Source organism: Leisingera sp. XS_AS12, assembly GCF_041224635.1.
Classification (GTDB): Bacteria; Pseudomonadota; Alphaproteobacteria; order Rhodobacterales; family Rhodobacteraceae; genus Leisingera.
On sequence record NZ_JBGFGM010000121.1, the window covers coordinates 56,828 to 111,788 of the forward strand.

Consider the following 54,961-nt stretch of genomic DNA (forward strand, 5'->3'; position numbering starts at 1 on the left):
GGTTCAGGTTGCCGGTCGCCAGCCCCCAGAGCAGCACATAGGCCACCGTCAGCGCACCGGATTCCGTGGGCGTCACCACGCCGAATACGATCCCGGCGACGATGATGACCGGGGCGATCAGCGCCGGCAGCGCCGCATAGGCGGCGCAGGCGATCTCCATCAGGCGCGCGCGGGCGGCGTTCTTGGTCACGCCATAAGCGCGCGCATAGACGACATTCATCCCCATGAAGGCCACCCCCAGCGCCAGCCCCGGCAGAATGCCACCAAGGAACAGGCTGCCGACAGAGGTGCCGGTCTGGCTGGCATAGAGGATCATGAAAATCGACGGTGGGATGATCGGCCCGATCAGCGAACTGGCGGCGGTCAGCCCGGCGGCATAGGGCCCCGGAAAGCCCGCCTTGCGCATGCCCGGCACCAGGAGCGTCCCCAGTGCCGAGGTATCCGCCACAGCAGAGCCATTGATGCCTGCGAAGAAGACGCTGGCCACCACGTTCACATGGCCCAGCCCGCCGCGCAGGTGGCCCACCAGCCGGTCAGCCAGCCGCAGCAACCGCGGTGTCATCTGGCCATTGTTCATCAGGTTGCCCGCCAGAATGAACAGCGGGATCGCCATCAGCGAAAAGGCGTCGATGCCGCCGAACGCCTGCTGCGGCATGATCCGGCTCATCTGATCAAAGCCGACGAAGGCAAAGCCCACAACGGCGGTGGCCATGAGGCTGAGGAACAGCGGCAGGCCGATCACCACGTTGATCAGCATCACCGCCAGCATAACAGAGATCATTCGTCGTCCTCGACCGTCTGTGCGCGCAGCGCCCTGGGGCCGTGCAGCAGCACCATCAGGAACAAGAGGCCGAAGCCCACCGGCAGAATGGCCACCGGCACCGAGCGCGAGATTTGCAGGCCTTGGGTTTTGAAGAACCCGACCTTGCCCACATATTCATAGGAGAACCAGGCCATCGCCCCGGTCAGGCCCAGCGTCAACAGCCACTGGTACAGGATAATGGCCCGGCGCAGCGCCGCGGGCGCACGGTCCTCGACCACGGACACCCGCATATGGGCGCCTTCGACCCAGACCGCGCCAACCCCGATCATCGCCGCCGCAATGATGCTGTAGCGGGCCAGCTCATCAAACCAGATCGGCGACGAACCCAAGATGTACCGCGCGCCCACCCCGTAGAGGATGAACAGCGCCACCCAGGCGATCAGCAAAGCCGACACGCCCATGGTGAGGCGTGCCAGCCATTTTTGCGCAAGCGCAAGCATTACTTGAGCAGATCGGACTTGCCCAGATCGGCAAAGGCCGCGTCTATGAAGCTCTGGTCGATGCTCTGGGTGCCCAGCCATTCGATGAAGCTCGGCTGGCCGATCTTCTGGAATTCGGCCATCTGCTCGGCGGTCGGGGTGATGACCTCCATGCCATTCTCCGCCAGCCAGGTCACGCGCTCCTCAACCGAGGACTGAACCTTTTCGCGGGTCTTGGCGTTGGCTTCGGCCACGGCCTCCTCCAGCACCTTGCGGTCCTCGTCGGACAGGGAGGCCAGCCATTCGCCGTTGGCCACCAGGAACTGCATGGAATACTGCACGTTTGCCCGCGTCATGTATTTCTGCACCTCGTTCAGCGAGCCGAGGATGATGTACAGCGGCGGGTTCATCTGGCCTTCGACGACGCCGGTCTGCAGCGCGGAATAGACCTCGGTCCACGGGATCGGCGTGCCGGACGCGCCCATCGCCTCGTACAGGGCCACCTGCGAGGGATCCATCGCGCGGAACTTCATGCCCTCGAAATCCGCAGGCGAATGGATCGGCTTGTCGGTGCTGGTGAAGGCCAGGAAACCGCCCTCTTCGACCACGGCGAGAATTTCCGAGCCGCCGGTGCGCTCGCGGAAGGCATCCTCGACCATGGACCAGTATTTGCCTTCGTCAAAGAAACGGCGCGCTTCCTCGGGCGAGGTAAACATGAAGGGCGTGTTGGAGACAAAGCTCTCCGGCACCACCGGCGACAGACCGGCAAAGCTCGCCACGTTCAGCGATGGTGTCGCCAGGGTATTTTCCATCCGCTCCTGTTCGCTGCCCAGCTGCGAATTTGGATAAAGCTCGATCTCGATGTCGGTCTTTTCCTCGACGATCGCTTCCAGCGTTTCCGCGAAGTAATGCACCGCGTTCTTCTTTGCGTCCGGAGCACCGTTGTAGCCCAGCTTGATGGGCTCTGCCTGCACGGCCAGGGCAGTGGACATCAGCAGCGCGGCGGCGGCCAAAATCTTGTTTTTCATGAAGCGATCCTTCCCGTTGAATAAGCGTTTTCTTGGTGCAGGCCACGGCGGAAAAATCGCGCAGACCAGGTCCCCCGCGAGAGACCCTTGGGTCAGACGAGACGCCGCAGCACACTGGCGAATCTGATAGCGAAAGCCGATTTTGTTATCAAGTAAACATTTGCTATGTTATAGATTTTGGACTAACATTTTGCATAACTATTTTGATTGTGTTCAATAATTAGGAACTGCGCCGCGTATGACAGCAGAGATGGGAGCGTAAAATGCCGCAAGACCGAGACCTCTTGGCCGCCGCTATCGCTGCCGCGGAATCAAAGCTGACCCAAAAGGAACGGCGCATCGCGGCCTACTTTCTGGCCCGGCCCGATGCGGTGATCGTGGAAAAGAACGCCGATATCGCGAAAAAGCTGGACCTCAGTCCCATGACGCTGACCCGCTTCTTCCGAAAGCTCGGTTTCGACGACACCGCGGATGCACGCAGCAAGGCGATCCGCAGCAGCTATGGCCCCGGGAATGACCGCGTCGACCAACGCTTCCAGGACAGTTTCTCGCAGCGTCAGACCTCGGATGATGCCCGCTACATCGAACTGGGCCGCGCCTCGATCGAGGCGGCTTTCAAGTTCAGAAGCACGCCCCTATGGCAGGAGATCGTGGCACTCGTCGGCACCTGCGACGCGGTGCATGTGACGGGTTTTCAGACCATGTACTATCTGGCCGACGGGTTCTGTCGCCGCCTGTCGTACCTGCGTGACCGGGTTCACATCGTGGATGGAATCGACGGCGTCTATGCCGGGCTTCTGCCAGAGCCGGGCGAACGGGTTGTTCTCATCATCATGGACATCTACCGCTATGGTGCCCATGGTCCGCAGCTTGCACAGCTGGCCAAGGAGCGCGGCATCGAGGTCGTGATCCTCGCAGATGAATTCTGCGATTGGGCCAGCGGCATCACCCCCTATGTGCTGCGCTATCCCGCCGAGACTCACTTCTTTCTGGCCATGCCCCAAGGCATCACCACTGGGCTGAACTTGCTGCTACAGGATGTCAGCACGGAACTGGGCGAAGCGGCCGGCCAACGCGTGCGCAAACTGTCCGAGGCGCAGGACTATTTCGGGCTGTTTCTCGACTGAGCCGTTCGGAACACGCGCCCCGGAACCAGGCCCGGCCCTCAAACCATCCGGCATGTCGGGCGACGTCAGACGCTCCAATCCCTGGACCGCTGTGTCAGGTGAGGCTGAGCGTCGGCTTGCCGCTGGCCCAGATCTCCCGCAGGGACCGGATGGCCGCCTCTGCCGCCGCCACATCCTGCTCCTGCGCGGCCTGTTCCAGGCCCACCAGCGCTTCGCGCACTTCCGCAAGCCCGAAGGTCGCGGCGCTTCCGGCGATCCGATGGGCCTCCACCGCGGTTTCCGCGGCAACCGGATCCTGCCCGGCGTCCAGGTTCTCCAGAAAGGCATCCAGCTCCGTCGTGAATCGGTTCAGTAAGGTTTGCAGCGCCTCACTCCCGACGGCTTCGGCAAGATCATCAAGGTACTGGGAGCGCGGGCTTTCCGGCGCAGATTCTTGCGGAGATGCCGGTACATGATCGGCCACCAGCTGCAACAGACCGTCCCGCGTCAGGGGCTTGGTCAGAACCCCGTTCATCCCGTCGGCCATGAAGGCCTCCTGTTCCGAGGCCATGGCGTTTGCAGTCACCGCGATGATCGGCACCTGCGCCGAAGCCCCGGTCCCTGCGCGGATCGCCCTTGCGGCGCTGCGCCCATCCATCACCGGCATGCTGATATCCATGAGGATGATGTCGAACGCGGTGTCTTCCGCAAGGTCCACCGCCTCCCGCCCGTTGTGGGCCTCGGTCACCGAGTGGCCCTGCGCCATCAGCATTTCACGCGCCACCACACGGTTGATCTCGTTGTCCTCCACCAACAGGACATGGGCCTTCCGCGCGCCGTGGCCAGAAGACTGCGCATGCCGGTCCGCGATGGGTTCCGCGATGGGTTGGACCGGCAGATCGATGTGGAAGACACTGCCAGCGCCCGGATTGCTGTCGACGGAGATACTGCCCCCCAGCGCCTTGATGAACCGCTGCGCAATGCCCAGCCCAAGGCCGGTGCCGCCCACGTCCCGATCATAGGAGGTGTCACCGGTGGTGAAGTCGTCAAAGATCCTTGGCAGCAGCTCCGGGTCGATGCCAATGCCGGTATCGCGCACCGAAATCCGCAGCTTCATGGTGTCATCCGGGCCAGGGTCCGCCTTGGCCGTGATCCGGATACTGCCGTTCTTCGTGAATTTGACGGCATTGCCCACGATATTCATCAGGATGTGCTGCAAACGGTCCCGGTCTGCATGGATCCAATGCACCGGCGCCCCCTCCCATGCCCAGTCCAGACTGGTTCCGTGCCCCTCGGCGGCGCCGCCTTGGCTGTCGATAATGTCCTGCAAAAGCGTGCTGACGTTCATGTCCGCCGGGTGCAGCAGGAGTTTTCCGGCATCGAATTTGGTAATATCCAACACGTCGGACACATGGTTTTTCAGCAGCTTGCCCGAGATATGCATGTTTCGAACGTAGCGCGCCTGCTTGTCGCTCAGCGGCGTGTCCTCGAGCAGCGAAAGGTTGCCCAGAAGCCCGTTCAGCGGCGTGCGGATCTCATGGCTCATGGTCGCGAGGAAATCGGTCTTCGCCTTTTCGCCCGCCATCGCCCTGTCGCGCGCCAGCACCAGCTCTGCCTCGGCCTGCACCTGGCTGGAAATGTCCCGCAGGAAGGCAATGAAAATCTCCCCGTCCTTGGTGTCGGCGGACTGGATCGCCAGTTCGACCGGAAACACGTCCCCGTTTGCGCGCAGGGCTTCCAGTTTGAACCGGCCACTGCCGACGACGCGTTTCTCCCCGCGCTCCCGAAGCCGGGCCATCCCTGCCTCATGCGCGGCCCGGTACTGCTCCGGGACGATCAGCTTCCCGAGGTCCTGACCGATCGCCGCATCGGCGGAATGGCCGAATATCTGCTCGGCGGCGGCGTTGAAATCCAGGATCCGCCCCCAGGTATCGGCCACGATCACCGCGTCCAGCGACGTGCCCGTGACGATATTCATCCGCTCACTGGCTTCGATCGCCTGCGTCCGCCGCCGAACGTTCTGCGCGTTCAGAACCGCAAGGTAGCACACCAGAACCACCAGCGCCGCAACCAGCACGGCAATGGCCCAGGCCAGTTGCTTCAACGTGTTCGACAGGGCGTTGCGACGAAAATCGGAATCCTCGGCAAAGAAATTCAGCCCCGAGACCGACAACCGCCGAACGCTCGGGCGGATAGCCGTCGTCTCGGCCCGCAACGCAGGCAGTGCGGCCTGAAATGCAGTGATATCGCTGTCGATGATCGGAACCGCGCGATCCAGGTAGTCACCGACCGCCGCTAGGTGCCGGGCAAACTCCTCCACCTGACGCAGCTCGTGATAGATCGACGCCTGTCCCAGCGTCCGGATCCGGCTGTAGAAAACATCGAATTTGCGCCGCAGACTGCGGATATCGGGCACTTCGTTGGTCTGGACCTGCGCCAGGGCCAGCCGGAAGTGAAGAAATTCGACCTCGGTCTGGGACAATGTCCACTGGATATTGTCCGAACTGGCCGAGCTCAGCTGTCGCAGATCACGCGAAACGTTGAAGGCCAGCAGCGCAATTGCCACCAACCCCACTACGGCGGCCACGAGCAGGACTGCGAGCCGTAACCCGAGCATGCTGCGCATTTTGCCGACCATCGCCATCTTCCTCAAGTGCAGGCAGCCAGGGGCACCGATGCCGCACCCCCGCGTGTCGCTATTCGATCACCTCGATCCGGTCCAGCTGCCAGATGCTGCGGGAATAGACCACTTCTGATTGATATTCCGTTTTGCTGTCGTAAGGGTAAACAATCCACAGCGGCCCCTTGTCGCGCACTGACATTTCCTCACCGTTGAGCTTGTACGCGATGATCGGCCCGTCCTCGACTGCATCGCTGATCGGAATATCGACCGCATAGTCGTTGATCGCGGTCGCTCTCAGCGTGGTGCCGGACATCCCCAGGCTCTCGACCAACGCACTCAGCGGCACCCCCTCGAATGTCTGCACCCCCTGCGTCCAGATGGTGGAGGTTTCGAATTCGACGGTGCCCAGCTCTTGCAACATCTCAAGGTCAAACTGCACCGCCTCGGCCTCCGCCTGGTCTGCCATCGGACCGGTTACGGTCAACAGCACCTCCCCCGCGGGGTCTGCCTGGCTGGCGGCCGCAAAGGGCAGCATGGCCAACATGGAAATGGCAATCTTCTGGAGCGCGCGGCGAAGCATGTCATGACCTTCCTTGGTTGAGCTGTCCCACGTATCGCACGTGGGCAGGACAGGGCCAAAAGGTTAGACGGATACCCCCCTATCCTTTCGAATAGGCACAGCCGCGCCCCGCTGTCCGATACCCCGCTTGCCGTGCCGCCGATTTCCCGCCAAGCTGTGACGAATACGTGCCAATTTTGCCGTGCAAGCGCCGCAAACACCGGTTACGTCTTGTAGGGCGAGAGCAAGGAGCCTGAGATGAGAGTACTGATTGCCGACGATCACGACCTGTTGCGCGATACACTTGTCCTGTTCCTTGAAGGCCAGGGATCCATCACCACCAGAACCGCTGCGGATCTGGACCAGGCCTGCAAACTGATCGAGACCGAGGACCCTTTCGACCTTGTGCTTCTGGACCTCAACATGCCCGGCATGGACGGGCTGAACGGGTTGAAGCGGGCCATGGAGCTGAAGGATGGGCAACGGGTCGCCCTGATGTCCGGCACCGCAACCCGCCAGATCGCCGAGCAGGCGCTGGAGGCCGGGGCGGCAGGGTTCGTCCCCAAGACCCTGTCGGCGAAATCGATGATCAACGCGGTCAAGTTCATGGCCATGGGAGAGCAATATGCCCCCATCGATTTCATGACCGCGACGGAAACCGAGGAAACCCATCCTCTGGCGGAAAAGCTCTCCCCGCGCGAGCGTCAGGTTCTGAAAGGCCTGACCGAGGGCAAGTCCAACAAGGAAATTGCCCGGGATCTGGAGATTCCCGAACCCACGGTAAAGCTGCACATGAAAACGCTTTACCGAAAGCTGGAGGTCACCAACCGCACGCAGGCGGCGCTGGCCGCACGCGAGGCCGGGCTGTACTAGCCGTCAGATCGGCACGGCACTCGCATTCCCCTGCGGTGCAGACCTTACCCAGCGCTCGCAAAGGCCGTGCCGATGCGGTGCGCGGCCAGTTTCAGCCGGGCCAGGTGTTTGTCTGCCACCTCCTCGACGCTGTAGTCGCTGGCATTCCACACCAGGTTCATCGCCCCAATGGCCGTGGCCCCGGCAATGACCGGCACCGCGATTGCAGCCGGCAGCGCGCCGTAATCGACTGCGCGCCCCCAATATCCGGATGGGCGCACTGCATAACCCCGCTCGGCAATCTGGCCAAGGATTTGCGCAAGGCGGGGAAAGGCCTCCGCGTCCTCGCGGGGCAGGCGCCCGAACAGCTCCCGCAAGGCAACCACCCGGTCCTCCCCTGACAGCGCGGACAGATAGGCCGTGCCCAGCGCGGAGAGAACCGGCGACGGGCGATAGCCCACCGTGTCAGGGTGCACCCCATGCACATTGAAGTTCCGTGAGGTGTCGACGATCTCGATCCTGCCGCCACCAACGGCCACGGCCAGATCGACGGCCAGCCCGGTGTCCCGACTGACCGCCAGCACTTCTTCCTTGCCGACAGCCACCATCAAATCCGCGTATCCCTCGGCCCGCGCTTCCTGCGGGAAAGCCGAGCCAACCTGGTATCTGCCGTCACTGCTGCGGCGGGCCAGCCAGCGGCGCGCCTCCAGCGTGGCACAGATCCTCAGCAGGGTTGCCTTGGGTAATGAGGTGCGGTCGGCCAGCTCTGCCAGAGAGCAGGTGCCGCAGCGCTGGACCGTCTCCAGCACGGTCAGCCCCCTGTCAATCGAGCGGTTCAGTTTCATCATGCTGCGTTCCACCTGGTGAAACACCTATTCGACAACAGTGAACCTGTTCAATACCTTTTCAGCGAGGCGCAACGGCGGCGCTGCCCCCGGTGTCGGAACACCGATCGGGCACGCCGTGTGATTGAGGATCTGGGCGTAACTATCCCCGAGATTGCCCGCGCCTGACCCCAACGTCACGGGGCGCGCGCGCTGCGCGCCTCGCCTGCCTGAAAGTGAGCTGTCACCATGCCTCGAAACGTTCTCTTCATCATGTGCGACCAGCTGCGCTGGGACTATCTGTCCTGCACCGGTCATCCCCACCTGCCCACCCCGAATATCGACCGGCTCGCCGAAAAAGGCGTTCTGTTCGACCGGGCCTATGTGCAATCACCGATCTGCGGGCCGTCGCGCATGTCGTTTTACACCGGACGCTATGTCAGCTCGCACGGGTCCACCTGGAACAACATTCCGCTGAAAGTGGGTGAAATGACGCTGGGCGACCACCTGCGCCCGCTGGGTGTGCGCACTGCGCTTGTCGGCAAGACCCACATGACCGCGGATGTCGAAGGCATGCGGCGGCTGGGCCTGGCCCCCGACAGCGAAATCGGGGTGCGTGTTGCGGAATGCGGCTTTGAGCCCTACGAGCGCGACGACGGGCTGCACCCGGATGGCCCGCGCTACCCCCGAAACCCGGCCTATGACCAGCATATGAAGCAGCGCGGCTGGCCCGATGAAAACCCCTGGCAAAGCGTCGCCAACAGCGCCGAGGATGCCGACGGCAACATTCTCAGCGGCTGGTTTCTCGACCATGCCGACAAACCGGCCCGCGTCGCCGAAGAGGACAGTGAAACCCCCTACACCACCAGCCGGGCGATGGATTTCATCCGCGAGGCAGGTGACACGCCCTGGTGCCTGCACCTGAGCTACATCAAGCCGCATTGGCCCTATATCGTGCCAGCGCCCTACCACGACATGTTCGGCCCCGAAACGCATCTGCCACCGGTGCGCGACGAAGCAGAGCGCGCTGATCCGCACCCGGTGTTCGGCGCTTTCATGGAAGAGCGCGTCTCCCGCGCCTTCACCGACGAGGGCACGCGCACCCGCGTCCTGACCGCCTATATGGGGCTGATCAAGCAACTCGACGACCAGATCGGGCGATTGATGGCCTTCCTTGATGAGCAGCGCCTGACCGACGACACGATGATCGTCTTCACCTCCGACCACGGCGATTACCTCGGCGATCACTGGATGGGCGAGAAGGAGCTGTTCCACGATGCATCCGCCCGCATCCCGTTGATCGTGGTCGACCCCCGCCCGCAGGCCGACGCCACCCGCGGCCTGCGCTCCGCGGCGCTTGTCGAAGCGATCGACGTGGTGCCCACGATCCTCGACTATTTCGGCGGCGAACAGGTGCCCCACATCATAGAGGGGCGGTCGCTTTCTCCGATCCTGCATGGACAGGCCGAGAAGGTCCGCGAGGTCGCGGTTTCGGAATACGACTATTCGATGCGCGATGTCCGCAAGCGTCTCGGCGTCGCGGTCAAGGATGCCAAGCTGACCATGCTGTTCGACGGTCGGTGGAAATACATCTTTGCCGAAGGGTTCCGGCCGATGCTCTTTGATCTCGAAACCGATCCTGACGAACTGAAGGATCTTGGGGCCGGTCCGGCCCACGCTGACGAAATCGCCCGGATGGAGAGGTTGTTCTTCGACTGGACCCGGCGCACCTCTCAGCGCACCACGATTTCCGACGCGGTGATCGCGGGGCGGAATGCAAGCCTGGGAGAGGCAAAGGTGGGAATCCTGATCGGCTATCGCAATGAAGACGAACTGCGCGACGTGCTGGCAGAGGCGGCCCAGCAAGAAAAGTCCTGAGCGGATCATCGGGCGAGAGGCCGGTCGTTCCCGGTCTCCGCGCCACCGCGGCGAACCGCCCGCCGGTGCCGAGTGGCCTCTCACAAGGGGGCGCTGCCGAAAGGCTTGGGCGTGGCGCGGTCAGTCCGGGCGAGGCTTGTCGTCCCAGTCGTCGTTCAGGATCCGGCGCGAGTCCCCCTCGGGGTCGTCATACTGATTGCTGCGCACCGTATAGACAAAGGCGATCAACCCCACCGAGCCGAGAAACAGCGAAATCGGGATCAGATAGGCAAGCACACTCATATGAGGCTCAGCTCCTGTTTGGCCGCGCCTAGCGTAGGCGCAGGGCGTTCAGCGACACCGTTATCGAAGACGTAGACATGGCCAGGGCCGCGATCAGGGGCGTCGCAAGACCGGCAACCGCCAGCGGCACGGCGACCACGTTGTACAGCGTGGCAATGCGGAAATTCTCGCGGATGCGGCGGGTCGCCTTCTGCGCCACGCTGCAGGCCTCGGCGATGGGCGTCAGATCCTGCCCCAAAAGGACGATATCCGAGGCCACCCGCGCCGCATCCAGCGCCGAGGCGGGCGAGATCGACACATGCGCCGCCGCCAGCGCCGCGGTGTCATTCAACCCATCACCCACCATCAGCACCTTGTGCCCGCGGTTCGTCAGCTTCTGAACGCGGGCGGATTTTTCGTCCGGCAGAGCCTCGGCCACCCATTTGGAAATCCCCAGCCGCGCGGCCAGCTCCTCGACCGCCCCGACGGTATCGCCCGAGATCAACAGCACCTCCTTGCCTGCTGCGCGCAGGGCGGCCACCGCCTCCGCCGCGCCGGGGCGCAGCGCATCGGTGAACAGAAACGGTTTTGCCTCTCCGGTGCCGACATCCAGCCAGGCCGCCGTCTGACGGCCCTGCACGGCACCAACCCAGGCTGCGCGTCCCAAGCGCACCACCCGCCCCTGATACATCCCCTCGGTGCCATGGCCGGGCACCTCGGCAATCTGTTGCACATCGGCCGCGGCAATGCCCGCGTCCCGCGCCGCACGGGCCAGCGCCACCGACAGCGGATGCGCCGAGGCCTCGGCCAATGCCAGCGCAACCGCAAGATCTTCCATGGCATGTTCCTGCAGGTTGGTCAGCTGCGGCGTGCCCGCCGTCAGCGTACCGGTCTTGTCAAAGACAACGGTATCGACCTCCGCCAGCCGCTCCAACGCGGTGGCGTGTTTGATCAGCATGCCGCGTTTGAACAGCCGCCCCGAGGCCGCGGTGGTCACCGCAGGCACCGCCAGCCCCAACGCGCAGGGACAGGTGATGATCAGCACTGCCGCGGCGATGTTCAGCGCCATGCGGATGTCAAAGGTCCAGAGGTACCAGCCGACAAAGGCCAGCGCCGACAGGATATGAACGCCGGGCGCATAGAGCTTGGCCGCGCTGTCCGCCAGCGAGGTATAGCGAGAGCGGCCCGACTCGGCGATGGCCACCAGATCCGCCATCCGGTGCAGCGAGGTGTCCTCCCCCACCGCCGTCGCGCGGATGGTCAGCGGGCCGGTCAGGTTCACCTCGCCCGCCGACACCGCAAGACCGGGGGCGGCATAGACCGGCAGCGTCTCGCCCGTCAGCAAGGAGCGGTCCAGCTCCGACTGGCCGTCGATGATTTCACCGTCCACCGGCATCCGCCCGCCCGGGCGCACAAGGATCAGATCGCCGACCGCCAGTTCCGCCACGGGCACCTCCTGCGCGCCGCCATCGCCAAGGCGAAGCGCGCGGGGCACCTCCAGCGCCGCCAGTTCCTCCGCCGCAGAGCGCGCCACCGCGCGGGTGCGGTAATCCAGATAGCGCCCGGCCAGCAGAAAGAAGGTCAGCGTCAGCGCCGCGTCGAAATAGGCGTGCTCACCCGACAGCGCGGTCTCCCACAGCGAGGTCACCAGCGCCAGCACCAGGGCCAGCACGATCGGCACGTCCATGTTCAGCCGCCCCACCCGCAAGGCACTCCAGGCGTTCACGAAAAACGGCTGCGCCGAGAAGATGACCGCCGGAAAGGTAATCGCGGCAGAGATCCAGTGGAACAGATCACGGGTCGCGTCCGATGCCCCGGACCAGACCGAAATCGACAGCAGCATCACGTTCATCGAGGCAAAGAAGGCCACCGCCAGCCGCATCAGCAGATCGCGCCCTGCCCGGTCGCTTCCGGTGGTGGCAAGCGCGGCGAGATCCAACTCATGCGCCTCATGCCCGACCTTCGCCAGCACCGGGATCAGGTCGGCCGCGCGCACCTCGGGCTCGGCCTCGATCAGGGCGCGCTTCAGAGTCAGGTTCACCCGTGCCGAATGCACAGCGGGGTGGGCGTTCAACGCGCGCTCCACCGTCGAAATGCAGGCCTGGCAATGAATGCCCGGCAGGGACAGCGCCAGACGGGCCTCGGTCGGGGGGGCTTCGACGGGGGCCTGCGGGGCGGCAACGCAGGCCGGGCAGGCGGCGAGCGTGGGGCGGGGCTGGACGGTCATGGCCCTAGCCCTTCACATGCAGGATCACCCGCTGGGTGAACTCGGTGCCGTTCCTGGCCCGCGCCACCATACGGATGTTCCAGTTGCCCGGCCCCAGGTCGGCCGAGGCCACATAGGCGGTGCCGTCAAAGGTGAACTGCGGCTGCTGGTCATCCTGCACATGTGTCGCCCGGCCCAGCGTCGCGGTCAGCTTGGCCACCTCGACCGGCTGGCCATCTGCATCGGTGATCTCCAGCCGCACCGCGTCGCCCGCAGCCGATGCATAGACCGACCAGCCCAGCGCCTCCTGCGCGCTGCGGCGCTGGTCGAACTTCTGGCTGGCCACGTAGGAGTTCTTCACCTCCAGCCCCGGAAAGGTCTGTACCGCGTTTACCGCCAGCGCAATGTTGACGCCAATGATCACCGCGAAGGCCCCGCAGAACACCATCAGCGCATGTTTCCCGGTGAATTCCCGTGTCCGCTTCGCCATGGCTCAGTTCCCCCGTCCGTTGAAAGTGGTATCCTTGTAGGCCCGCTCCCCGCTGTCGCGATCCTCGACCCAGATCCGCACCGGGCTCGTTGCCGCAGCAGAGGCAGGCGCCTGTGACGGGGCGACGATATAAACCCGTTGCAGCAGCGCGGTGTCGGCGGGCACCTCGACGATGGTGCCCTCCACGCCCTCCAGTGCGATCCTCATGCCCTCGCCGCCCTTGATCGACAGCGCGAAGGGCCGCGCCTCGCCGTGCTTGTTGCGCAGTCGCACGTCGTAGGTATTGCGGATCGAACCGTCCGACAGGGTGACAAACGTCGGGTTGCGCACCGGCGCCACCGTCAGTTCGATGTCGGAGCGGATGAACAGGGCAAACAGCAACCCCAGCCCGACCAGCCCCCACAGGGCCGTGTACATGACCGTGCGCGGCCGCAGGATATGCGTCCAGACTTTCCTGGGCGGCTTTCCTGCGCGCTCCTCGGCCTCATCGGACAGCGCCATGTAGTCGATCAGCCCGCGTGGTTTGCCGATCTTTGCCATCACGTCGTCACAGGCGTCGATGCACAGCGCGCAGGTGATGCATTCCATCTGCTGGCCGTCGCGGATGTCGATACCCATCGGGCAGACGTTGACGCAGGCCATGCAGTCGATGCAGTCGCCCTGCGGCTCCGGAACTGCGGCGGCGGGTGCCTTCTTCAGCTTGCCGCGCGGCTCACCGCGCCAGTCGCGATAGCCAACGGTCAAGGTGTCCTCATCCATCATGGCCGCCTGGATGCGCGGCCAGGGGCAGGCGTAGATACAGATCTGCTCGCGCGCGAAACCGCCAAAGAGGAACGTGGTCAAGGTCAGGATCGTCATCGTCGTATAGGCCACGGGGTGCGCATTCAGCGTCACCAGATCGCGCAGCAAGGTCGGCGCATCGGCAAAGTAGAAGACCCAGGCGCCGCCCGTCGCAAGACCGATCAGCAGCCACGCCACCCATTTGGTCAGACGCAGCCGCGCCTTGCGCAGATCCCAGCCCTGCTGGCGGTGCAGCCGCAGCCGGGCATTGCGGTCGCCCTCGATCCAGCGTTCCACCAGGATGAACAGGTCGGTCCAGACCGTCTGCGGGCAGGCATAACCGCACCAGACCCGCCCCAGCGCCGAGGTGAACAGGAACAGCCCCAGCCCCGCCATGATCAGAAGACCGGCGACGAAATAGAACTCATGCGGCCAGATCTCGATCCAGAAGAAATAGAACCGCCGCCCGGCCAGATCCAGCAACACCGCCTGGTCCGGCAGGCTGGGGCCGCGGTCCCAGCGGATCCAGGGCGTCAGGTAGTAGATCCCCAGCGTCACCGCCATGATGTACCACTTCAGGTTCCGAAACTTGCCGGAGACGCGCCGCGGAAAGATCGGCTCACGTGCGGCATACAGGCTGGGGGCGGGTTCTGAATCGCTCACGGACTCACTCCGGATTATGGCTGTCTTGCGCCCTTGTCCCAGATGCGGCGAGCGGCAACTTTGACGTGGATCAAAAAAGGCATCACACAATCATGTTTTCGCGCCGAACCTGATGTCCCGCAGGCAATCCGCCACCTATGCCTGTGCGCAACCCGCCGCCAGAGGCACGATGCCGCAGCGCCTCCCCCTAACCTGCGGCTATTGCGCCCGCCCCCGTTCACGCCGCAACCACGCGATGAAGGCGCGGGCCTCGGGGCGCAGAACACCGGGGCGCGTGACGATGTGATAGCCGCTGCCCTCCGCTTCGGTGAACAGGGCCAGCAGGCGCCCCTCGGCGAGGTCTTCCTCGACGAAGTTCTGCACGCTGACCGCCACCCCCTGCCCGGCCCGGACGGCCTGCATCAGCAGGTTGCCGGGCAACCGGGTGCGCGGGCCACGCAGACTGTCCTCAACCCCTTGCGAGCGGAACCACCGACTTGCCTCGTTGGTGCCCAGCTCTTCGAGCCAAGGCAGGTCCAGCAGATCCGCCGCAGTGTCGACCCGACGCCCCGCCAGCAGCTGCGGCGCCGCCACCACCACCATCGGAGAGACCAGAAGCAACTCGGCCTCCAGCCCCGGCCACTGGCCATCACCGTATCGCAACGCGATCTCGACGCCGCCCGGCTTCAGTTCGACCAGCGTGCCGGTCGGGTCCAGCATCAGCTCGACCTCGGGGTGTTCGCCCTGAAAGCCCGGCAATCGCGGCACCAGCCATTGCGCCGCGAAACTGGGGGTGCAGGTCACATGCAGGGGCCGCGCGGCGCTCGCACCGGTCAACTCCTGCACGGCCGCCTGCATCGCGCCAAAACCCAGCAGAAGCGCGCGCGCCAGATGTTCACCTTCCGCGGTCAGCGCCAGAGACCGCCCGGAGCGGTCCACCAGCGCGACCCCCAGATGCGCTTCCAGCGCCCGCAACTGCTGGCTGATGGCAGCGTGGCTGACATTCAACGCCTGTCCCGCCTGCACCAGATTGCCGCTTTCGGCAAAGGCACAGAACGCGCGCAGCCCCGCCATAGGCGGCATGACCTTCCAATCCATATGTAAGCTAGCCTTACAGATACTGATTTTTCTTAACTGGCAGGAATCGCGCCTCCGCGCAAGGATACAACGGTCGAAAGACCCAGCCATCTGCCCAAGGAGGGCCCACACATGATCGGTATTCTTGCCCAGAGCCTCTTCACCGCCACCCGCATCACGCCACCCCAGCCCCAAGCCGACAACGACAGGTCCCGCACTGCCGCCGCGCCCTCCAAGCCCCACGCGGCAAACGCAAAAAGCGCCGGCTTTCCCAGAAACGCGCGAACAGATCGGAAAGCCGGCGCAGCGCCCGCCGGGCCTGCACGTCTGCCGGGCGGGATCACATGCCACCCCTGAAGGGGGATGGAGGGGCGGCAATCAGGTGTCTCGATCACCTGTACCGCCCCGGCTGCCCGCGCGATTTGATCCTGATCAAACCGCCTGCCCGAACCGGGTAAAAACTTGCCCTGCCCGGGCAAGGCACCTACGCTCAAATCATGGGCACAAGAAAAACGGCACCGCATCCGGACACCCACCGCGCACCGCTGAGCGCGGCAGAGGTGGGCGCACTGGCGCATCTCTACCGGGGCGAAATCTACCGCAGCACGATCTGGCGCACCCGGCTGGACACCACCACCAACTGGGCGGTGGTGACGCTGGGGGTGGCGCTGTCGATCTCCTTTTCCTCGCCCGAAGCCTCGCCGCTTCCACTGATCCTGGTCGGGGTGCTGATCATCTTCTTCCTGATGCTGGAAGCCCGCCGCTACCGCTATTTCAACGTGTTCCGCGCCCGCGCCCGCTGGATGGAGACGCATTTCTATGCCCCGATGCTGACCGAAGGCGACCTGCATCTGGAGGAGAACTGGCAGGCCGTTTTGGCCCGGGACTACCTGCGGCCAGAATACCACGTCAGCCAGATGACGGCGATCGGGCGGCGGATCCGGCGCAACTACTTCTGGATCCTGCTGATCCAGACCCTTGCCTATGCCGGCAAGATCGCGGTGCATCCCACCGCCGTGACCTCGCTGGAACAGGCCGTCAACCGTGCCGACATCGGCCCCTTCCCAGGCGAGTTGGTTTTGGCCACCGGCGCCTTCTACGTGGCTCTGTGGGGCGGGATCAGCGCCTGGAGCACCTGGAGCGACAGCCGACGCGCGCATCTGCGCGGGACCGCGACCTCCATGGGGTGATCCGCGGATCGCTTCAGCCCACCAAGGGCAGCACGAAAAAGGGCCACCCGCGCGGGGTGGCCCTTTTCTGTCACGATTGCGGTGATCGGCCTACTCGCCGCCGCCCAGCTGATGCACGTAGGCTGACACCGCGCGGATCTGCGCCTCGGTCAGCCGGGTATTCCAGGCCGGCATCACGCCATAGCGCGAATTTGTCACGGTCTCGGTCAGGGTCGCGTAGTCGCCACCATAGAGCCAGATCGCATCCGCCAGGTTCGGCGCGCCCTGGCTGCGGTCGCCAGTGCCGTCGGCGCCATGACAGGAGGCACAATTCTCCGCAAAGACCTCTGCCCCGGCAGCAACCTCGGATACATCCTGCGGCTCCCCCGACAGCGACATGACGAAATTGACCACCTGCGAGATCTCTTCCTTCGCCAGCAGTTCGTCGCGGCCGAAGGCGGGCATCTCGGAATAGCGCGCCTCGTCGCTGTCCTCGTTGCGGATACCATGGGCAACGGTCACATGGATCTCCTCCATGGACCCGCCCCACAGCCAGTCGTCATCAAGCAGGTTCGGATAGCCCTTGGCCCCCGCCGCGCCCGAGCCGTGACACTGCGCGCACCAGGTCTTGAAGACGGCGGAACCGGCGGAGACCGCATAAGGCCCCAGCTCGCTGTCGCTGGCGATGGCCGTCAGATCGGCCGCTTCCAGCCGCGCATTCATCGGCGCGTTGGCTTCCTCGACCGCGGCGATTTCGGCGGCGACATCTGCGCGCGTCGACCAGCCCAGCACACCGGCCGTGGCGCCATTGATCAGCGGCCAGGCCGGATAGGCCACGGTGTAGAGCAGCCCCCAGATGATGGTGGCATAGAAGGTCCACAGCCACCAGCGCGGCATCGGGTTGTCGAATTCCTCGATCCCGTCCCATTCATGGCCGGTGGTATTTGGATCGCCTTCGAATTTCTGTGCTTTCTTGCTCATGCCTTTGCCTCCTTCTTGGCAGCGGCGTCAGCCGGACCGGCGGGCGCTGGCGCGTCGTCATGCCGGAACGGAATATTGGCGGTGTCGCGGTAGACCTTGGTGCTGCCGGGCCGGAACGCCCAGATCACCACCCCGATGAAAAAGCTCAGCAGGAACAGCATCATCCAGCTGTCTGCGAATTGCCTCAGCAGCGTATAGAACTCCATCTCCGCCCCCTTTACCGGCTTGCGTCCGGGGTGAAGGTCGAGAAATCGACCAGCGTGCCCAACATCTGCAGATAGGCGATCAGCGCATCGGCCTCGGAAACCCCCGGTTGGCCGTCAAAGTTGCGCACGTTGATGCTCTCGCCATAGCGTTCGAGCAGCCCGTCATAGTCACTGTCAGGATCGGCCTGGGCGCGGAAGTCGGCCTGCGCCTGCGCGATCATCTCCTCGGTGTACGGGGTGCCCAGCATGGCGTTGGTCGCCATCACCTCGCCGATGTATCTGCCATCGATACGCGTCTCCTCGAGGAAACCGTATTTCGGCATCACCGACTCCGGCACCACCGCCTGCGGGTCGCGCAGGTGGTCGGCGTGCCACTCGTCCGAGTAGCGCCCGCCAACGCGGGCAAGGTCCGGCCCGGTGCGCTTGGAGCCCCACTGGAACGGCCGGTCATACATCGACTCCGCCGCCAGAGAGTAGTGGCCGTAACGCTCCACCTCGTCGCGCATCGGGCGGATCATCTGGCTGTGGCAGACATAGCAGCCCTCGCGGATGTAGACCTCCCGACCCGCCAGCTCGAGCGGGGTGTAAGGGCGCATGCCCTCCACCTTCTCGATGGTGTTTTCCAGGTAGAACAGCGGCGTGATCTGCACCAGCCCGCCGATCGTGACGACCAGGAAACTGCACACCAGAAGCAGGGTCGCATTGGTCTCGAGGATCTTGTGTTTGTCGAGAATAGACATGGTTTCCTGGCTCCTTATTCAGCCGGGACCGGTGCCGTCAGGCTGGCCTCTTTGGCCGGTGCCTTCCGGACGGTCATCCAGAGGTTGTAACACATGATGATGGCGCCCGCGAGGAACATGACCCCGCCCAGACCGCGCACCACGTACATCGGGAATTTCGCGGCAACGGTGTCGGCAAAGGAGTTCACCAGGAAGCCGTTGGCGTCCACTTCGCGCCACATCAGGCCTTCCATGATGCCGGTGACCCACATCGACGCGGCGTAGAGAACGATGCCGATGGTGGCGAGCCAGAAGTGCCAGCTGACCAGCGACAGCGAATACAGCCGCTCGCGCTTCCACAGCACCGGCACCAGGTAGTACAGCGCACCAAAGGTGATCATGCCGTTCCAGCCGAGCGCACCGGAATGCACGTGGCCGATGGTCCAGTCGGTGTAATGCGACAGCGAGTTCACCGCGCGGATGGACATCATCGGCCCCTCAAAGGTGGACATGCCGTAGAAGCCGACAGAAATCACCATCATCCGGATCACCGGATCGGTGCGCAGCTTGTCCCAGGCGCCCGACAGGGTCATCAGCCCGTTGATCATGCCACCCCAGCTGGGCATCCACAGGATCACCGACATCACCATGCCCAGCGTCGAGGCCCAATCCGGCAGCGCGGTATAGTGCAGGTGGTGCGGGCCGGCCCAGATATAAAGGAAGATCAACGCCCAGAAGTGGATGATCGACAGCTTGTAGGAGAAGACGGGACGCTCGGCCTGCTTGGGAATGAAGTAATACATCATGCCCAGGAAGCCCGCGGTCAGGAAGAAGCCCACCGCGTTGTGGCCATACCACCACTGGATCATCGCATCCTGCACGCCCGGCCAGACGATCACCGACTTGGAGCCCCAGATCGAGACGGGGATGGTCATGTTGTTGACCACATGCAGCATGGCAACGGTGACGATAAAGGCCAGGTAGAACCAGTTCGCCACATAGATATGCGGCTCCTTGCGCTTGATGACCGTGCCCAGAAAGACCGCGAGATAGGCGACCCAGACAATTGTCAGCCACAGGTCAACGTGCCATTCCGGTTCGGCGTATTCCTTGGACTGGGTGGAGCCGAACAGGTAGCCGGTCGCCGCCAGCACGATGAACAGCTGGTAGCCCCAGAACACGAACCACGCCAGGTTGCCGCCCCACAGCCGCGCCGCGCAGGTGCGCTGCACGACGTAGAACGAGGTGGCGATCAGCGCGTTGCCGCCAAAGGCAAAGATCACCGCCGAAGTGTGCAGCGGCCGCAGGCGGCCGAAGTTCGCCAGCCCCTCGGCCCACTCGAAGTTCAGGGAAGGAAAAGCCAGCTGGAAGGCGATGAAGGTGCCGACCAGGAAGCCCACCACGCCCCAGAAGGCGGTGGCGATTGTGCCAGCGCGGATCACGCTGTCAAAGTACTCGTGTTGCGGATGCGCCGCCGTCGCGGGGACCGGTTCTCCGGTCTGGCGCAGCGTGTAAAGAAACAGCCCTCCAGCCACGATCATCACGATGACCGCATGCACCTGATAGGCCAGATCGCGCGCGTAGTTGGTGCCGATCATCGCAAACAGCGTGACCAACCCAAGCGCTATCAGCTTGATATAATTAGACATCTTGCGTCCCTTTGCCTGCACTCCGCGAATCTTGCGCCCCGGAGGCATGTTTTGACCGTGCCCTTGATGCCGCAGGCGCATCCTTGCCGCCTTGATCTGCATCAAGACGTCAGAAGGCGACATGTGACACTTGTACAGGTGCAGTGAAATGTCGCGCCCGGCCCCTCGCAGCGGCTGGCGTCGGCCCGTCAGGAGATGTGCGAAATGGCCTACAAATCCGTGTTAACCGTCTTGTCCGCCGCCGAAAGCGCGTCGGCACCGCTGGCCCAAACGGCCGCGCTGGCCGACGCCTTTGGAGGCCACGCAGAGGCGCTGTGCCTGGGCGTCGATCGCACCCAGACCGGCTATTACTACGCCGGGGCCAATGCGCTGGTGTTGCAGGAAAGCCTGGCCCGCGCCAGCGAGGAGGCCAAGGCGCTCGAAGCCCTGGCGATAACCACGCTGGAGGCCGCGGCCGTGCCCTTTTCCACCGACACGGGCGTCGCCCAAATGGCCGACCTTGGCCGCCATGTGGCGCGCCGGGCCCGATTCTCGGATCTGGTCGTGCTTGGCCAGCCCTACGGGGAGGGCAAACGCGCCGAAGCCGAACCCATCGTCGAGGCCGCCCTGTTCGAAGGCCGCGCCCCGGTGCTGGTGGTGCCGGATGCGCAGGCATCGTTGCGGCGGCCCGGAACCGTCGTGGTGGCCTGGAACGAAAGCCTCGAAGCGATGACAGCCGTGCGCCATGCGCTGCCCTTCCTGCGGCAGGCCGATCTCGTCCGCCTCGCGGTGATCGACCCGCCCCAGCACAGCAGCGAACGGTCGGACCCCGGCGGCCTGCTGGCGCAGATGCTGGCCCGCCACGGGGTCACCTGCGAAATCGACGTGCTCAGCAAGACCCTGCCACGGGTGTCCGATGTGCTGAACCGCCACGCCGCCGACACCGCCGCCGACCTCATCGTCATGGGCGCTTACGGGCACTCGCGCTTTCGCGAGGCGATCCTGGGGGGCGCGACCCGCAACATGCTCGAGCAGGCGCGCGTGCCGGTACTGATGGCGCACTGACCGCCACGGCGGTTTCAAATCCGCCCAGCATCCAGCCGGTCAGCAAGGCGCCCTGTCACGGGGCGCCTTAAGGGTCAGCTGGCCTTGCGGATCAGACCGATCAGGAACAGCAGGATCACGGCGCCGATCGTGGCATGGACCAGCGACCAGAAGAAACCGCCCCCCGCGGCAAAGCCAAGGGCGGGAAAGATGACACCGGCCAGAAACGCGCCAACCACGCCGACGATGATATTGCCCAGCAGGCCGAACCCGCGCCCCTGCATGATCTTGCCCGACAGCCAACCGGCCAGCGCGCCGACGATCAACATCCCGATAAGACTTCCAAACTCCATTGCGGCCTCCTCAGCGTTGCACAAGTGGCAGTAGAGCACAGGCCCTCGCTGCGGTCAGCCCATCACGGTCGCAAACCGCGCAACCGTGACCACAAGGCCCGGTCGCGGGGGCGCTGTCACAGCCAGATGCGGCCGCCCTGGCGGCATCCGGGATCAGTCTTCGCTGTCGGTGCCCGCCTCGTCCAGCAGGCGCGTCATGTCCGGCACCGTGACATGGCGTTTGCCCGCCAACTGGATAACACCGTCGCGCTTCAGCGCCGACATCTGACGGCTGACCGTCTCCAGCGTCAGGCCGAGATAATCGGCCATCGCCTCGCGGGTCAGCGGCAGATCGAACTCGGCGGTGTCGGTGTCGTCCCCCGGGGTCAACGCGGCGTTGCGACGGGCGATGATGGCCAGCAGGCTGGCAATCTTCTCCCGGGCGGTCTTGCGGCCCAGCACCAGCATCCACTCCCGCGCGGCATCCAGCTCGTTCAGGGTCATCTCCAGCAGCCGGTGGGCAATATGCGGGGTGCGCTCCATCAGATCCTCAAAGGGCTTCTTGCGGAAACAGCACATCACGAGGTCAGTGGTGGCGACCACGTCATAGGCGGCGCCCTCGCGTCCCGGCCGACCAACGAAATCACTGGGCAGCAGCAGCCCGACCATCTGGGTCCGCCCATCTTCCATCGTCTGCGTCAGCGAGGCGATACCGGTGACGACCGAGCCGACGAAACTCATCTGGTCACCGGACCAAATGACCGGCTGGCCGGCTTCATAGCTGCGGTAGTACTTGATGGCGTCCAACTGCTCCAGCTCATCAGCGTCGCAGCGGGCGCAAACGGCACGGTGGCGGATCGGGCAGTCGGCGCATCTGGACTGGGACAGGACAGGCGCATTCATGAGAGGATCCCGTTTGATCTGGGTCAAGGCAGGCCTTGGCCTGTCCGCCACAACCTAGTGGAAGCAGCCACAAAGCTCAATCGGGGCGGCCCGGATTAATGCCGGTCGCCCGCTGCGCCCTGCTGCCGCAGCTGACCCGTCGGCGCGGCTCAGCCCCCTCCCTCAGCCCCCGGCCGCGGCCAGCAGCTTGCGGGTATACTCGGCCTTCGGATTGGCAAACAGCTCCGCCGCCGGCCCTGCCTCGACCACGTCGCCCTGGTTCATCACCACCACGCTGTGCGACATCGCCCGCACCACGTTGAGGTCATGGCTGATGAACAGGTAGCCCAGCCCGTGCCGCGCCTGCAAATCGCGCAGCAGCTCGACGATCTGCACCTGCACCGTCATGTCCAGCGCCGAGGTGGGCTCGTCCAGCACCACCAGCTTGGGGCGCAGCACCATGGCGCGGGCAATCGCGATGCGCTGGCGCTGGCCGCCGGAGAATTCATGCGGGTAGCGGTCCATCGCCGCCGGGTCGAGGCCGACCTCGTGCATCACCTCCGCCACCAGCTCGCGCGGCTTGCGGTGCTGGTCCACCTTGTGGATGGCCAGCCCCTCGGCAATGATCTGCGCGCAGGTCATCCGCGGACTGAGCGAGCCGAACGGATCCTGGAACACGATCTGCATGTCCTTGCGCAGACGGCGCAGCTCACGGGTGGACCATTTGCGCAGGTCCTGGCCGCAGAAGGTCACCGCGCCCTCGGACGCGATCAGCCGCATGATCGCCAGCGCCAGCGTGGTCTTGCCCGAACCACTCTCGCCGACGATGCCCAGGGTCTCGCCCGCGCGCACCCGCAGCGACATCGGGTTCACCGCCTTGACGTGCCCCACGGTGCGTTTCAGCAGCCCGCGCTGGATCGGGAACCAGACCTTGAGATCGCGAGCCGAGACCAGCTCCTCCGCGTCCGGTGCCACCGGCTTCGGCTGGCCCGAAGGCTCCGCCGCCAGCAATTTCTGCGTATAGGGGTGCTTGGGCGCGGCAAAGATCTCCGCTGCCGGGCCCTCCTCGACGATCTCGCCGTTCTTCATCACGCAGACCCGGTCGGCAATGCGGCGCACGATGGCCAGATCATGGGTGATGAACAACAGCCCCATGCCCTCGCTTTTCTTCAGCTCCGCCAGCAGGTCGAGGATCTGCGCCTGGATGGTCACGTCCAGCGCCGTTGTCGGCTCATCCGCGATCAGGATGTCGGGCTTGTTGGCCAGCGCCATGGCGATCATCACCCGCTGCCGCTGGCCGCCGGACAGCTGGTGCGGATAGGCGCTGAGCCGGTTTTCCGCATCGCGGATGCCGACCTTGTCCAGCAGCTCCAAAATCCGCGCCCGCGCCGCCTTGCCTGCCAGCCCCTGGTGCAGTGCCAGCGATTCCGCCAGCTGGCGCTCAATCGTGTGCAGCGGGTTGAGCGAGGTCATCGGCTCCTGGAAGATGAAGCTGATGTCATTGCCGCGCACCTGCATCAGGTGCTTTTCATCCGCGCCGACCATCTCGTGCCCGTCGTAGGTGACCGAGCCCTCGACAATCGCGCTGTCACCCAGCAGCGACACGGTGGACAGCGCCGAAACCGACTTGCCGGAGCCCGACTCGCCCACCAGCGCCACGGTCTCGCCGCGCCCCACGGAAAAGGAGACGCCCCGCACGGCCTCCGTCAGCTTGCCGTCCTGACGGAAGGAGACGCGGAGGTTTTGGACGTTCAGAAGGGGAGCGTTTGTCGTGGTCATCTATTCTGCGTCTCCGGTAACCCAGTTTCCGCCCGGGACGTTTGCGGCCCGGGCTGCGCCTGCCTGCCCCTCGGCAGGCGCATTTGCGCCCGCCCAGGCAGGCACAGCCCTCGCGTTTGTTTCCGAAATTATCCTCATGAAAACGTCTTCCGCGGATCAAAGGCATCGCGCACGCCCTCAAAAATGAACACCAGCAGCGACAGCATGATCGCGAAGGTGAAGAAGGCGGTGAAGGCCAGCCAGGGCGCCTGCAGGTTCTGCTTGGCCTGCAACGTCATCTCGCCCAGCGACGGCGCCGAGGACGGCAGCCCGAAGCCGAGGAAATCCAGCCCCGCCAAAGACGAGATCGTGCCAGTGACGATGAAGGGCATCATGGTCAGCGTCGCCACCATCGCATTGGGCAGCATGTGGCGGAACATGATGGTCATGTTGCCGACCCCCAGCGCCTTGGCGGCGCGCACGTATTCCAGGTTGCGCGCGCGCAGGAACTCGGCCCGCACCACGCCCACCAGCGCGGTCCAGCCGAACAGCACCATCAGGAACACCAAGAGCCAGAAACTGCGCCCCAGCACCGCGAACATGATGATGATGACATAGAGCGTCGGCGTCGCGCTCCAGATCTCGATCGCGCGCTGGAAGATCAGGTCGAGCCAGCCGCCGAAATAGCCCTGCACCGCACCTGCGATGATGCCCAGCACCGTCGCCGCGCCGGTCACGATCAGGGTGAACAGGATCGACAGGCGGAAGCCGTGGATCACCCGCGCCAGCACGTCGCGCTTGGTATCGTCGGTGCCCAGCCAGTTCTGGCTGTTGGGCGGCAGGGGCGCCGCGCCGGGGCGGTCGACGGAGGTGTTGTAGCTGTAGGGGATCGGCGGCCACAGCGTCCAGCCTTCGTAGAACCCATCGGCCTGATAGGTGCCCGCATCGATCTGCTCCAGGATGCCCTCGGGATCGTCAAAGCAATCCTCGATGCCGCCGGAGCGGATCAGGCATTCCACCTCCGGGTCGCGGTAGGGCGCCTCGGTCTGGAAATCGCCGCCGAATTCGGTCTCCGGGTAGAACTTGAAGATCGGCGTGTACAGCTCGCCGCGGTAGCTGGCGAGGATCGGTTTTTCATTGGCCAGGAAATCGGCAAACAGCGACAGCGTGAACAGCACCGAGAAGATGATCAGCGACCAGTAGGCGCGCTTGTTCTTGCGGAAATTGTTCCAGCGGCGCTGGTTCAGGGGGGAAAGTGCCATGGCTCAGCCCTCCCGCTTTTCAAAGTCGATGCGCGGATCGACCAGCACATACATCAGGTCCGAAATGATCCCGACCACCAGGCTCATCAGGCCAAAGATGAACAGCGTGCCGAAGATCACCGGGTAATCCCGCGCCACCGCGGCCTCGAACCCCAGCCGCCCCAGACCGTCGAGCGAGAAGATCGTCTCGATGATCAACGAACCGGAAAAGAAGATGCCAATGAACACCGACGGAAAACCCGCGATCACGATCAGCATCGCGTTGCGGAACACATGGCCGTACAGCACCCGGTTCTCGCTCAGCCCCTTGGCGCGGGCGGTCATCACATACTGCTTCTTGATCTCATCAAGGAAGGAGTTCTTGGTCAGCAGCGTCAACGTCGCAAAGGCACCGATGGTCGAGGCCAGCACCGGCAGCGCGATGTGCCAGAAATAATCGGCCACCTTGCCCAACAGGCTCAGATCCTCCCAGTTGTCCGAGGTCAGCCCGCGCAACGGGAATATCTGCCAGTAGGAGCCACCGGCAAACAGCACCAGGAGCATGATCGCAAACAGGAACGACGGAATCGCATAGGCCGCGATGATCACGCCGCTGGTCCAGGTGTCGAACCGCGAGCCATCCGTCAGCGCCTTGCGAATGCCCATCGGGATCGAGATCAGATAGGCGATCAGCGTCGACCACAGGCCAAGCGAGATCGATACCGGCATTTTCTCCAGCACCAGCTCGGTCACGCCGATCTTGCGAAAATAGCTCTCGCCGAAATCGAACTGCACGTAGTTCCACATCATGTTGATGAACCGCTCCAGCGGCGGCTTGTCGAACCCGAATTCGCGCTCCAGCTCCTCGATGAACTCGGGCGGCAGGCCCTGGGCGCCCGCATAGCGATCCGTGGCGCCGCCGGATTCGATCTCGGCGCCGCTGCCACCGGCAAAGCCCTCGAACACGTCACCGGCACCCTGCTGCTGGGCGATGATCTGCTCGATCGGGCCGCCGGGCACGAATTGCACCAGCACGAAATTCACCACCATGATGCCGAACAGCGTCGGGATCACCAAAAGCAGGCGTCGAAGAATATAGGCTGCCATGTCGGGGAGTTACCTCAACGCGCCGGACGCCTTCAGCGCCGCTTCGCGTTCGGGGTCCACCCACCACAGGTCCAGGTAGCCCAAAGTGAAGGGCGGCAGCGTCTCGGGATAGGCATACATGTCGTAGTAAGCGGTCCAATATTCCGCGACATACCCGTCGGGGATCACGAAGAACTCGTAGCGCAAGGCGCGGTCCAGCGCCATCAGCGCCGCGTCCTGCTCTTCCTGGTTGGTGGTGTCGAAGGACCCCTCGAGGATTGCGTCCACCAGCGGGCTGGCGAGGCCCGCGGGGTTGAACAGGCTGAACTCCGCCTCCTTGGAGCCATACATCTGCGTCAGACCGCCACCGGTGGTCAGAAACGCGCCATACCGGTCGGTATAGACCATGTCGTAATCCCGTTCCCGGCTGCGCAGCGTGAACTGCGCGGGATCGACCTTCTCCGCCGTGGCATCGACGCCGATGGCCTGCAGGTTCTGAACATAGGTTTCGATCATGGTGGCGACGGATCCCGTCATGTTGGACGGATAGGGAATGTTCACCTTCAGCGTCCGCCCCTGGGCATTGCGGCGCAAGGCACCATCGCCCACAGGCCAGCCAGCCTCGTCCAGCATCTGCGAGGCCTTGCGCAGGTTGCGGCGGTCATTCAGCCGATCCGGCTTCGAGGTATGGGTGGTGACCACTTCATTTTCCAGCACCTCTGCCGGCACCACGTCGCCCAGGCTCTGCAGGAACGCCAGTTCCGCGCCTTCGGGCACGCCGGTGGCCTCCAGGTGAGTGCCTTCGACAAAGGAGTCGCGCTGCGTGCTGAGACCGAACAGCAGCGATTCATTCACCCATTCAAAGTTGAACGCCAGCGCCAGTGCCTTGCGCACGGATTTGTCGGCAAACTGCGGCTTGGCCAGGTTGAACACGAACCCCGAGGGCGACGGCGGGCTGCCATCCGGGATTTCATCCATCACCACGCTGCCCGCCGCCAGCTTCGGAAAGTCATAGCCCGAGGCCCAGCGCTTGGCGTCGGTTTCCTGGCGGAAGGTGTATTCGCCCGCCTTGAAGGCCTCGAACGCGGCGGTCTGGTCCGCGAAATACTCCACCCGGATGCGGTCATAGTTGTAGCGGCCGCGGTTCACCGGCAGATCCTTGGCCCAATAGTCATCGCGGCGGGTGTAGACGATGCGACGGTTGACGTCGAAGCTCTCCAGCTTGTAGGGGCCCGAGCCCACCGGCACCTCCAGGCGCGGCTCATCCAGGCGGCGGTTTTCCGGGTCCTCTTCGAACCACGCCTTGGAGAACACGGTGGTATTGCCTACGGTCTCGATCAGGCTGCGGCGGCTGACCTCGGGGTGGAAGGTGAATTTCACCGTCAGGTCGTCGAGCGCCTCGGCGCTGGTCACCATATGGCCCACCGCCTGCGCATAGGACGGCAACCCCTGGGTGATGAACAGCTTGTGGCTATAGACCACGTCATGGGCCGTCACCGGCGTGCCGTCCCAGAACCGTGCCTCGGGGCGCATGTGGAAAATCACGTAGTTGCGGCCCTCGTCGTACTCCAGGCTCTCGGCCAGCAGGCCGTAGTACTGGCCGATGGAGTCGTCGGAACTGACCAGCAGGCTGTCATACTGGATCGTGGTCAGCGCCCCGGCGCGACCTTTGCGGGAATAGGGGTTGAGCGAATCGAAGGTGCCCGATGCCCCGAGCGAAATCTCGCCCCCTTTGGGCGCATCCGGGTTCACATAGGCAAAATGCTCGAAATCGGCCGGGTAGTCGAGATTGCCGAAATAGGAATACCCGTGGCTGGTGATGACCGTGTCAGCGGCCTCCGCCTCGGGCGTGCCCTCTGCTTGCGCCAACGTCGCCGTCAGCGCCAGGATCAGCGACAGCGCCAACATCTGCGCGAACATCACTGCGGTCTGCATCGGATACGCCCGTTCCTTCACGCGTGCCCGCGCCACAGCCTGAGCCGTTTTCATCTGCCTTGACCTCCTGTTGCCCGGTGCCTGCCGCCGGAGTTTTCTGCCTTCCCAAGCTAATGTCCGCCGGCGGTCACTTTCAAGTTGAGATTGGAGGATTTCCGTCACCATCCGTCACAATCCGGACAATCCCCGCCCAGCGCCCGGTCACACGGCAAACACTTGCCCAAACGGCAAAAAAGCCGCTGCCCGGGGCAGCGGCTTTTTCGGATAGCTGGGACAGCGACGGATCAGTCGTCGAGGCTGTCCAGATAGGCGATCAGGTTCACCCGATCCGACTGTTTCTTCAGCCCGGAGAACGACATGGTGGTGCCGGAAGCATAGGCCGACGGCTTGGCCAGGAAGGCATCCAGCTCTTCCGGCGTCCAGTCCTTGTCCGCCAGAGCGGTCAGAGCACCCGAATAGCCGAAACCGGAAACCGAGGCGATATCACGGCCAACAACCCCATACAGATAGGGACCCGTGGCGTTAGCGCCATCTTCCAGCTTGTGGCAAGCCGAGCACTTCTTGAATACTTTTGCGCCTTTGGCGACATCAGCCGAGGCCATCAGCTCGTCAAAGCTGACCTCCGGCTCGTCGCTGGCCGCGTCATCGGCGGAGGCGACTTCGATCACGTAGGCAGCCTCTCCGTGGCTGTCCACGTGATACAGTTCTTCTGCGGCCCATTTGCCCAGGAGGAATACCAGGAACGCGCCACAGAAACCTGCGGTCGCTTTGGTAAGGGTCATTGTGTCAAACATGAATCGCGGGTCCATTTAGCTGTCTGGGGGGGTGTCTAAGGCTTCCCCTCGCCAGTGGCAAGGTATAGACAGCGCGACGAAACGCCCATTTGCTGAAGTTTTGCACCGGAAACACACCCATGACCCGCAAGATCGCCATTCAGGGGGAGCTGGGCTCCTACAGCCACGAGGCCTGCCGCAACGCGCGCCACGACATGGAGGTGCTGCCCTGCCGCACCTTTGAAGACGCCATCGCAGCGGTCAAGAGCGGCGAGGCGGAACAGGCGATGCTGCCGGTCGAGAACTCGACCTACGGGCGGGTGGCCGACATTCACCGCCTGCTGCCCCACAGCGGGCTGCACATCATCGACGAGGCCTTCGTGCGGGTGCACATCAACGTGCTGGGCGTGCCGGGGGCCAAGCTGGAAGACATCCGCGAGGCGAAATCGCACCTGGTGCTGCTGCCGCAATGCGGCACCTTCCTGCGCGAACACGGCATCCAGGGCCGGGTCAGCCCCGACAACGCCCGCGCGGCCCGTGACGTGGCCGAAGCCGGCGACAAGCACGTGGCGGCCCTGGCCAGCGAACTGGCCGGCGAAATCTACGGGCTGGAGGTGCTGGCGCGCCACATCGAGGACAATGGCGACAACACGACCCGCTTCCTGATCATGGCGCCGGAACCGGATTACCGCCGTCGCGGCACCCACAGCATGATCACCAGCTTCGTGTTCCAGGTCCGCAATATTCCCGCCGCGCTCTACAAGGCGATGGGCGGCTTTGCCACCAACGGCATCAACATGACCAAGCTGGAAAGCTACATGGTCGACGGCTCCTTCACGGCGACCCAGTTCTATGCCGATATCGAAGGCCACCCCGAAGATCCCAATGTGCAGCTGGCGATGGATGAGCTGAAGTATTTCACCACCAACGTCGAGGTTCTGGGCGTCTACCCGGCCAACCACGGCCGGTTCTGACGCCACGATTTCGGCAGTCGCCCCCGGTCGCGCTACGGCTTCAAACACCGTTCAAGTCAGCCTCCCTGCCTGCGTCCGCGCGGGCAGCAACCTCGTGCAGGCCATACCGCCGTTCTAGCGACGCGGCCGCTCTGGCACACCGAAATGACTGTCGCATGCCCATGTCGGGCGGATACTTTTCGAGGGGGGGAGTTAAAGTGAGAGGCTGGACATCGACCCAAGCGGGGCTCGTTGTGGCTGCTTCCTTCCGGACCTGACCAGGTTGGCGAGGCGCTTGCCCGCGCCAACCTCTCGAATCCCGATATAAGGGGCATGATCCGGAATGACAAGGGCAGCTGCACACCCGCCGGACAGGACTAGAGATGTAGCTCCAGTTCCCAGAATCCCTGCTCATTGAACCCCCGTGGCACCGCCAGACCGGCAGGCAGTTCTGCCAGGTGGCGCGCCGCGCCCGGACCGGTCACCGCAACTGCGCGCGCGCCCGGCAGGGACGCCAGCTTCCACGGGTAGGGCGCAGCCTCCAGCGGGTCGGTCTTCAGCCGCCCCTGCAGGTAATCACGCACCGCGTCCCGGATCAGCAGCGGCGGCAGGGACAGTTCCTCGGCCTCGTGCAACATCCGGAAACTGCCGCCGCCCCGCACCCGGTAGCTGTTGGCGGCAACCGCGAACTTCTGTTCGGGATCCACCGGATGACCGCGCCACCGCAGCTCGCGAATGCGCCGGGCCTGCGGGTTGATGCGCTCTCCGGTGGCCGAGAACCGGGGCGGTTGCGACGGATCGATGCGGTACTGCAACCCGAACATCACGTCGAAATTGTGCCCCGCGCGGGCCGGATCCGCCAGCAGCTGACCACTGCGCCCGGGTGTCAGCCGGTTGAACAGCCCCGCCGACATCTCCAACCAGTCCAGCAACTGGCCGCCGCTCACGGTCACCACGCGCAACTCATTGGGGAAGATCTGCAAATCGGCGATATTGCGGGCGCTCAGGTCCCCGGCGGAAATATCGGTGTAGAACTGCGGCCCGGCGCGACCGCCGAACTTGCAGGGTGCCACCGCTGACAGCAGCGGCAGCTCTCCCGCGGCACTTTGCGCCAGCAGCGGCCGAACCGCCGCTGCCTGCGCCGCCGCGACCAGCGCCAGACCGCGGTCCGGCGCAAAGAAGGTGAAATAGGAATGCATCGCCACGTCCGAGGAACCGGCAGGCTGCCGCATGCGCTCCTGGGTGCGCTGATGGTCCTGCGACAGCGCCGCCACCAGCTCGGGGGATTCCGCGGCCAGCGACTGGATCGCGCCGGCATTGCCCTTGCAGGCCACCGGCCGCAACCGCGCCTGTCCCGAGACCAGCCGCCAGCCCCCGTCCCCGTACCGCAGGTCGAGGTCGAGCACGCCCAGGTGCGAGCCATGAGCACCGGGCATCACCACCGGCTTGTCCAGCGGATGCGCCGGATCCGGCAGCGTCAGATGGGTATGGCCGCCCACCAGCGCATCGATCGGCGGCAAGGCCGCCAGCTGCTCCAGCGCATTTTCCGTACTGTCGCCGCCGCCCGCCGAAAGCGCTCCGCCGTCATCGCCAAGCCCGGTATGGGCCAGCGCCAGCACCACATCGCAGCCTTCCGTCTTCAGGCGCCAGGCCTGCTCGGCCGCGGTATCGACGATCCCGGTGGCGCGCAGCTGCCCCTGCAGCCCGCGACCACCCCAGACCAGCGTCTGCGGTGGCAGCACCGACAGCAACCCGATGCGCACAGGCGGCAGATCGGGACAGCTGTCCAATTGCCGCTCCAGGATCGCGGCCTCCCCAAAAGGCAGGTGCAGCCCGGGCCGGGCCGCCCGCAGGTTCGAACACAGCACCGGGCAGCGCACGTCTGCCAGCACCCGCGACAACCGCTCCAGCCCGATATCAAAGTCGTGGTTGCCCAGCCCGACCGCGTCATACCCCAGCACGTCAAAGGCCACCGCCAGCGGATGCGGCCGGGTGCTGCCCGGCTCGATATCGCCGAGCGGCGCGCCCTGGAAACCGTCGCCATTGTCGACCAGCAGACAGGCCTCGCCGCGCGCCGCGGCTTCGGCGCGCTCCTCGGCGATCAGGCTGGCCACGCGCGACAGCCCGACGGCCGGATCGGCCCGGTCGGCATAATAGTCGTGCCCCAGCAGGTGACAGTGCAGATCCGTCGTGGCGAGCACGCGCAGCCGCCCGGAGGTCCGGGCGGGGGGCTTGTCCACCGCAACCGTCATGTCTGCTCCCGTGTCGGCACTTAGGGTCCGCTTCTGTAGGCTACGCTTTACCGCGTGTTTCTCCGCCCCATTTGAATCAGCGTTTTAACGATTTGCAAAGGCACCTTTTGAGTGCTGCGACATTTTTCTGAGCGCCGCCGTGACATGCTCTGCCGCCAAAGACATTTTGCACCCTGCCTTCTTGCCCCGCGCGCGCCTTGTTCCGATCGGGCGGTGTTGCGTTGCAGTGACAGGCAAGCCCGGATCGCGCAACATGGCTGGCTCCCGGCCAACCGGGCTGGCAAGGAAACCGCAAGATGCATCGGGAGACCGCCATGAAACATGCAGAACAGGTGACTTTCGGTGGCGGTGCGCTGAACCGCGCCGCCCATCTGCGCACCGACGCTGCAGCGCTGGACGCAGCCTGGCGCGCAGCCGATGCAGCCGTGCTGCTGCTGTGGCGCGGCAAACCGCTGGCCCGGCGCCCACAGGCAGAGGCACCGCCACAGGGGCTTGCCCTGACGGCCCCCGATCACCCGCTTGTCACCCCCCTGCGCGACACGGCCCTGTTCCTCGGCCTGACATCGCAAGGCGCACCGCGCTTTGCCTGCGACCTTGGCGACTGGCAGCCCGCGGATCTGGACGCAGCGTCGCTCGAGGCCTTCAGCGACGCCAGCGAACAGCAACACCCGGAACTGCCGCAGGGCCACGTCTTCGCCGAACTGCGCCGCATCATGACCATGCTCACGCCGCTGGAAGCCGAATTGGCCGCCACGGCAAAGGCGCTTCTGGCCTGGCACCGCAGCCACGGGTTCTGCGCCTGCTGCGGCGCGCCCAGCGTCATCGCGCAGGCGGGCTGGCAACGGCTGTGCCCTGCCTGCAAGGCGCCGCATTTCCCGCGCACCGATCCGGTGGTCATCATGCTCATCAACCATGGCGACAGCGTGCTCCTTGGCCGCTCGCCCGGCTGGCCCGAGGGGATGTATTCGCTGCTGGCCGGTTTTGTCGAACCGGGCGAGACGCTGGAAGCCGCCGTCCGGCGCGAGGTGCTGGAGGAGACCGGCGTGGAGGTCGGCGCGGTCAGCTACCTTGCCTCCCAGCCCTGGGCCTTTCCGATGTCGCTGATGTTCGGCTGCGCCGGCACCGCGCTGAGCCGCGACATCACCATCGACCCGGCCGAGATCGAAGACGCGCTCTGGGTCAGCCGCCAGGAGATGATGGCGGCCTTTGCCGGCGAACACCCGTTGATCAAACCGGCCCGAAAAGGCGCAATTGCGCATTTTCTGCTCAAGAACTGGCTTGCGGACACGCTGGACTAGAGCGCATATTTGTGTCCAGCGCGAGAGGCACGCTCCCCCCTGTCACCGCACGGGGTACAACAGGCACGCACATCAGACATTCGGGACAGGCAGGCGAGCATGGAATTCAAAGGCAACGAAGATATCGAAGCACCCATTGCGGACGTTTTTGGGGCGATCTCCGACTTTGAAATGATGGAACGCTCCGCCCTGCGCCGCAGCATCGAGGTGCAGCGCACCGGCGATCCTGCCCACCCCGAGGCGGGGCTGACCTGGGATCTGAATTTTGCCTTCCGCGGCAAGCAGCGTCAGGCCCGGCTGGTCCTGGCCGACTATTCGCCGGTGACCGGCATGACCATCACCGGCGGTGGCAGCGGCCTGGATGGCCGCATGGAGGTGGAGCTGGTGGCCCTGTCCCCCCAGCGCACCCGCCTCTCGGTCTGGCTGAAACTGGAGGCAAGCACCCTGACCGGACGGTTGCTGCTGCAGTCTCTGAAACTGGCGCGCAACAACCTCAACCGTCGCTTCAAACTGCGCCTGGCCGATTACGCGGGCCTGACCGAGGCGCGGCTGAAGAGCACCGCCTGATCGCATCGCCCGACAACCCCGGCTGACGCCCGCGTGGCAAGACCATTGCAGGCAGACCTGCGGCCGCCGCGCGGTCGCCTTACGCTCCGTTCCTCCGGTGGCGGATGCGGATTTGCGATTGACGCGCCGGGTCAGCAGCCGCTACCGCTAAGGGGATGGTTCCCGCGCCGCGACGGATCGTGGCCGGGATGAAAAGGGAATGCGGTGCGTCCGGCCTCAGGCCGGACAAGTCCGCAACTGCCCCCGCAACTGTAAGCGGCGAGCGACCCCGGACAATCCACTGGCCCTCGGGCCGGGAAGGACCGGATCAGCATCGACCCGCAAGTCAGGAGACCTGCCATCACATGTGAAACTCGAACCCGGACGGGGCGTCCGGGCAGGGTCTGACGGCTGCGGTTGCCCGGCGACGGGCGGACTGGCACCGCTTCTCCCCCTGCCCCTCTGCCCCGCCACGCGCGGAGGGCGCATTGATGATTTGGAGCGACCAGACCCACGGCTACACGGCCACCGACTGTCCCGACCTGGGCCGTCCCTGCCCGGCAGCGGAACGCATGATCACCCGGCTGGCGGCGGCGTTGACGCAGGCGCGTCCGCTGACGCAGGAGGATTTTGAAATCACCGGCAACACCGTGCTGGACGGCTGCCCCAAGTCCTGCCCGGCGCAATTCGCCGCCAGCCATGACAGGATCCGCATCTACTGCGGTGTCGAGGCCCAGACCTCGCGGGCCGGGCTTGACCGTTTTGCCGATGCCATGTTCAGCCCCGGCGACAGTGGCTTTGCTGCCACCACCGCAACGGCGCGCCCCTGCGCCCTGATCGAGGCGATCCCGAACCCCGCCCACGCACAAGCCGCAACGCAGGTTTCGCTCGGCTGACGCCCTCCGCCCCCCCGCTACCCCGCCCGCGACCTGCGCCGTTGGCGGTCCGCCCCCGGCTGCTGCACGTCTTCAGCTGGGGCGCCGCAGCCGCATGCGACCGGCATAGGCCCATTCCATCTGGGCCTGGGTCTCCACCGCGCAGGGGCGCAAGCTGCGCAGTCGCGCCAGCGCCTGCGCCGGCAGCTCTCCGGCTTCGATCATCAGCCGCAGCACCGCCATGCCAGAGCGCCCGCAGCCGCCCTTGCAATGCACCAGCACCCGACCGCCTCCGGCCAGCGCGCGCCGCGCCTTGCGGCTGGCGGTCGGCCATTTCAGGGCCACCCGTCTCGACGGGGTGTCGAAGTCCGCCACCGGCAAATGGATCCAGCGACAGGCCATGCTTTGCAGATCCGCGCCCAGGCGCACACCGCCCGCGGCGACTTGCTCCGCCTCCGTTGTCATCGAGATCACCAGCCCCGGCTTCCACGCGTTGATCTGCGCGAGATCACCGACATAATCGCCACCGCTCCCCGGCAGCTTGCACAGGGCCAGCAGACCGCCCCCAACCGAAAGGGCATGAAGGGTCAGATTGACGGGATCGTGAGCCGCCATCGGCGCGGGCGTCGGCTGCTCCGCCACCCCAGAGGTTTTGTCAGAATGCATGGCGCCTCCCTGCCTGCGCGCGCCCCGCCCGATCCCACCCGGGCCTTACCACCGAGTCTAGCCGCGCCAGCCGCAAATCCCAAAAGGTTTTTCCGCCGCCCCGCGCCGCCCTTCTGCGGTGGACGAACCGGGCGCGCTCCAATACCCTGCGCGATACGCGGCATAACCAATCCGAATCCGGCACGAGACACCATGAGCGACACCCCCAGCGAAAGCGGCCCATCCCAATACCAGGTACTGGCGCGCAAATACCGGCCCGAGACCTTTGCCGACCTGGTCGGCCAGGACGCCATGGTCCGCACGCTGAAGAACGCCTTTGCCGCCGACCGCATCGCCCAGGCCTTCATCATGACCGGCATCCGCGGCACCGGGAAGACCACCACCGCGCGGATCATCGCCAAGGGCATGAACTGCATCGGCGTCGACGGCACCGGCGGCCCGACCACCGACCCCTGCGGCAAGTGCGAACATTGCGTGGCGATCATGGAAGGCCGCCACGTCGACGTGATGGAGATGGACGCCGCCTCCCGCACCGGCGTCGGCGACATCCGCGAGATCATCGACTCGGTGCAGTACCGCGCCGCCTCCGCGCGCTACAAGATCTACATCATCGACGAGGTCCACATGCTGTCGACCTCCGCCTTCAACGCGCTGTTGAAGACGCTGGAGGAGCCGCCGGCGCATGTGAAGTTCATCTTTGCCACCACCGAGATCCGCAAGGTGCCGGTCACCGTTCTGTCGCGCTGCCAGCGCTTTGATCTGCGCCGCATCGAGCCGGAGGTGATGATCTCGCTGTTGCGCAGGATCGCCACCGCCGAAGGGGCCGAGATTGCCGATGACGCGCTGGCGCTGATCACCCGCGCCGCCGAAGGCTCGGCCCGCGATGCGACCTCTCTCTTGGACCAGGCGATCTCCCACGGGGCGGGCGAGACCACCGCCGATCAGGTCCGCGCCATGCTGGGCCTGGCCGACCGCGGCCGGGTGCTGGACCTGATGGACATGATCCTGCGCGGCGACGCCGCAGGCGCCCTCACCGAGCTCAGCGCGCAATATGCCGAAGGCGCCGATCCCCTGGCGGTGCTGCGCGACCTGGCCGAGATCACCCACTGGGTTTCGGTCGTCAAGATCACCCCCGACGCCGCCGAGGACCCCACCGTCAGCCCGGACGAGCGCGCCCGCGGCCTGGCGATGGCCGAAACCCTGCACATGCGGGTGCTCAGCCGGATGTGGCAATTGCTGCTGAAGGCGCTGGAGGAAGTGGCCGCCGCCCCCAACGCGATGATGGCCGCCGAGATGGCGGTGATCCGCATGACCCATGTGGCCGACCTGCCCACCCCCGAGGAACTGGTGCGCAAGCTGAAAGATGCCACCCCGCCGCCCCTGCCGCCGAATGGCCCCGGCGGTGGCGCGATGGCCGGTATGGGTGGCATGGGCAGCGCCCCGGGGGCACCGGTCTCGGGCGCCCCGGTCGGCTATGGCCAGCCGGAGCCCGGTCCGGGCGGTCCGGGCGGCGGGCCGATGGCCCATGGCGGCGGCGGCACCATGGCCGCTTTGGCGCCACAGGTTGATGCCGCTCTGGCCCGCTATCCGACGTTTGAACATGTCGTCGAGCTGATCCGCAGCCGCCGCGACGGCCTGCTGCTGGAATATGTCAAAAGCTACGTGCGGCTGGTGGCCTATCAGCCCGGTCGCATCACCTTCCAGCTCACCGAGGATGCACCGCGCGACCTGACCAAGCGCCTCAGCGAGCAGCTGAAGGCCTGGACCCATTACAACTGGTTCTTCTCGATCGTCAGCGAGGGCGGCGGTGAAACCATCAGCGAGCGCGAGAATGCCGCCGAAAACGCCCTGCGCGCCAAGGCCAGCGAACACCCGCTGGTGCAGGCGGTGCTGGAAAGCTTCCCGAAGGCCAAGATCACCCGCATCCGCACCCCCGAGGAGCTTGCCGCCGAAGTGGCCGCCGAAGCCCTGCCCGAGGTCGAGGACGAGTGGGACCCCTTCGAGGAAGGCTGACCGCGGCAGCGCGGCGAAGCTGCCCCTTGTTTCATGGCCCCTGCCCCCGTATCTAGCGGGGCAAACCGGAATTCTCAGGAGAGATCACATGCTCAAAGGCCTCGGCGGTCTTGGCGACATGGCCAAGATGATGAAATCGGCTCAGGAACTGCAAACCAAGATGACCGAGATGCAGGAAGAGCTGCATAACCTCATGGTCACCGGCGAGGCCGGCGCGGGTCTGGTCAAGGCCACGGCCTCTGCCAAGGGCGACCTCAAGGGGCTGGACATCGACCCCTCGATCTTCAACGGCGACGACAAGGAAGTGGTCGAGGACCTGATCCTGGCCGCGATCAAGGACGCCCAAGCCAAGGCCGCGGAGAAGGCCAAGGAAGAAATGGCCAAGCTGACCGAAAGCATGGGCCTGCCCAAGGACATCAAGCTGCCGTTCTGAACACGGCGCCATACCTCTGCAAAGGGCGGTCCCGACGGGGCCGCCTTTTCCGTGACCGCGGCCCGCCCGTGCCGGGCCTGCCCCGGCCCGCCCCCGGCGCAAACAAAAGCCGAACATTTTGCCGCCGTGCCCTTGCGCTCCCCCCGCGGCATCAGCCTATATGAGAGGCAGAACAAAGGCCCGCGCACATGATCCGCAACTCGACCAGCGACATCGAAGACCTGATTGCCCTGATGGCCAAACTGCCGGGCCTCGGGCCGCGTTCGGCACGCCGCGCGGTTCTGCACCTGATCCGCAAGCGCGGCCTGCTGCTGGCGCCGCTGGCCGAAACCATGGCCGAAGTCGCCGCCACCGCGCGCGAATGTCTCAACTGCGGCAACATCGGCACCGCCGAGATCTGCCCGCTCTGCACCGATGAGGAGCGCGCCAACGGCGAACTTTGCGTGGTCGAGGATGTCTCCGACCTCTGGGCGATGGAGCGCGCGCTGGTGTTCAAGGGCCGCTACCACGTGCTCGGCGGCACCCTGTCGGCGCTGGACGCGGTCGGGCCCGAGGATTTGCGCATTCCGCGGCTGATCGACCGGGTGGCCACCGAAGGCATCACCGAGGTGATCCTGGCGCTGAACGCCACCATCGACGGGCAGACCACCGCCCATTACATCGCCGACCAGCTGCAGGGGAAGGTCAAGCTGACCTCGCTGGCGCAGGGCGTGCCGATCGGCGGCGAGCTGGACTACCTTGACGACGGCACCATCTCCGCCGCCCTGCGCGCCCGCAAGGAAATCTGACCCCAGCCGCGCCGACGGCCGTCTCGCCAGTCAGCCAAGCACCGCCTGGTAGAGATGTTCCTTGGTGAAGGGCTTGTCCAGCACCTGCACATCCGCCAGCGCCGGAAAGCCCGCATCGGCGGCGCTAATGGCAAAGCCGCTCATCATCACCGCACTCAGCCCCGGCTGCGCGGCGCGCAGCTGCGACAGGGTTTCCCAGCCGCCCCGCCCGGGCATGTTCATGTCGATCACCGCCCCGTCGAACGGCCCGCCGCTTCCCTGAAGCGCCAGCGCCGCGTCGCAGCCATCCGCCAGGGAAACGTCGCACCCGCGCAGCTTCAGCAGCCCAGCAACCGCCCGGCGCACGGTTTCTTCGTCGTCCACCACCAGGATGCGCCGCCGGTCCGCCATCGACGGCGGCGGCGCTGCGTCCCGGGCGGCTGGATCCGGCGCGGTCCCCGGCGCGGTATCAGGCGCGATCTCAGTCGCGATCTCAGGCGGCGCATCCCCGCCCTCGCGCCCGGCGCACAGCAGCTGGCGCACAAGGCCGGTCGCCGCCTGCACCCCCTCGGCCACCACTTCAACGTGGCGCTCTGCCGGATGACCGCCGCCAAGGCAGGCCAGGGCCAGCTCGGTGCGCCCCTGCATGGCCGCCAGGACGTTGTTGAATTCATGGGCGACCGTGCCTGCAAGCTGATCAAAGCTGCGCACCTCGGGGGCAACCGGCGCGGCCCGCTCCTCCTCGTTGCGCCGCCGGTCGTCGCGGCGGCGGCGCAGGTCCCGCCCGATGCGGGCGAGGAAGACCTCGATCAGCCGATTGTCGAGCCCCCCGCGCTCCAGCTTCCGGTCATGCAGCAGGGCGAAATGGCCGATCATCTGGCCTTCAGCGTCCCGGATCGCGAAGCCGAGATAGCTCTGCAATGCGCATATCTCCTCCGCCCCGCCCGCGGCAAAGGAGGCCTGCCAATCGCCCGCCTCCAGCACGTCGCGCGCCGCGTGGGCTTCCGGCTGGTCACGCAGGCTGGCGCAAGGCGCGCCGGAAAAGGACACCACCGCATCCGCCGCCACCGGCAGCCGCAGCCCCCCGGCGCAGCAGGCCAGAACGCGATAGCTGTCGGTCGTCTCCTCCCGCCGCTCCGCGATGAAGGCCGCGCGCGCGTTGAAGGCCCGCTGGAGCTGCTCCGCCAGCCAGCCAAAGGTCTCCGCCGTGCCCGCCCCGTCGCAACCGACGGCCAGGGCCGCCAGCGCGGCCTCGACCTGCATCGCGGCCACTTCTGCGGCCAGCCGTGGCCGATGGGCGTCCATCAGGGCCGCCACCTGTTGACAGAGGTCGGCAGGGACCGCGCGCCGCCACGCCGCCTGGATCAGGCCCATGGCCTCACCATCGGGGCGGCACAGCGCCACGCCGACATAGCTCTGAATCCCTTCCTCGGCGCAAATCTCATCCCGCGGGAAACGGGCCCGGACGCCACCCGCCGTCACCTGAACGCGGCCCTGCCGCAGGACCTCACCCGCCGCGGTCGCTTCGCACTCCATGTCCAGATCATCCACCGGCAGCCCATCAAAGCGGCTGACCAGGCACCGCACCCGGTCGACCGCGCCGATCCGGCGGTCGCCGATGGCCACGAAGTCGGCGCCGAACTGCCGCGACAGCTGCTCGACCAGCGCCTCGCAATACGCCCTGCCGCCCAGCAGCGCCCAGGGGTCCGGTTCCGCGCCGCCACCCGGCGCCGCAACCATTGGTTCACTCATCACTCGCACTCCTGCCAGCCCCAAGGCCGATCACGCGTGCCCGGCTGGCGATACAGTCAACACAATACCCCTGACACCGGCCCGACCGCGACGTGACCACGGTCGCCCCCGCAGGGATCGCATACGCGCCGTCGGCCGCGCTGCCCTGTCAGACTAACAAAAAATGCCACGGGTCCGAACGGGCGGATCCGTGGCATTTTAAGGATTCTTCAGCGGCGCAACGGGGCTCAGCCAGCCCCAGCCACGTGCCGCAGCGCTCAGCTGCGGGAATCTTCGTCCTCGTCCTCGTCGGCATCACCATCCGACGGCAGGTTGAAGAAGCTGTCCGCGTCGAGGATGTCGGCCTCCGGCTTCTCCTCTTCGTCGGCAGAGCCGCCACCAAGGGTGAATGTCTCCAGCCCTTCGATCGCGGTCGGGATCTTCGGCTCCGCTTCCATCTCCAGCGACTGTTCGGTGGAGACCAGCTTGCGGCGCTCGTCGTCGCTCATCACGCCGCCTTCGGCCGCCTTCTTGGCCGCTGCCTTCTGCACCGCGGCGTCCAGCTCGGACTGTTTGCACAGGCCCAGCGCCACCGGGTCGATCGGCTGCATGTTGGCGATGTTCCAGTGGGTGCGCTCGCGGATCGACTGGATCGTCGGCTTGGTGGTGCCCACCAGCTTGGCAATCTGACCGTCGCTCAGTTCCGGGTGGAACTTGACCAGCCACAGGATCGAGTTCGGACGGTCCTGACGCTTGGACAGCGGCGTGTAGCGCGGGCCACGGCGTTTTTCCTCACCGGCGGCTGCCGGGTTGAACTTGAGCTTCAGCTTGTGCAGCGGGTTGTTTTCGGCCTTGTCGATCTCTTCCTGGGTCAGCTGGTTGTTGGCGATCGGGTCAAAGCCCTTGACGCCCACTGCAACTTCGCCGTCGGCGATGCCCTGGATCTCCAGCTCGTGCATGCCGACGAAATCGGCGATCTGCTTGAAGCTGATCGTGGTATTGTCCACCAGCCACACGGCGGTTGCCTTGGCCATCAACGGTTTTGCCATGTGCTCATCTCCTTATAACACCTGATCCCCGGATACATCTCTCCCGCCGCCTGAAATGGCGTCCCCGGCTGGCGGGGCAGGTTTCCGTTGTCGGGGAACTTCAGCCCTATATAGTCGGCATCGACGCATAAGGAAAGAGGCCAATGCCGAAGTTGTTTTGCGGGCTGATTGCCCTGCTTGCCTGCCTTGCGGCCCCTGCCGCCGCCGAGGGCGAACCTGCGGGCGAGTTCGACTACTACGTGCTGGCGCTCAGCTGGTCTCCGAACTGGTGCGCCCAGGAGGGCGACGCCCGCAAGGCCGACCAGTGCCATCCGCGCCACGATCATGGCTGGACCCTGCACGGGTTGTGGCCGCAATTCCACCGCGGCTGGCCCAGCTACTGCCGAACCGCCGTCGCCCCTCCCAGCCGCGCCATGAGCCGTGACATGGCCGACATCATGGGCAGCCCCGGTCTCGCGTGGCACCAGTGGAAGAAACACGGCACCTGCGCCGGACTGAGCGCGCAGGCCTATTACGCCCTGATGCGCGAGGCCTACAACCGCATCACCCGCCCTGCCATCTTCCGCAAGCTGACCAAACCGGTAACTCTCCCGGCCTCGCTGGTCGAGGAAGCCTTCCTGCAGGCCAACCCCGCGCTGACCCGTGACAGCGTGACCATCACCTGCCGCGACGGCGCCATTCAGGAAGCCCGCATCTGCCTGTCCAAATCGCTGGAGCCGGTGCCCTGCGGACGCGACGTGATCCGCGATTGCACCCTGGAAAACGCTCGTTTTGCTCCGATACGCTAACAGGCTGAACCCGGCCGTATTAACCTGCGTGGCGGTAAACGGCGTGCTGCCCTGGCTCCTGAGCGCGGGTACCACTTCGTTTCCACACGCGCCGCAGCGGCAGGTGGCCTATTGGCTTTCCGTTATCCTGCTGTTCACACTGAATGAAGGTGCGGCCCGCTGTTGGCCGCAAATGCGCCGGGTGTTCTGGACTTGCTCGGCCCTGAACCTCGCCGCAATCCTTTTTGGCGCAGTTGCCTTGGTCACGTTTCTCCCCAACCTTCCCAAAGCCATCCGCTACCTGGCATTTCTGCTCGGCAGCTAGCGCCCGCCACAACTGGCGAAAATATCCCCGCGTAGATGCGTGGCACACGGCGGTCGCCTTCGCTCGCGCGCTTGGTACCCGCCGAGCCCCAGTCGGTCGGCGGCAAATAGCCTGTGAAGCAGACTTTTCCGCGTTTCGTGCTAGTATTACTCCTGCGTGCCGTCGCTGGCTCCGCCTCCCACGGCACGTCCGTCTGGTCAGCGAGGAGGTACAGCCATGGCTAAGACAATCGGAAACCCGCTCAGCTGGCTTCTGCAAGGCGCGGAAACCACGGGCACGCATCTCGGTCGCACCGTCGAGGAACTGGGCAGCACAGGCGTTCACAGCCTGCCCGAGGTGAACCGGCTGACATTCAGCGATCTCGGATATGCGCTGCGCCGCGGCTTTGAGGACTTCGCCGCCTGCCGCAGCGATGCGATGTTCCTGGTGCTGATCTACCCGGTCATCGGGGTGCTGCTGATCGCGATGGGGCTGTCACTGAACCTGCTGCCGTTGATCGTCCCGGTGATCCTGGGCTTTGCCCTGGTCGGCCCGGTGGCGGCGGTGGGGCTTTATGAAATGTCGGCCCGCCGCGAGGCCGGGTTGGAACCGCGCTGGATCGATGCGCTGGCGGTGGTACGCTCCCCCGCCTTTGGCGCGATCGTGGTGCTGGGGCTGTATCTGGCGGCCCTGTTCATCCTGTGGCTGGTGGCCGCGGACATGATCTACAGCCGCACGCTTGGGCCGGAACCACCGGCCTCGATCGCCAGTTTCGCCAATGCCGTTCTGACCACCCGCGAGGGGTGGATCATGGCGATCGGCGGCGGGCTGGTCGGCGCGGTGTTCGCCCTCGCCGCGCTGGCGATGAGCCTGGTGTCCTTCCCGCTGCTGCTGGACCGTCATGTCGGTCTGCCCGTGGCCGTCGCGACCTCGATGCGGGTGCTGCGCAGGAACCCCGTGGTCTGCCTGGCTTGGGGCATCCTGGTCGGCACCGCGCTGGCAATCGGCGCGATCCCGCTGCTGACAGGTCTGATCGTGGTGGTCCCGGTGCTGGGGCATGCCACCTGGCATCTCTACCGTCGCGCGGTGAAATAACCGCCACGGCCACCTGCAGGCGCATCCCGCCGGCAACATGCGTGCAGGGGCGAGCCACCGGCCGCCCCTGCCTGCCTGATCACGTGCCTCAGCCGACCTTCAGGACGATCTTGCCGATATGCCCCGAGGTCTCCATCCGCGCATGCGCCGCATCGGCCTCTGCCAGCGCGAACTCGCTGTCCATCACCGGCGCCACCCGGCCCGCCGCCAGCAACGGCCAGACCTTCTGACGCAGATCCTGCGCGATCCGCGCCTTGGCCAGATCGCTTTGCGGGCGCAGGGTCGAGCCGGTCAGCGTCAGCCGCCGGGTCATCATCTGGGCAAAGTTCAGCGCCACCTTGGGCCCCTGCAGAAAGGCGATCTGCACCAGCCGCCCGTCATCCGCCATCGCCTTGATGTTGCGCGGGATATAGTCACCGCCGACCATGTCCAGCACCAGATCGGCGCCGCCCTCCGCGCGCATCACCTCGACGAAATCCTCCTCGCGGTAGTTGATGGCCCGCTCCGCCCCCAACGCAAGGCAGGCCTGGCACTTGGCTTCGGACCCGGCGGTGGCAAACACCCGCGCGCCGAATTCCCGCGCCAGCTGGATCGCCGTCGTACCGATCCCGGAAGAGCCGCCATGCACCAGGAACCGCTCCCCCGCCTGCAGCCCGCCGCGCCCGAAGACATTGGACCAGACGGTAAAGAAGGTCTCCGGCAGGCAGGCCGCCTGTTTCAGGTCCAGCCCCGCGGGCACCGGCAGGCAATGCGCCGCAGGGGTGGCCACGTATTCCGCATAGCCGCCGCCCGGCAACAGCGCGCAGACCTGGTCGCCCACCGCGACCCCTTCGGCGCCGGCGCCGACGGCGACCACCTCGCCCGCGGCCTCCAGCCCCGGCAGATCGCTGGCCCCCTTGGGCGGGTCATAGGCCCCGGCCCGCTGCAGCGCATCGGGGCGGTTCACCCCGGCATAGGCCACCTTGATCACCACCTCGCCGTGGCGCGGCTGCGGCACCGGGCGCTCGCACAGCTGCAAGACCTCCGGCCCGCCGGGTTTGGTGATTTCCACTGCGCGCATCATCTGTGTCATCGGGCTGCCTCCTGCTGATCCTGCCCCCTGCCTAGCATTCGGGGTTGGCAGCGCAAACCGCAAAGACAGGCGCGACAGCCCCCTCAGCGGCGCGGGTTGACCGACCCCGGCAGATCATCGCGCCCCTTGGGCGGCTTGATCTGCTCGGCCAGCCAGTTCGGCCCGGCCAGCAGCGGCTTCAGCAACGGATTCTTCTGCAGGCCCGCCTTCAGCTTCTCGAAATCCATCACGTTCTCGATCCGCCGCTCCAGGAAATCCCAGGTCGCCTGGTGGCCGGGGCTGTCATCGCCCAGCCAGTAGAGCACCGTGGCCGAATAGACCCCGGCCAGCGACGCGCGCTTGGTGTACCAGTTCAGATCGTCCGAGCCGTCGCCCAGCGCCTCCCAGATCAGATCGCAGGTGCCCCAGATCGCCTTGACCCCATCCGGCGCATATTGCGGCAGCGTCAGCAGCGTGGTGCCACGCCGTACCGCCTCCTTGTCGTCCACCGCCTCCAGCCGGAAGCGCACCGCCGCGATCACCTTGTCGCGAAACCGCAGCCCCGACAGATCCTCCGTCGCAAGCCGGGCCAGCATCGCCGAATCGCCGCGCGCGTGATAGGCCAGCGCCAGGTCCACGCCGCCGCGCGGGCAGACCGCATGGGCCAGCACCTCCGGCACCTCCGCATCCCGGCAGGCGGCGCGGAAGGTGGCCTCGGACCAGCCATCGAACGGCACGTGCAACAGCGCCGCATCCAGCAGTTTTTCCTTGAGGTCCCCCTCGGCGTGATCCTGTGCGTGATCGTGGTCTTGGCTCATCTCACCCTCCCGCTGGCAGCGTCCTCACACCCTACTAGACAATATCGCGACACTTTGCTATACGGCGGCTTCCTGCAATTCCTTGCAACTCCAACTTAGAAAGGTGGTGAAAACCACATGCAGGTTAGTGTTCGCGACAACAACGTCGATCAGGCGCTTCGTGCCCTGAAGAAGAAGCTCCAGCGCGAGGGCGTTTTCCGTGAAATGAAGCTCAAGCAGCATTTCGAGAAACCGTCCGAGAAAAAAGCGCGTGAGAAAGCTGAAGCGATCCGCCGTGCCCGTAAACTGGCACGCAAGAAAGCCCAGCGCGAAGGTCTGCTCTAAGCACACCTTGCTCTCCAGCTTCGGACAGCACTAGGTTGGCCTTCGTGTCAGCCATTCGATGATAAGACGACCCCCGCGGCCCCGCCTCGGGGGTTTGTCGTATCCGGCCCCGGCCAATGCCGCGCGCCCCCGCCGAAATACTGTTAAAGCGTGAAAATTCCAGCAAACTCATCTTTAGGGTGTATTTCTGGTTTAGCATATGCTAATAAGGAGATACGGCGGGGTTAGCCTGATGCGTTTCCCTTATCGCACCCTCGCCTGCCGGGACTGGAACACCCGGCTTGAAGTGTCCCGGGTCTGGCGCGCCCCCACCAATTTTTGCGCCCGCCTTGCCGCCTGCACGCAAGGCACAGCCTGTCCGGGACCTTGAAATACCGGGCGCCTGCTCTCCCCCAAGCCGGCGTCCGGCCTTCCTCCCCTTCCTCCTCCACCCGCGGCTTTAGCGAACGACCGCCCCCAAACACCCTGCGCCGCCGCCGTCACCCCGGACCCACGGAGCTGCCGCGCAGCCCGGAACCGCGAGGAAGCGTCACACCGGCAGCGATCCGCTGCGTTCTGCCGGGGTCGGCGAAAGCGTGCCGTCAACGGCTGCCCCCGTGCGGATAGCGCGCGGTTTTCCGCGTAGCGCGCGCACCCCGATGGCAGAGGCCTGCCGCTATTAACCCTGTCACAGCCCCGCCCTTTTCGCGCCTTAAAATTCCGTTAACCGATGGAAGACCGCCGCCTAGACGGCCCTTTTTTCTTTCGGAGCACGACCCTGATGTCACAGGCAAGCGAACTTGAGCGGCAGATGCTCGACCTCATCAACGCGGAGCGCACGTCCCGCGGGCTGAACCCGGTGCAGCTGGAACTGCGCCTCAACGATTCGGCCGAGGACCACAGCAGCTGGATGCTGCAACAGGATGTCTTTTCCCACACCGGCGCGGGCGGCTCCAGCGCCGGGCAGCGCATGGAATCCGCCGGATTTCAATTCTCCGGCACCTGGACCTGGGCCGAGAACATCGCCTGGCAAAGCACCCGCGGCGCCCCCGGTCTGGCAGACGATGTGGCCGACCTGCACAACTCCCTGATGAACAGCCCCGGCCACCGGGCCAATATCCTCAGCCCCGATGTCGAGCTTGTCGGCATCGGCATCGAACAGGGCAATTTCGATGGCTGGGACGCGGTGATGGTGACCCAGAACTTTGCCCGCACCAGCGCCCCGGTGGAGCTGGACAACGCGGCCCCGACGGCCAGCGCCGACAACAGGCCCGACGCCAATGTCGCCACCGAGGGTGACGACAGCCTCAGCCTGAGCAGCGCCGGCAGCCTGCAAGGCCTGGCCGGCAATGACACGCTGAACGGCAGTTCCGGCAGCGACGATCTGGGCGGTGGCGACGGCCGCGACCTGCTGACCGGGCGCGGCGGCGACGATGCGCTCTCCGGTGGCAGCGGTCGCGATACCCTCTCCGGCAACCAGGGCAGTGACGAGCTGCAGGGCGGCGGCGGTCTGGATCGCCTGCGCGGCGGCGGCGGCCGGGACAGTCTCGACGGTGGCAACGGCAATGACCGGCTCTGGGGCGGCAAGGGGCGCGACACGCTGGACGGCGGCGGCGGCAACGACCTGCTTCACGGCGGTGGCGGTGGCGACACCTTCATCTTTGGTCGCGGCGATGACACGGTCAAGGATTTCGACACCAGCACCGCGGGTGAGCGCATCCACCTCGGCGCAGCGGACGGAATCACCGATTACGCCGACCTGATGGCCAACCATGTCGCCCAGACCTCGGGCGGGCTGCAGATTACCGATGCGGATGGCGACACGATGCTGCTGTCGGGGATCACCGCCCAGAGCCTGCAGGCCGACGACTTCCTGTTCTGATCCGGGCTGTTCTTATCCGGGCCGGGGACCGGATCCGAAACGGGCGCGCCATCGTGGCGCGCCCGTTTGCCTTTGCGTGCGGCCGGTCTCAGTAGACCTTGGGCACGTACAGCTCGTCCGGCAGCACCCGGCGCTCGTAGTCCGGGTTGTACTCGCGGTCCGGCAGCTCGACCTTCTCGCTCGGCACCTCCTCGTACGGTATCTTGGTCAGCAGGTGCTCGATGCAGTTCAGCCTCTCGCGCTTCTTGTCGTTGCCCTCGACAATGAACCAGGGGGCCTCGGGGATGTTGGTACGCGCAAACATCTCCTCCTTGGCCTTGGTGTACTGTTCCCAACGGATCCGGCTCTCCAGGTCCATCGGCGACAGCTTCCACTGTTTCATCGGGTCGTGGATCCGCATCATGAAGCGCAGCTGCTGCTCTTCGTCGGTGATCGAGAACCAGTATTTCAGCAGGATGATGCCCGAGCGCACCAGCATCCGCTCGAATTCGGGAACGTCCTGAAAGAACTGTTCCACCTGGTCGTCGCTGGCAAATCCCATCACCCGCTCGACCCCGGCGCGGTTGTACCAGGACCGGTCGAACAGCACGATCTCCCCCGCGGCCGGCAGATGCGGCACGTAGCGCTGGAAATACCACTGGCTCTGTTCGCGGCGACTGGGTGCGGGCAGCGCCACCACCCGCGCAACCCGCGGATTCAGGCGCTGGGTGATGCGCTTGATCACGCCGCCCTTGCCCGCCGCATCGCGGCCCTCGAACAGGATGCAGACCTTGGCGCCGGTATGCTGCACCCAGTCCTGCACCTTGATCAGCTCGGCCTGAAGCCGCAGAAGGTTGCGGAAATAGACCTTCCGGTCCAGCATTTCCGGGTGCTGTTCCCGGTAGATCTTGCGGATTTCGCGCGACAGCATCGGTTCTGCGAACTCGATCTCGATGTCCTCATCCAGCGTGTCCTGCAGCTCCGCTTCCAGCCAGTCGAGGGAAGCGGTTTCAAATTCGCGGGTCACAGGCAGGACTCCTTCCTTGTCAGGTCATGCAGACACCGCCCTTAGGGACGGCATGTAACGGTTTGATGTCGCAGTGCCGGGCGCGGGACGATTCCCCTGCTTGGCGCAGGGTCCGGGGCGTCCGACGGGGCTGACCCAAGGACAGCGGAAATCCCGACCGGGTTCAAGCGCAAAAGCGTGGCGCCCCGGCGCCCGGGCCGCATCCCGGTGGATCAGACCGGAAGTGCCGTTGTTTTGAACACCGTCCGCAGGGCAAAGCTCGATTGCATCTGCGCCACCCCGGGCAAGCGCGACAAATGCTGGCGGTGGATGCGGGCGAAATCATCGGTGTTTTCCGCCACCACCTTCAGAATGTAGTCCGCCGTGCCCGCCATCAGGTGGCACTCCAACACATCCGGGGTCAGCGCCACGGCCTTCTCGAAGGCGTCCAGCAGCTCATCCGCCTGCCCCGACAGGGTGATCTCGACGAACACCGTGGTCGGCACGTTCATCTTGCGCGCGTCCAAAAGCGCGACATACTCGCGAATGTAGCCCTCCGCCTCCAGCCGCTGCACCCGCCGGTGGCAGGCCGAGGCCGACAGGTTTACCCGTTCCGACAGGTCGGCGTTGGAGATCCGTCCCTGCTTTTGCAAAACCGAAAGTATGCGACGATCTGTTTCGTCTAGCGCCATATGTCGAAGATCCTTGCGTTAGACCGGCAGTCTAACCAAAGAATCTTCGATTGGCATGTTTTTATTTCGCTTAAAAAAGCAGCACATTTTGTCGGAACTGCGGCAAAATGTCCTCCACAATTTACGGAGGAAATCCCATGAAGATCGGCTGCCCAACCGAGATCAAACCGCAGGAGTTTCGCGTCGGCATGACCCCGGACGCCGCTCGCGAAGCCGTGCACAACGGCCATGAGGTCGTTATCCAGAAAGGCGCCGGCCTTGGCGCTGGCTTCACCGACGAGGATTATGCCGCGGCCGGGGCGGTGATCCTCGACACCGCCGAGGAAATCTTTGCCACCGCGGACATGATCGTCAAGGTCAAGGAACCCCAGGCGGTTGAGCGCAAGATGCTGCGCGAAGGTCAACTGCTGTTCACCTACCTGCACCTGGCACCGGACCCGGAGCAGACCAAGGACCTGCTGGAATCGGGCTGCACCGCGATTGCCTATGAAACCGTCACCGACAACCGCGGCGGCCTGCCGCTGCTGGCGCCGATGTCCGAGGTGGCCGGCCGCCTGGCACCGCAGGTTGGCGCCTGGACGCTGCAAAAGGCCAACGGCGGTCGTGGCGTGCTGATGGGCGGCGTGCCCGGCGTTGCCCCGGCCAAGGTGGTGGTGATCGGCGGCGGTGTCGTCGGCACCCACGCGGCCAAGATCGCCGCGGGCATGGGCGCGGATGTGACCGTGCTGGACCGCTCGCTGAACCGCCTGAAGTACCTGGACGACGTTTTTGGCGGCACCTTCAAGAACCAGTATTCCACCGCCGGCGCCACCGCCGAGCTGGTGCGCGAAGCCGACATGGTGATCGGCGCGGTTCTGATCCCGGGTGCGGCGGCGCCGAAACTGGTCTCCCGCGCGCAGCTGTCGGAAATGAAGCCCGGCGCGGTGCTGGTGGACGTGGCCATCGACCAGGGCGGCTGCTTCGAGACCTCCAAGGCGACCACCCATGCCGAGCCGATCTACGAGGTCGACGGCATCATGCACTACTGCGTCGCGAACATGCCGGGGGCGGTTGCCCGCACCTCGACCCAGGCGCTGGGGAACGCCACCCTGCCGTTCCTGCTGAACCTGGCCAACAAGGGCTGGCGTCAGGCCTGCGAGGACGACCCGCACCTGCTGAACGGCCTCAACGTGCATGCGGGCCAGCTGACCTACTACGCCGTGGGTGAAGCCCTGGGGATCGACGTTCTGTCGCCGAAACTGGCGCTCAAACAGTAACGCACCGCCCCTTCCAACCCCTCCCAAGCCCCGCCCCCAAGGCGGGGCTTTCCCGTTTCGGGCCACCACCCCAGGGTCGCAACAATCGCCGCCGATTGTTTCCGCACATCACGCGCCGAACCGTCACAAAGTTTGTTAAAATTGTGCCCATATTGCGATTTGCCGCCCCACGGAGGTCGGCCTTAGGCGGCGCGCGCAACGATTACCGGCCATGGGGGATCAAACACAGTGCCTGAGAACACAAAAGTCTTTACATATGAAGCGGAAGGCCTCGCCTACACCGTCACGGTCTACGAGGAAGCGGGTGCCTTTTACGCCGACATCACCGTCGGCGAAGGCGCGATGGACGTGAACGCGATCTATTTCGGCGACGAGGATTTTTCCGGCTCCAGCGAATCGCTGAAAGGCCCGCTGAACATGAACGGTGCCAGCCTGGACGGCGAAAAGGTGCAATGGGACGCGGCCACCGAGCTCAGCAGGCCCGGTCTCGGCCCCGAGGGCGAGGACAAGGAAACCTACCTGCAGACCGGCGATACCATGACGGTGGAGCTGGACGCCACCAGCCTGGACGACATCAGCATCTTCGGCATCCGCGCCACCTCGACCACCACCGAAGAAGGCTCGATCAAGGCCGTCAGCGGCGACCCGCAGGAACCCGAGGAGCCGGAAGAGCCCACCTATGAGAAGGTTTTCTTCGGCGAAGAATTCTCCGACACCGGTTTTCCGCTCAGCGGCGCCTACATTCTGGACGAGGAACCCGACCCCAACCCCTACAACAACCTGGCCCTGCCCGAGGGCACCGAGCCGACCTTCGAGAACTACCTGTCCTTCTACCTCTCGGACGAGGTCGGCGGCGACCCCGCCGCGCTGGAATCCGTGGTGTTCTACGGCACCGACCCGGACGGCAACCCGCAGGAGCTGTTCCGCCTCGACGCCCCCGAAGGCGGCTTTGAGGACGCCGACGACGTGCTGGCCGCCTATGACGAGGCGCTGATGGACATGGCAGAGACCTCCGGCGAAGACCTGATGGCGGCGCTCAGCCTCGAGGACGACGGCAGCGCGGAGATCGACGCCGACAGCGACCCCGAGGTGGAGGACATCGACCTGGCCTAAGGGTCGGCCTGCGCCCCACCGCATTCTTGGGACCGAAACGAAATGGCCCTGCCCTCTCGGCGGGGCCATTTTTCGTGCGGCCCCGCGCATCCCTCTCGCCGAAATTTTAGCAGGCCAATTTGCAGACCAATCCACGGCGCAGCACAAAGGCGCTCTCCAAGAATCCAGGAGACCGACCAGGAGAGCGCCATGACTGAACCCCACCAGAGCACCCGCCGCGCAGGCACCGAGGCGCCCGCCGCCGACACCGAGGCGCAGGTGTTCCGCGATCTCGAAGCCGCCCGCGCCGCCCGCCACGCGCTGGAGGCCACCGCGGCGGTGGTGCTGGAATACCCCGACCGCCGCAGCCTGATGCAGCGCCTGCGCGCCCGCCTGCCGCTGTCCGCAGGCCAGCCCGGCGGTGCGGACAGATCCAGGCGCCGCACATGAGCGTCGCCGAAACCCTGCTGCTGGCCGCCGCCGGGCTGGCCGCGGGCATGCTCAACGCCGTGGCGGGTGGCGGCACCTTCCTCAGCCTGCCCGCCCTGATCCACATCGGGGTGCCGCCCGTTGCGGCCAATGCCACCGCCACGCTGACCGCGCTGACCGGGTACCTCAGCAGCGCCTGGGGCTTTCGCCACGACATGCGCGCCGAGGGCCGTCTGTCGTTGCGCGCCATCGCGCTGATCGGCGCGCTCGGAAGCCTGCTGGGGGCTGTGCTGCTGATCGTGACGCCCGGTGAGACCTTCCTGTGGGTGGTGCCCTGGCTGCTGCTGCTGGCCACGCTGATGTTTGCCTTCGGCCCCCGCCTGCTGCGCCTTACCCGTCGCCACGGGGCGGGCCAGGTCGGCGCCGTGGCCTCGGCGGTCGCACTCACCGCGGTGTCGATCTACGGAGGGTATTTCAACGGCGGCCTCGGCATCATGCTGCTCGCCATCTTCGGGTTCATCGGCTACGTCAACCTGCACGGCATGAACGGGCTCAAGAGCCTGCTGTCGGCGGTGGTTTCACTGGCCTCGGCGGCGATGTTCATCAGCGCCGGATTGATCGCCTGGGAACCCGCCCTGATCATGGCGATCAGCGCAACCGTCGGCGGCTACCTCGGCGCCCGCCTCAGCCGTCGCATTCACCGCACCGACCTGCTGCGCCACTTCGTCACCGCCATTGGCCTCGGGATGACACTGCTGTTCTTCCTGGGCTGATCGCCCTTGCCGCAGCGGCTAGCCTGCCTGGGCCGGGCGCAGGATCATGTCGGCGGCCTTTTCTGCAATCATCACCACCGGCGAGGCGGTGTTGCCGGACACGATCCGCGGCATGATCGAGGCATCCACGACGCGCAGCCCCTCGATGCCGTTGACCCGCAGCTGCGGATCCACCACCGCCGCCGCATCGCTGCCCATGCGGCAGGTGCCCACCGGGTGAAAGATGGTGGTGCCGATATTGCCCGCCTGCTCCAGCAGCTCCGCATCGCTTTGCGCCGCCGGGCCGGGCAGGATCTCCTCCGGCGCATAGGGCGCCAGCGCGCGGGCCGTCATGATCTGCCGCGCCTGCCGGATCGAGGCCACGGCCACACGCTTGTCAGCCTGCGCCGACAGGTATCCCAGCCGGATCTCCGGCTGCTGCGCCAGATCGGCGGTGGTGACATGGCTGCTGCCGGTGCTTTCCGGGCGCAGGTTGCAGACGGAAACGGTGATCGCCGGAAACCGGTGCAGCGGATCGCCCAGCTTGTCGGTGGACAGGGGCTGCACGTGGTATTCGAGGTCCGGCATCTCCAGCGAGGGGTCCGACTTGGTGAACATGCCGAACTGGCTTGGCGCCATCGACATCGGCCCGCTCTGGTTCCAGGCATATTGCGCCGCGATGCGCAGCTTGCCGGTCCAGGAGTTTGCCAGCGTGTTCAGCGTCTTGGCGCCCCGCACCTTGAACACGGTGCGCAGCTGCAGATGGTCCTGCAGGTTCTCGCCCACCGCGGGCAGCGCGTGACAGACAGAGATGCCCAGCCGCTGCAACAGCTCCGGATTGCCGATGCCCGACAGTTCCAGCAGCTTGGGCGAGTTGATCGCCCCCGCCGCCAGCAGCACCTCGCGCCGCGCCTCAACCCGGTGCAGCTGGCCGCCGCGATAGAATTCGACCCCGGTGGCGCGGCGACCCTCGAGCGTCAGCCGCGCGGTCTCGGCATGGGTCAGCACCCGCAGGTTCGCCCTCTTCATCGCCGGGCGCAGAAAGGCCTTGGCGGTGTTCCAGCGCACGCCGTTCTTCTGGTTCACCTCGAAAAAGCCCGAGCCCTCGTTGCTGCCATCGTTGAAATCGGCGCGCGGCAGGATGCCGAACTCCTTCGCGCCCTCCTGCACCGCGCGCAGGATGTCCCACTGCAGCTTCTGTTTTGCGACCTTCCACTCGCCGCCTGCCCCGTGCAGCGCACTGGCGCCGCCGTGGTGGTCCTCGGACTTCAGGAAATAGGGCAGCACGTCCTGCCACGACCAGCCGGGATTGCCCAGCTGCCGCCACTGGTCGTAGTCGGTGGACTGCCCGCGCATGTAGATCATCCCGTTGACCGAGCTGCAGCCGCCCAGCACCTTGCCACGCGGATAGACCAGGCTGCGCCCGTTCAGCCCCGGCTCGGCCGCGGTCTTCATCAACCAGTCGGTGCGCGGGTTGCCGATGCAATAGAGATAGCCGACCGGGATATGCACCCAGTGGTAATTGTCCGACCCGCCGGCCTCCAGCAGCAGCACCCGGTTGGCGGGATTGGCGCTCAGCCGGTTGGCCAGCACGCAGCCGGCGGTGCCACCCCCCACGATGATGTAGTCA

52 protein-coding genes, 1 other RNA gene and 1 riboswitch (2 of these 54 cut by a window edge) are annotated in these 54,961 nt (G+C 65.5%); of the genes, 21 read left to right on the forward strand and 32 right to left on the reverse strand.

The features are described 5' to 3' along the window. The 3 genes in view from AB9K35_RS19615 to dctP are tightly spaced (each overlapping or abutting the next) and all read right to left on the reverse strand, a layout consistent with a single transcriptional unit that may run on beyond the window. On the reverse strand, positions 1–781 hold the 5' portion of the coding sequence (locus AB9K35_RS19615) for a TRAP transporter large permease (RefSeq protein ID WP_222454780.1). The gene continues 497 nt to the left of window position 1, outside the view; 781 of the gene's 1,278 nt are visible here — the first part of the coding sequence; its start codon is at positions 779–781; its stop codon lies off the left edge, out of view. Next, positions 778–1,263, reverse strand: coding sequence for a TRAP transporter small permease (locus AB9K35_RS19620; protein ID WP_369928725.1), 486 nt, complete (start codon positions 1,261–1,263; stop codon positions 778–780). The genes AB9K35_RS19615 and AB9K35_RS19620 overlap by 4 nt, the downstream gene beginning before the upstream one ends. Further along, the gene (gene dctP / locus AB9K35_RS19625; RefSeq protein ID WP_222454778.1) at positions 1,263–2,270 is read right to left on the reverse strand and encodes a TRAP transporter substrate-binding protein DctP; all 1,008 of its coding nucleotides are present in this window, start codon (positions 2,268–2,270) and stop codon (positions 1,263–1,265) included. Before dctP ends, AB9K35_RS19620 begins: the two co-directional genes overlap by 1 nt. A gap of 263 nt (positions 2,271–2,533) precedes the next feature. On the opposite strand from dctP, the gene AB9K35_RS19630 reads away from it, so the two are divergent. Beyond that, positions 2,534–3,397: a MurR/RpiR family transcriptional regulator gene (locus AB9K35_RS19630; RefSeq protein ID WP_222454777.1), complete on the forward strand. Its 864-nt coding sequence runs from the start codon at positions 2,534–2,536 to the stop codon at positions 3,395–3,397. A 94-nt stretch (positions 3,398–3,491) separates the two neighbouring features. Here AB9K35_RS19630 and AB9K35_RS19635 read toward each other — a convergent pair whose 3' ends face one another. After that, on the reverse strand, positions 3,492–6,014 hold the full coding sequence (locus tag AB9K35_RS19635) for an ATP-binding protein (RefSeq protein WP_369928728.1): 2,523 nt from the start codon (positions 6,012–6,014) through the stop codon (positions 3,492–3,494). A 58-nt stretch (positions 6,015–6,072) separates the two neighbouring features. Beyond that, on the reverse strand, positions 6,073–6,579 hold the full coding sequence (locus tag AB9K35_RS19640; protein ID WP_369928730.1) for a molybdopterin-dependent oxidoreductase: 507 nt from the start codon (positions 6,577–6,579) through the stop codon (positions 6,073–6,075). Positions 6,580–6,816: 237 nt separating this feature from the next. On the opposite strand from AB9K35_RS19640, the gene AB9K35_RS19645 reads away from it, so the two are divergent. Then, on the forward strand, positions 6,817–7,431 hold the full coding sequence (locus tag AB9K35_RS19645; RefSeq protein WP_369928732.1) for a response regulator transcription factor: 615 nt from the start codon (positions 6,817–6,819) through the stop codon (positions 7,429–7,431). A gap of 44 nt (positions 7,432–7,475) precedes the next feature. On the opposite strand, the gene AB9K35_RS19650 is transcribed toward AB9K35_RS19645, so the two are convergent. Then, positions 7,476–8,258, reverse strand: a complete 783-nt coding sequence (locus AB9K35_RS19650) for an IclR family transcriptional regulator (RefSeq protein WP_369928734.1) — start codon at positions 8,256–8,258, stop codon at positions 7,476–7,478. 225 nt (positions 8,259–8,483) lie between these two features. Between AB9K35_RS19650 and AB9K35_RS19655 the strand changes: the two genes are divergently transcribed. Continuing rightward, a complete protein-coding gene (locus AB9K35_RS19655; RefSeq protein WP_369928736.1) occupies positions 8,484–10,112 on the forward strand; it encodes an alkaline phosphatase family protein in 1,629 nt (542 codons plus the stop codon). A gap of 120 nt (positions 10,113–10,232) precedes the next feature. Here AB9K35_RS19655 and ccoS read toward each other — a convergent pair whose 3' ends face one another. The 5 genes from ccoS to AB9K35_RS19680 all read right to left on the reverse strand — a co-directional run bounded on the left by ccoS (position 10,233) and on the right by AB9K35_RS19680 (position 15,589). Further along, entirely contained in the window at positions 10,233–10,394 is a 162-nt protein-coding gene (ccoS, locus tag AB9K35_RS19660) for a cbb3-type cytochrome oxidase assembly protein CcoS (RefSeq protein WP_369928738.1), read from the reverse strand. 28 nt (positions 10,395–10,422) lie between these two features. Continuing rightward, positions 10,423–12,600, reverse strand: coding sequence for a heavy metal translocating P-type ATPase (locus AB9K35_RS19665; RefSeq protein ID WP_369928740.1), 2,178 nt, complete (start codon positions 12,598–12,600; stop codon positions 10,423–10,425). Between the two features lie 4 nt (positions 12,601–12,604). Further along, positions 12,605–13,069 carry a FixH family protein gene (locus AB9K35_RS19670; RefSeq protein ID WP_369928742.1) on the reverse strand — a complete coding sequence of 155 codons (465 nt, stop codon included), beginning with the start codon at positions 13,067–13,069 and terminating at the stop codon, positions 12,605–12,607. Between the two features lie 3 nt (positions 13,070–13,072). Then, complete coding sequence (gene ccoG, locus AB9K35_RS19675; RefSeq protein ID WP_369928744.1) at positions 13,073–14,512, reverse strand: cytochrome c oxidase accessory protein CcoG; 1,440 nt, start codon at positions 14,510–14,512, stop codon at positions 13,073–13,075. Positions 14,513–14,710: 198 nt separating this feature from the next. Continuing rightward, positions 14,711–15,589 carry a LysR family transcriptional regulator gene (locus AB9K35_RS19680; RefSeq protein WP_369928746.1) on the reverse strand — a complete coding sequence of 293 codons (879 nt, stop codon included), beginning with the start codon at positions 15,587–15,589 and terminating at the stop codon, positions 14,711–14,713. A 476-nt stretch (positions 15,590–16,065) separates the two neighbouring features. On the opposite strand from AB9K35_RS19680, the gene AB9K35_RS19685 reads away from it, so the two are divergent. Then, positions 16,066–16,758, forward strand: a complete 693-nt coding sequence (locus AB9K35_RS19685; protein ID WP_222454764.1) for a DUF2270 domain-containing protein — start codon at positions 16,066–16,068, stop codon at positions 16,756–16,758. 90 nt (positions 16,759–16,848) lie between these two features. On the opposite strand, the gene ccoP is transcribed toward AB9K35_RS19685, so the two are convergent. From ccoP to ccoN, 4 genes are read right to left on the reverse strand one after another with little or no spacing between them, the layout of a single operon-like run. After that, entirely contained in the window at positions 16,849–17,718 is an 870-nt protein-coding gene (gene ccoP / locus AB9K35_RS19690; RefSeq protein WP_369928748.1) for a cytochrome-c oxidase, cbb3-type subunit III, read from the reverse strand. Next, entirely contained in the window at positions 17,715–17,924 is a 210-nt protein-coding gene (locus tag AB9K35_RS19695; RefSeq protein ID WP_369928750.1) for a cbb3-type cytochrome c oxidase subunit 3, read from the reverse strand. Before AB9K35_RS19695 ends, ccoP begins: the two co-directional genes overlap by 4 nt. 11 nt (positions 17,925–17,935) lie before the next feature. Beyond that, positions 17,936–18,664, reverse strand: coding sequence for a cytochrome-c oxidase, cbb3-type subunit II (ccoO, locus tag AB9K35_RS19700; RefSeq protein WP_369928752.1), 729 nt, complete (start codon positions 18,662–18,664; stop codon positions 17,936–17,938). Between the two features lie 14 nt (positions 18,665–18,678). Further along, on the reverse strand, positions 18,679–20,292 hold the full coding sequence (gene ccoN, locus AB9K35_RS19705; RefSeq protein ID WP_369928754.1) for a cytochrome-c oxidase, cbb3-type subunit I: 1,614 nt from the start codon (positions 20,290–20,292) through the stop codon (positions 18,679–18,681). Positions 20,293–20,496: 204 nt separating this feature from the next. On the opposite strand from ccoN, the gene AB9K35_RS19710 reads away from it, so the two are divergent. Next, positions 20,497–21,336 carry a universal stress protein gene (locus AB9K35_RS19710; RefSeq protein ID WP_369928756.1) on the forward strand — a complete coding sequence of 280 codons (840 nt, stop codon included), beginning with the start codon at positions 20,497–20,499 and terminating at the stop codon, positions 21,334–21,336. Between the two features lie 74 nt (positions 21,337–21,410). Here AB9K35_RS19710 and AB9K35_RS19715 read toward each other — a convergent pair whose 3' ends face one another. The 7 genes from AB9K35_RS19715 to AB9K35_RS19745 all read right to left on the reverse strand — a co-directional run bounded on the left by AB9K35_RS19715 (position 21,411) and on the right by AB9K35_RS19745 (position 29,343). Beyond that, positions 21,411–21,668: a GlsB/YeaQ/YmgE family stress response membrane protein gene (locus AB9K35_RS19715; protein WP_222454758.1), complete on the reverse strand. Its 258-nt coding sequence runs from the start codon at positions 21,666–21,668 to the stop codon at positions 21,411–21,413. A 153-nt stretch (positions 21,669–21,821) separates the two neighbouring features. Then, positions 21,822–22,550 carry a transcriptional regulator FnrL gene (fnrL, locus tag AB9K35_RS19720; protein ID WP_369928758.1) on the reverse strand — a complete coding sequence of 243 codons (729 nt, stop codon included), beginning with the start codon at positions 22,548–22,550 and terminating at the stop codon, positions 21,822–21,824. Positions 22,551–22,712: 162 nt separating this feature from the next. Next, entirely contained in the window at positions 22,713–24,308 is a 1,596-nt protein-coding gene (locus tag AB9K35_RS19725; protein WP_369928760.1) for an ABC transporter ATP-binding protein, read from the reverse strand. Positions 24,309–24,442: 134 nt separating this feature from the next. Continuing rightward, complete coding sequence (locus AB9K35_RS19730) at positions 24,443–25,549, reverse strand: ABC transporter permease (RefSeq protein WP_369928762.1); 1,107 nt, start codon at positions 25,547–25,549, stop codon at positions 24,443–24,445. Between the two features lie 3 nt (positions 25,550–25,552). Then, positions 25,553–26,635 (reverse strand): microcin C ABC transporter permease YejB, encoded by a 1,083-nt coding sequence (locus tag AB9K35_RS19735; RefSeq protein WP_222454754.1) that lies wholly within the window; start codon positions 26,633–26,635, stop codon positions 25,553–25,555. Between the two features lie 9 nt (positions 26,636–26,644). Continuing rightward, positions 26,645–28,603 (reverse strand): extracellular solute-binding protein, encoded by a 1,959-nt coding sequence (locus AB9K35_RS19740; RefSeq protein ID WP_369928764.1) that lies wholly within the window; start codon positions 28,601–28,603, stop codon positions 26,645–26,647. 230 nt (positions 28,604–28,833) lie between these two features. Continuing rightward, positions 28,834–29,343, reverse strand: coding sequence for a cytochrome c family protein (locus tag AB9K35_RS19745; protein WP_369928766.1), 510 nt, complete (start codon positions 29,341–29,343; stop codon positions 28,834–28,836). 119 nt (positions 29,344–29,462) lie between these two features. Between AB9K35_RS19745 and AB9K35_RS19750 the strand changes: the two genes are divergently transcribed. Continuing rightward, on the forward strand, positions 29,463–30,296 hold the full coding sequence (locus tag AB9K35_RS19750) for a prephenate dehydratase (protein ID WP_369928768.1): 834 nt from the start codon (positions 29,463–29,465) through the stop codon (positions 30,294–30,296). A gap of 195 nt (positions 30,297–30,491) precedes the next feature. Here the strand turns inward: AB9K35_RS19750 and ffs are convergent. Together ffs and AB9K35_RS19760 are read right to left on the reverse strand one after the other, a co-directional pair. After that, positions 30,492–30,590: signal recognition particle sRNA small type (ffs, locus tag AB9K35_RS19755), an RNA gene on the reverse strand. Between the two features lie 62 nt (positions 30,591–30,652). Beyond that, positions 30,653–32,527: a 5'-nucleotidase C-terminal domain-containing protein gene (locus AB9K35_RS19760; RefSeq protein WP_369928770.1), complete on the reverse strand. Its 1,875-nt coding sequence runs from the start codon at positions 32,525–32,527 to the stop codon at positions 30,653–30,655. Between the two features lie 314 nt (positions 32,528–32,841). Between AB9K35_RS19760 and nudC the strand changes: the two genes are divergently transcribed. The 3 genes from nudC to AB9K35_RS19775 all read left to right on the forward strand — a co-directional run bounded on the left by nudC (position 32,842) and on the right by AB9K35_RS19775 (position 35,267). After that, positions 32,842–33,825: an NAD(+) diphosphatase gene (gene nudC, locus AB9K35_RS19765; RefSeq protein ID WP_369928772.1), complete on the forward strand. Its 984-nt coding sequence runs from the start codon at positions 32,842–32,844 to the stop codon at positions 33,823–33,825. Between the two features lie 99 nt (positions 33,826–33,924). Beyond that, positions 33,925–34,392 carry an SRPBCC family protein gene (locus tag AB9K35_RS19770; protein ID WP_369928774.1) on the forward strand — a complete coding sequence of 156 codons (468 nt, stop codon included), beginning with the start codon at positions 33,925–33,927 and terminating at the stop codon, positions 34,390–34,392. 139 nt (positions 34,393–34,531) lie between these two features. Continuing rightward, a riboswitch (cobalamin riboswitch) is annotated at positions 34,532–34,749 on the forward strand. 113 nt (positions 34,750–34,862) lie between these two features. Further along, complete coding sequence (locus AB9K35_RS19775) at positions 34,863–35,267, forward strand: hypothetical protein (protein WP_369928776.1); 405 nt, start codon at positions 34,863–34,865, stop codon at positions 35,265–35,267. A 72-nt stretch (positions 35,268–35,339) separates the two neighbouring features. Here the strand turns inward: AB9K35_RS19775 and AB9K35_RS19780 are convergent, their stop codons facing one another. Then, positions 35,340–35,861 (reverse strand): protein-tyrosine phosphatase family protein, encoded by a 522-nt coding sequence (locus AB9K35_RS19780; RefSeq protein WP_369928869.1) that lies wholly within the window; start codon positions 35,859–35,861, stop codon positions 35,340–35,342. A 243-nt stretch (positions 35,862–36,104) separates the two neighbouring features. Here AB9K35_RS19780 and AB9K35_RS19785 point away from each other — a divergent pair, with 243 nt between their 5' ends. The 3 genes from AB9K35_RS19785 (at position 36,105) to recR (ending at position 39,146) form a co-directional block, all read left to right on the forward strand. Further along, positions 36,105–37,925: a DNA polymerase III subunit gamma/tau gene (locus tag AB9K35_RS19785; RefSeq protein ID WP_369928778.1), complete on the forward strand. Its 1,821-nt coding sequence runs from the start codon at positions 36,105–36,107 to the stop codon at positions 37,923–37,925. An 88-nt stretch (positions 37,926–38,013) separates the two neighbouring features. After that, entirely contained in the window at positions 38,014–38,358 is a 345-nt protein-coding gene (locus AB9K35_RS19790; RefSeq protein ID WP_222454744.1) for a YbaB/EbfC family nucleoid-associated protein, read from the forward strand. 188 nt (positions 38,359–38,546) lie between these two features. After that, the gene (recR, locus tag AB9K35_RS19795) at positions 38,547–39,146 is read left to right on the forward strand and encodes a recombination mediator RecR (RefSeq protein ID WP_369928781.1); all 600 of its coding nucleotides are present in this window, start codon (positions 38,547–38,549) and stop codon (positions 39,144–39,146) included. A gap of 30 nt (positions 39,147–39,176) precedes the next feature. On the opposite strand, the gene AB9K35_RS19800 is transcribed toward recR, so the two are convergent. Both AB9K35_RS19800 and AB9K35_RS19805 read right to left on the reverse strand, forming a co-directional pair. Next, complete coding sequence (locus AB9K35_RS19800) at positions 39,177–40,877, reverse strand: response regulator (protein WP_369928784.1); 1,701 nt, start codon at positions 40,875–40,877, stop codon at positions 39,177–39,179. Positions 40,878–41,134: 257 nt separating this feature from the next. Further along, positions 41,135–41,905, reverse strand: coding sequence for a DUF1013 domain-containing protein (locus AB9K35_RS19805; protein ID WP_369928786.1), 771 nt, complete (start codon positions 41,903–41,905; stop codon positions 41,135–41,137). A gap of 143 nt (positions 41,906–42,048) precedes the next feature. On the opposite strand from AB9K35_RS19805, the gene AB9K35_RS19810 reads away from it, so the two are divergent. The 3 genes from AB9K35_RS19810 (at position 42,049) to AB9K35_RS19820 (ending at position 44,071) form a co-directional block, all read left to right on the forward strand. Continuing rightward, a complete protein-coding gene (locus AB9K35_RS19810) occupies positions 42,049–42,693 on the forward strand; it encodes a ribonuclease T2 (RefSeq protein ID WP_222454740.1) in 645 nt (214 codons plus the stop codon). Positions 42,694–42,736: 43 nt separating this feature from the next. Continuing rightward, positions 42,737–42,997 carry a hypothetical protein gene (locus AB9K35_RS19815; protein WP_369928788.1) on the forward strand — a complete coding sequence of 87 codons (261 nt, stop codon included), beginning with the start codon at positions 42,737–42,739 and terminating at the stop codon, positions 42,995–42,997. 216 nt (positions 42,998–43,213) lie between these two features. After that, on the forward strand, positions 43,214–44,071 hold the full coding sequence (locus tag AB9K35_RS19820) for a DUF2189 domain-containing protein (protein WP_222454739.1): 858 nt from the start codon (positions 43,214–43,216) through the stop codon (positions 44,069–44,071). A gap of 88 nt (positions 44,072–44,159) precedes the next feature. Here AB9K35_RS19820 and AB9K35_RS19825 read toward each other — a convergent pair whose 3' ends face one another. Both AB9K35_RS19825 and AB9K35_RS19830 read right to left on the reverse strand, forming a co-directional pair. Continuing rightward, positions 44,160–45,143, reverse strand: a complete 984-nt coding sequence (locus tag AB9K35_RS19825; protein WP_369928790.1) for an NAD(P)H-quinone oxidoreductase — start codon at positions 45,141–45,143, stop codon at positions 44,160–44,162. An 83-nt stretch (positions 45,144–45,226) separates the two neighbouring features. Further along, the gene (locus tag AB9K35_RS19830) at positions 45,227–45,940 is read right to left on the reverse strand and encodes a COQ9 family protein (RefSeq protein ID WP_369928792.1); all 714 of its coding nucleotides are present in this window, start codon (positions 45,938–45,940) and stop codon (positions 45,227–45,229) included. A gap of 117 nt (positions 45,941–46,057) precedes the next feature. Here AB9K35_RS19830 and rpsU point away from each other — a divergent pair, with 117 nt between their 5' ends. Together rpsU and AB9K35_RS19840 are read left to right on the forward strand one after the other, a co-directional pair. Continuing rightward, on the forward strand, positions 46,058–46,264 hold the full coding sequence (gene rpsU / locus AB9K35_RS19835) for a 30S ribosomal protein S21 (protein WP_005614280.1): 207 nt from the start codon (positions 46,058–46,060) through the stop codon (positions 46,262–46,264). A gap of 760 nt (positions 46,265–47,024) precedes the next feature. Next, positions 47,025–48,125, forward strand: a complete 1,101-nt coding sequence (locus AB9K35_RS19840; protein WP_369928797.1) for a CAP domain-containing protein — start codon at positions 47,025–47,027, stop codon at positions 48,123–48,125. Positions 48,126–48,213: 88 nt separating this feature from the next. Here AB9K35_RS19840 and ppk2 read toward each other — a convergent pair whose 3' ends face one another. Further along, entirely contained in the window at positions 48,214–49,131 is a 918-nt protein-coding gene (gene ppk2 / locus AB9K35_RS19845; protein WP_369928799.1) for a polyphosphate kinase 2, read from the reverse strand. 212 nt (positions 49,132–49,343) lie between these two features. Then, positions 49,344–49,802 (reverse strand): Lrp/AsnC family transcriptional regulator, encoded by a 459-nt coding sequence (locus AB9K35_RS19850; protein WP_222454736.1) that lies wholly within the window; start codon positions 49,800–49,802, stop codon positions 49,344–49,346. A 137-nt stretch (positions 49,803–49,939) separates the two neighbouring features. Here AB9K35_RS19850 and ald point away from each other — a divergent pair, with 137 nt between their 5' ends. From ald to AB9K35_RS19870, 4 genes are all read left to right on the forward strand, one after another. Continuing rightward, positions 49,940–51,058, forward strand: coding sequence for an alanine dehydrogenase (gene ald / locus AB9K35_RS19855; RefSeq protein WP_369928802.1), 1,119 nt, complete (start codon positions 49,940–49,942; stop codon positions 51,056–51,058). A 228-nt stretch (positions 51,059–51,286) separates the two neighbouring features. Continuing rightward, entirely contained in the window at positions 51,287–52,171 is an 885-nt protein-coding gene (locus AB9K35_RS19860) for a hypothetical protein (RefSeq protein ID WP_369928804.1), read from the forward strand. A gap of 189 nt (positions 52,172–52,360) precedes the next feature. Further along, a complete protein-coding gene (locus tag AB9K35_RS19865; RefSeq protein ID WP_369928806.1) occupies positions 52,361–52,600 on the forward strand; it encodes a hypothetical protein in 240 nt (79 codons plus the stop codon). Next, positions 52,597–53,352 (forward strand): sulfite exporter TauE/SafE family protein, encoded by a 756-nt coding sequence (locus AB9K35_RS19870; protein ID WP_369928808.1) that lies wholly within the window; start codon positions 52,597–52,599, stop codon positions 53,350–53,352. Before AB9K35_RS19865 ends, AB9K35_RS19870 begins: the two co-directional genes overlap by 4 nt. An 18-nt stretch (positions 53,353–53,370) precedes the next feature. On the opposite strand, the gene AB9K35_RS19875 is transcribed toward AB9K35_RS19870, so the two are convergent. Further along, positions 53,371–54,961, reverse strand: the 3' portion of a protein-coding gene (locus AB9K35_RS19875) for a GMC family oxidoreductase (protein WP_369928810.1). 32 nt of this gene lie beyond the right edge of the window; the window shows 1,591 of its 1,623 coding nt (coding positions 33–1,623); its start codon lies beyond the right edge, outside the window; the stop codon is at positions 53,371–53,373.

What these genes read in the sequence shown, in the direction of transcription:
- AB9K35_RS19825 (WP_369928790.1), bottom strand. Translation starts at nt 45,143, where the DNA reads ATGACACAGATGATGCGCGCAGTGGAAATCACCAAACCCGGCGGGCCG.
- AB9K35_RS19725 (WP_369928760.1), bottom strand. Translation starts at nt 24,308, where the DNA reads ATGACCACGACAAACGCTCCCCTTCTGAACGTCCAAAACCTCCGCGTC.
- AB9K35_RS19740 (WP_369928764.1), bottom strand. Translation starts at nt 28,603, where the DNA reads ATGAAAACGGCTCAGGCTGTGGCGCGGGCACGCGTGAAGGAACGGGCG.
- AB9K35_RS19775 (WP_369928776.1), top strand. Translation starts at nt 34,863, where the DNA reads ATGATTTGGAGCGACCAGACCCACGGCTACACGGCCACCGACTGTCCC.
- nudC (WP_369928772.1), top strand. Translation starts at nt 32,842, where the DNA reads ATGAAACATGCAGAACAGGTGACTTTCGGTGGCGGTGCGCTGAACCGC.
- ccoO (WP_369928752.1), bottom strand. Translation starts at nt 18,664, where the DNA reads ATGTCTATTCTCGACAAACACAAGATCCTCGAGACCAATGCGACCCTG.
- ccoS (WP_369928738.1), bottom strand. Translation starts at nt 10,394, where the DNA reads ATGAGTGTGCTTGCCTATCTGATCCCGATTTCGCTGTTTCTCGGCTCG.
- ald (WP_369928802.1), top strand. Translation starts at nt 49,940, where the DNA reads ATGAAGATCGGCTGCCCAACCGAGATCAAACCGCAGGAGTTTCGCGTC.
- AB9K35_RS19680 (WP_369928746.1), bottom strand. Translation starts at nt 15,589, where the DNA reads ATGGATTGGAAGGTCATGCCGCCTATGGCGGGGCTGCGCGCGTTCTGT.
- AB9K35_RS19805 (WP_369928786.1), bottom strand. Translation starts at nt 41,905, where the DNA reads ATGGCAAAACCGTTGATGGCCAAGGCAACCGCCGTGTGGCTGGTGGAC.
- AB9K35_RS19745 (WP_369928766.1), bottom strand. Translation starts at nt 29,343, where the DNA reads ATGTTTGACACAATGACCCTTACCAAAGCGACCGCAGGTTTCTGTGGC.
- AB9K35_RS19810 (WP_222454740.1), top strand. Translation starts at nt 42,049, where the DNA reads ATGCCGAAGTTGTTTTGCGGGCTGATTGCCCTGCTTGCCTGCCTTGCG.
- AB9K35_RS19790 (WP_222454744.1), top strand. Translation starts at nt 38,014, where the DNA reads ATGCTCAAAGGCCTCGGCGGTCTTGGCGACATGGCCAAGATGATGAAA.
- AB9K35_RS19830 (WP_369928792.1), bottom strand. Translation starts at nt 45,940, where the DNA reads ATGAGCCAAGACCACGATCACGCACAGGATCACGCCGAGGGGGACCTC.
- AB9K35_RS19870 (WP_369928808.1), top strand. Translation starts at nt 52,597, where the DNA reads ATGAGCGTCGCCGAAACCCTGCTGCTGGCCGCCGCCGGGCTGGCCGCG.
- fnrL (WP_369928758.1), bottom strand. Translation starts at nt 22,550, where the DNA reads ATGAATGCGCCTGTCCTGTCCCAGTCCAGATGCGCCGACTGCCCGATC.
- rpsU (WP_005614280.1), top strand. Translation starts at nt 46,058, where the DNA reads ATGCAGGTTAGTGTTCGCGACAACAACGTCGATCAGGCGCTTCGTGCC.
- AB9K35_RS19630 (WP_222454777.1), top strand. Translation starts at nt 2,534, where the DNA reads ATGCCGCAAGACCGAGACCTCTTGGCCGCCGCTATCGCTGCCGCGGAA.
- AB9K35_RS19800 (WP_369928784.1), bottom strand. Translation starts at nt 40,877, where the DNA reads ATGAGTGAACCAATGGTTGCGGCGCCGGGTGGCGGCGCGGAACCGGAC.
- AB9K35_RS19640 (WP_369928730.1), bottom strand. Translation starts at nt 6,579, where the DNA reads ATGCTTCGCCGCGCGCTCCAGAAGATTGCCATTTCCATGTTGGCCATG.
- AB9K35_RS19635 (WP_369928728.1), bottom strand. Translation starts at nt 6,014, where the DNA reads ATGGTCGGCAAAATGCGCAGCATGCTCGGGTTACGGCTCGCAGTCCTG.
- AB9K35_RS19750 (WP_369928768.1), top strand. Translation starts at nt 29,463, where the DNA reads ATGACCCGCAAGATCGCCATTCAGGGGGAGCTGGGCTCCTACAGCCAC.
- AB9K35_RS19865 (WP_369928806.1), top strand. Translation starts at nt 52,361, where the DNA reads ATGACTGAACCCCACCAGAGCACCCGCCGCGCAGGCACCGAGGCGCCC.
- ccoN (WP_369928754.1), bottom strand. Translation starts at nt 20,292, where the DNA reads ATGTCTAATTATATCAAGCTGATAGCGCTTGGGTTGGTCACGCTGTTT.
- AB9K35_RS19760 (WP_369928770.1), bottom strand. Translation starts at nt 32,527, where the DNA reads ATGACGGTTGCGGTGGACAAGCCCCCCGCCCGGACCTCCGGGCGGCTG.
- AB9K35_RS19685 (WP_222454764.1), top strand. Translation starts at nt 16,066, where the DNA reads ATGGGCACAAGAAAAACGGCACCGCATCCGGACACCCACCGCGCACCG.
- AB9K35_RS19735 (WP_222454754.1), bottom strand. Translation starts at nt 26,635, where the DNA reads ATGGCAGCCTATATTCTTCGACGCCTGCTTTTGGTGATCCCGACGCTG.
- AB9K35_RS19780 (WP_369928869.1), bottom strand. Translation starts at nt 35,861, where the DNA reads ATGGCGGCTCACGATCCCGTCAATCTGACCCTTCATGCCCTTTCGGTT.
- AB9K35_RS19620 (WP_369928725.1), bottom strand. Translation starts at nt 1,263, where the DNA reads ATGCTTGCGCTTGCGCAAAAATGGCTGGCACGCCTCACCATGGGCGTG.
- AB9K35_RS19670 (WP_369928742.1), bottom strand. Translation starts at nt 13,069, where the DNA reads ATGGCGAAGCGGACACGGGAATTCACCGGGAAACATGCGCTGATGGTG.
- AB9K35_RS19840 (WP_369928797.1), top strand. Translation starts at nt 47,025, where the DNA reads ATGTCACAGGCAAGCGAACTTGAGCGGCAGATGCTCGACCTCATCAAC.
- AB9K35_RS19850 (WP_222454736.1), bottom strand. Translation starts at nt 49,802, where the DNA reads ATGGCGCTAGACGAAACAGATCGTCGCATACTTTCGGTTTTGCAAAAG.
- AB9K35_RS19665 (WP_369928740.1), bottom strand. Translation starts at nt 12,600, where the DNA reads ATGACCGTCCAGCCCCGCCCCACGCTCGCCGCCTGCCCGGCCTGCGTT.
- AB9K35_RS19715 (WP_222454758.1), bottom strand. Translation starts at nt 21,668, where the DNA reads ATGGAGTTTGGAAGTCTTATCGGGATGTTGATCGTCGGCGCGCTGGCC.
- AB9K35_RS19820 (WP_222454739.1), top strand. Translation starts at nt 43,214, where the DNA reads ATGGCTAAGACAATCGGAAACCCGCTCAGCTGGCTTCTGCAAGGCGCG.
- AB9K35_RS19710 (WP_369928756.1), top strand. Translation starts at nt 20,497, where the DNA reads ATGGCCTACAAATCCGTGTTAACCGTCTTGTCCGCCGCCGAAAGCGCG.
- recR (WP_369928781.1), top strand. Translation starts at nt 38,547, where the DNA reads ATGATCCGCAACTCGACCAGCGACATCGAAGACCTGATTGCCCTGATG.
- AB9K35_RS19655 (WP_369928736.1), top strand. Translation starts at nt 8,484, where the DNA reads ATGCCTCGAAACGTTCTCTTCATCATGTGCGACCAGCTGCGCTGGGAC.
- AB9K35_RS19695 (WP_369928750.1), bottom strand. Translation starts at nt 17,924, where the DNA reads ATGGAGTTCTATACGCTGCTGAGGCAATTCGCAGACAGCTGGATGATG.
- AB9K35_RS19730 (WP_369928762.1), bottom strand. Translation starts at nt 25,549, where the DNA reads ATGGCACTTTCCCCCCTGAACCAGCGCCGCTGGAACAATTTCCGCAAG.
- dctP (WP_222454778.1), bottom strand. Translation starts at nt 2,270, where the DNA reads ATGAAAAACAAGATTTTGGCCGCCGCCGCGCTGCTGATGTCCACTGCC.
- AB9K35_RS19650 (WP_369928734.1), bottom strand. Translation starts at nt 8,258, where the DNA reads ATGATGAAACTGAACCGCTCGATTGACAGGGGGCTGACCGTGCTGGAG.
- AB9K35_RS19785 (WP_369928778.1), top strand. Translation starts at nt 36,105, where the DNA reads ATGAGCGACACCCCCAGCGAAAGCGGCCCATCCCAATACCAGGTACTG.
- AB9K35_RS19645 (WP_369928732.1), top strand. Translation starts at nt 6,817, where the DNA reads ATGAGAGTACTGATTGCCGACGATCACGACCTGTTGCGCGATACACTT.
- ccoP (WP_369928748.1), bottom strand. Translation starts at nt 17,718, where the DNA reads ATGAGCAAGAAAGCACAGAAATTCGAAGGCGATCCAAATACCACCGGC.
- AB9K35_RS19770 (WP_369928774.1), top strand. Translation starts at nt 33,925, where the DNA reads ATGGAATTCAAAGGCAACGAAGATATCGAAGCACCCATTGCGGACGTT.